Origin of the sequence: Hamadaea sp. NPDC050747, assembly GCF_040654195.1 — a bacterium.
Taxonomy (GTDB): Bacteria; Actinomycetota; Actinomycetes; order Mycobacteriales; family Micromonosporaceae; genus Hamadaea.
This window is the reverse complement of sequence record NZ_JBFAHM010000019.1, coordinates 1-54,995: the sequence shown is the minus strand read 5'-3', so window position 1 is coordinate 54,995 and position 54,995 is coordinate 1. Positions and strand designations below refer to the sequence as shown.

Annotated in this window: 59 protein-coding genes, 1 tRNA gene, 1 other RNA gene and 1 pseudogene (1 of these 62 running past the window's edge); 36 read left to right on the top strand and 26 right to left on the bottom strand. The window is 68.7% G+C overall.

The genetic code is table 11. The annotated features are described in order from the left end of the window. Positions 1-798: the start of a SpoIIE family protein phosphatase gene (locus AB0H43_RS35675; protein ID WP_360007063.1), read on the bottom strand. Its footprint begins 1,599 nt before the window's first position; 798 of the gene's 2,397 nt are visible here — the first part of the coding sequence; its start codon is at positions 796-798; its stop codon lies off the left edge, out of view. A 136-nt stretch (positions 799-934) separates the two neighbouring features. On the opposite strand from AB0H43_RS35675, the gene AB0H43_RS35670 reads away from it, so the two are divergent. From AB0H43_RS35670 to AB0H43_RS35660, 3 genes are read left to right on the top strand one after another with little or no spacing between them, the layout of a single operon-like run. Further along, the gene (locus AB0H43_RS35670) at positions 935-2,056 is read left to right on the top strand and encodes a sugar ABC transporter substrate-binding protein (protein WP_360007061.1); all 1,122 of its coding nucleotides are present in this window, start codon (positions 935-937) and stop codon (positions 2,054-2,056) included. A 17-nt stretch (positions 2,057-2,073) separates the two neighbouring features. Continuing rightward, positions 2,074-2,883: an ATP-binding cassette domain-containing protein gene (locus tag AB0H43_RS35665; protein ID WP_360007059.1), complete on the top strand. Its 810-nt coding sequence runs from the start codon at positions 2,074-2,076 to the stop codon at positions 2,881-2,883. Next, the gene (locus tag AB0H43_RS35660; RefSeq protein ID WP_360007057.1) at positions 2,880-4,106 is read left to right on the top strand and encodes a sugar ABC transporter permease; all 1,227 of its coding nucleotides are present in this window, start codon (positions 2,880-2,882) and stop codon (positions 4,104-4,106) included. Before AB0H43_RS35665 ends, AB0H43_RS35660 begins: the two co-directional genes overlap by 4 nt. A 231-nt stretch (positions 4,107-4,337) precedes the next feature. On the opposite strand, the gene AB0H43_RS35655 is transcribed toward AB0H43_RS35660, so the two are convergent. Both AB0H43_RS35655 and AB0H43_RS35650 read right to left on the bottom strand, forming a co-directional pair. Continuing rightward, positions 4,338-4,856, bottom strand: coding sequence for a methylated-DNA--[protein]-cysteine S-methyltransferase (locus AB0H43_RS35655; RefSeq protein WP_360007055.1), 519 nt, complete (start codon positions 4,854-4,856; stop codon positions 4,338-4,340). A gap of 37 nt (positions 4,857-4,893) precedes the next feature. Further along, positions 4,894-5,082 (bottom strand): hypothetical protein, encoded by a 189-nt coding sequence (locus AB0H43_RS35650; RefSeq protein WP_360007053.1) that lies wholly within the window; start codon positions 5,080-5,082, stop codon positions 4,894-4,896. A 66-nt stretch (positions 5,083-5,148) separates the two neighbouring features. On the opposite strand from AB0H43_RS35650, the gene AB0H43_RS35645 reads away from it, so the two are divergent. Genes AB0H43_RS35645 through AB0H43_RS35635 form a run of 3 tightly spaced genes read left to right on the top strand, consistent with a single transcriptional unit; the run spans position 5,149 to position 7,802 of the window. After that, the gene (locus AB0H43_RS35645) at positions 5,149-5,547 is read left to right on the top strand and encodes a hypothetical protein (RefSeq protein ID WP_360007051.1); all 399 of its coding nucleotides are present in this window, start codon (positions 5,149-5,151) and stop codon (positions 5,545-5,547) included. Positions 5,548-5,593: 46 nt separating this feature from the next. Next, on the top strand, positions 5,594-6,880 hold the full coding sequence (locus AB0H43_RS35640; protein WP_360007049.1) for a low temperature requirement protein A: 1,287 nt from the start codon (positions 5,594-5,596) through the stop codon (positions 6,878-6,880). Continuing rightward, the gene (locus tag AB0H43_RS35635) at positions 6,792-7,802 is read left to right on the top strand and encodes a hypothetical protein (RefSeq protein WP_360007046.1); all 1,011 of its coding nucleotides are present in this window, start codon (positions 6,792-6,794) and stop codon (positions 7,800-7,802) included. The genes AB0H43_RS35640 and AB0H43_RS35635 overlap by 89 nt, the downstream gene beginning before the upstream one ends. Here AB0H43_RS35635 and AB0H43_RS35630 read toward each other — a convergent pair. The 3 genes from AB0H43_RS35630 to AB0H43_RS35620 are packed head-to-tail and all read right to left on the bottom strand — an operon-like array spanning position 7,799 to position 9,227. Further along, on the bottom strand, positions 7,799-8,434 hold the full coding sequence (locus AB0H43_RS35630; RefSeq protein WP_360007043.1) for an HAD family phosphatase: 636 nt from the start codon (positions 8,432-8,434) through the stop codon (positions 7,799-7,801). The two genes, AB0H43_RS35635 and AB0H43_RS35630, sit on opposite strands and share 4 nt — an antisense overlap. 25 nt (positions 8,435-8,459) lie before the next feature. Further along, positions 8,460-8,912, bottom strand: coding sequence for a ribosomal protein L7/L12 (locus AB0H43_RS35625; RefSeq protein WP_360007040.1), 453 nt, complete (start codon positions 8,910-8,912; stop codon positions 8,460-8,462). 39 nt (positions 8,913-8,951) lie between these two features. After that, positions 8,952-9,227, bottom strand: coding sequence for a hypothetical protein (locus AB0H43_RS35620; protein ID WP_360007038.1), 276 nt, complete (start codon positions 9,225-9,227; stop codon positions 8,952-8,954). Positions 9,228-9,490: 263 nt separating this feature from the next. Between AB0H43_RS35620 and AB0H43_RS35615 the strand changes: the two genes are divergently transcribed. From AB0H43_RS35615 to AB0H43_RS35600, 4 genes are read left to right on the top strand one after another with little or no spacing between them, the layout of a single operon-like run. Further along, entirely contained in the window at positions 9,491-11,692 is a 2,202-nt protein-coding gene (locus AB0H43_RS35615) for a nitrate- and nitrite sensing domain-containing protein (RefSeq protein ID WP_360007035.1), read from the top strand. After that, on the top strand, positions 11,670-12,077 hold the full coding sequence (locus tag AB0H43_RS35610; RefSeq protein ID WP_360007033.1) for a roadblock/LC7 domain-containing protein: 408 nt from the start codon (positions 11,670-11,672) through the stop codon (positions 12,075-12,077). Before AB0H43_RS35615 ends, AB0H43_RS35610 begins: the two co-directional genes overlap by 23 nt. Beyond that, complete coding sequence (locus AB0H43_RS35605) at positions 12,074-12,463, top strand: DUF742 domain-containing protein (RefSeq protein ID WP_360007032.1); 390 nt, start codon at positions 12,074-12,076, stop codon at positions 12,461-12,463. The genes AB0H43_RS35610 and AB0H43_RS35605 overlap by 4 nt, the downstream gene beginning before the upstream one ends. Beyond that, positions 12,444-13,022, top strand: a complete 579-nt coding sequence (locus AB0H43_RS35600; RefSeq protein WP_360007030.1) for an ATP/GTP-binding protein — start codon at positions 12,444-12,446, stop codon at positions 13,020-13,022. The genes AB0H43_RS35605 and AB0H43_RS35600 overlap by 20 nt, the downstream gene beginning before the upstream one ends. Before the next feature lie 216 nt (positions 13,023-13,238). Here the strand turns inward: AB0H43_RS35600 and AB0H43_RS35595 are convergent, their stop codons facing one another. Both AB0H43_RS35595 and AB0H43_RS35590 read right to left on the bottom strand, forming a co-directional pair. Next, on the bottom strand, positions 13,239-13,727 hold the full coding sequence (locus AB0H43_RS35595; protein WP_360007028.1) for a tyrosine protein phosphatase: 489 nt from the start codon (positions 13,725-13,727) through the stop codon (positions 13,239-13,241). A 17-nt stretch (positions 13,728-13,744) separates the two neighbouring features. Continuing rightward, positions 13,745-14,707 carry a DMT family transporter gene (locus AB0H43_RS35590; RefSeq protein ID WP_360007025.1) on the bottom strand — a complete coding sequence of 321 codons (963 nt, stop codon included), beginning with the start codon at positions 14,705-14,707 and terminating at the stop codon, positions 13,745-13,747. Between the two features lie 74 nt (positions 14,708-14,781). Here AB0H43_RS35590 and AB0H43_RS35585 point away from each other — a divergent pair, with 74 nt between their 5' ends. From AB0H43_RS35585 to AB0H43_RS35560, 6 genes are all read left to right on the top strand, one after another. Further along, a complete protein-coding gene (locus AB0H43_RS35585) occupies positions 14,782-15,693 on the top strand; it encodes a LysR family transcriptional regulator (protein ID WP_360007022.1) in 912 nt (303 codons plus the stop codon). A gap of 432 nt (positions 15,694-16,125) precedes the next feature. Then, a complete protein-coding gene (locus AB0H43_RS35580) occupies positions 16,126-18,708 on the top strand; it encodes a discoidin domain-containing protein (protein ID WP_360007019.1) in 2,583 nt (860 codons plus the stop codon). A gap of 60 nt (positions 18,709-18,768) precedes the next feature. Next, the gene (locus AB0H43_RS35575) at positions 18,769-19,758 is read left to right on the top strand and encodes an ADP-ribosylglycohydrolase family protein (RefSeq protein ID WP_360007016.1); all 990 of its coding nucleotides are present in this window, start codon (positions 18,769-18,771) and stop codon (positions 19,756-19,758) included. An 83-nt stretch (positions 19,759-19,841) separates the two neighbouring features. Then, positions 19,842-20,261: a YciI family protein gene (locus tag AB0H43_RS35570; protein WP_360007013.1), complete on the top strand. Its 420-nt coding sequence runs from the start codon at positions 19,842-19,844 to the stop codon at positions 20,259-20,261. Positions 20,262-20,288: 27 nt separating this feature from the next. Further along, on the top strand, positions 20,289-21,542 hold the full coding sequence (locus AB0H43_RS35565; protein WP_360007010.1) for an RNA polymerase sigma factor: 1,254 nt from the start codon (positions 20,289-20,291) through the stop codon (positions 21,540-21,542). A gap of 34 nt (positions 21,543-21,576) precedes the next feature. Next, positions 21,577-21,972 carry a DUF4259 domain-containing protein gene (locus tag AB0H43_RS35560; protein WP_360007007.1) on the top strand — a complete coding sequence of 132 codons (396 nt, stop codon included), beginning with the start codon at positions 21,577-21,579 and terminating at the stop codon, positions 21,970-21,972. 4 nt (positions 21,973-21,976) lie between these two features. On the opposite strand, the gene AB0H43_RS35555 is transcribed toward AB0H43_RS35560, so the two are convergent. The 3 genes from AB0H43_RS35555 to AB0H43_RS35545 all read right to left on the bottom strand — a co-directional run bounded on the left by AB0H43_RS35555 (position 21,977) and on the right by AB0H43_RS35545 (position 24,038). After that, a complete protein-coding gene (locus AB0H43_RS35555; RefSeq protein WP_360007005.1) occupies positions 21,977-22,228 on the bottom strand; it encodes a hypothetical protein in 252 nt (83 codons plus the stop codon). A 297-nt stretch (positions 22,229-22,525) separates the two neighbouring features. Next, positions 22,526-23,092 (bottom strand): hypothetical protein, encoded by a 567-nt coding sequence (locus AB0H43_RS35550; RefSeq protein WP_360007002.1) that lies wholly within the window; start codon positions 23,090-23,092, stop codon positions 22,526-22,528. 247 nt (positions 23,093-23,339) lie between these two features. Further along, the gene (locus AB0H43_RS35545) at positions 23,340-24,038 is read right to left on the bottom strand and encodes a site-specific integrase (RefSeq protein ID WP_360006999.1); all 699 of its coding nucleotides are present in this window, start codon (positions 24,036-24,038) and stop codon (positions 23,340-23,342) included. 8 nt (positions 24,039-24,046) lie between these two features. On the opposite strand from AB0H43_RS35545, the gene AB0H43_RS35540 reads away from it, so the two are divergent. Together AB0H43_RS35540 and AB0H43_RS35535 are read left to right on the top strand one after the other, a co-directional pair. Further along, positions 24,047-24,577 (top strand): hypothetical protein, encoded by a 531-nt coding sequence (locus AB0H43_RS35540; protein WP_360006998.1) that lies wholly within the window; start codon positions 24,047-24,049, stop codon positions 24,575-24,577. Positions 24,578-24,582: 5 nt separating this feature from the next. After that, positions 24,583-25,053, top strand: coding sequence for an NUDIX domain-containing protein (locus AB0H43_RS35535; protein ID WP_360006995.1), 471 nt, complete (start codon positions 24,583-24,585; stop codon positions 25,051-25,053). Here AB0H43_RS35535 and AB0H43_RS35530 read toward each other — a convergent pair. Next, positions 25,041-25,592 (bottom strand): HD domain-containing protein, encoded by a 552-nt coding sequence (locus AB0H43_RS35530; protein WP_360006993.1) that lies wholly within the window; start codon positions 25,590-25,592, stop codon positions 25,041-25,043. The genes AB0H43_RS35535 and AB0H43_RS35530 overlap by 13 nt on opposite strands. A 134-nt stretch (positions 25,593-25,726) precedes the next feature. Between AB0H43_RS35530 and AB0H43_RS35525 the strand changes: the two genes are divergently transcribed. After that, entirely contained in the window at positions 25,727-26,317 is a 591-nt protein-coding gene (locus tag AB0H43_RS35525) for a hypothetical protein (RefSeq protein ID WP_360006990.1), read from the top strand. 382 nt (positions 26,318-26,699) lie between these two features. Here AB0H43_RS35525 and AB0H43_RS35520 read toward each other — a convergent pair whose 3' ends face one another. The 4 genes from AB0H43_RS35520 to rnpB form a co-directional block, all read right to left on the bottom strand. Continuing rightward, positions 26,700-27,254: a protein-export chaperone SecB gene (locus AB0H43_RS35520; RefSeq protein WP_360006989.1), complete on the bottom strand. Its 555-nt coding sequence runs from the start codon at positions 27,252-27,254 to the stop codon at positions 26,700-26,702. Next, positions 27,254-27,736, bottom strand: a complete 483-nt coding sequence (locus AB0H43_RS35515; RefSeq protein ID WP_360006986.1) for a helix-turn-helix transcriptional regulator — start codon at positions 27,734-27,736, stop codon at positions 27,254-27,256. The genes AB0H43_RS35520 and AB0H43_RS35515 overlap by 1 nt, the downstream gene beginning before the upstream one ends. A gap of 157 nt (positions 27,737-27,893) precedes the next feature. Beyond that, positions 27,894-28,205, bottom strand: coding sequence for a type II toxin-antitoxin system RelE/ParE family toxin (locus tag AB0H43_RS35510; protein ID WP_360006983.1), 312 nt, complete (start codon positions 28,203-28,205; stop codon positions 27,894-27,896). Positions 28,206-28,698: 493 nt separating this feature from the next. Then, positions 28,699-29,095: RNase P RNA component class A (gene rnpB / locus AB0H43_RS35505), an RNA gene on the bottom strand. Between the two features lie 130 nt (positions 29,096-29,225). Between rnpB and AB0H43_RS35500 the strand changes: the two genes are divergently transcribed. From AB0H43_RS35500 to npdG, 5 genes are all read left to right on the top strand, one after another. Next, entirely contained in the window at positions 29,226-29,987 is a 762-nt protein-coding gene (locus AB0H43_RS35500) for a sulfite exporter TauE/SafE family protein (RefSeq protein WP_360006981.1), read from the top strand. 37 nt (positions 29,988-30,024) lie between these two features. Next, entirely contained in the window at positions 30,025-31,065 is a 1,041-nt protein-coding gene (locus tag AB0H43_RS35495) for a hypothetical protein (RefSeq protein ID WP_360006978.1), read from the top strand. A gap of 271 nt (positions 31,066-31,336) precedes the next feature. Next, on the top strand, positions 31,337-31,981 hold the full coding sequence (locus AB0H43_RS35490) for a hypothetical protein (RefSeq protein ID WP_360006975.1): 645 nt from the start codon (positions 31,337-31,339) through the stop codon (positions 31,979-31,981). An 86-nt stretch (positions 31,982-32,067) separates the two neighbouring features. Then, positions 32,068-33,453, top strand: a complete 1,386-nt coding sequence (locus AB0H43_RS35485; RefSeq protein WP_360006973.1) for an RNB domain-containing ribonuclease — start codon at positions 32,068-32,070, stop codon at positions 33,451-33,453. A 126-nt stretch (positions 33,454-33,579) separates the two neighbouring features. Continuing rightward, positions 33,580-34,272, top strand: coding sequence for an NADPH-dependent F420 reductase (gene npdG, locus AB0H43_RS35480; RefSeq protein WP_360006970.1), 693 nt, complete (start codon positions 33,580-33,582; stop codon positions 34,270-34,272). A 53-nt stretch (positions 34,273-34,325) separates the two neighbouring features. On the opposite strand, the gene panB is transcribed toward npdG, so the two are convergent. Beyond that, the gene (panB, locus tag AB0H43_RS35475) at positions 34,326-35,162 is read right to left on the bottom strand and encodes a 3-methyl-2-oxobutanoate hydroxymethyltransferase (RefSeq protein ID WP_360006967.1); all 837 of its coding nucleotides are present in this window, start codon (positions 35,160-35,162) and stop codon (positions 34,326-34,328) included. 294 nt (positions 35,163-35,456) lie between these two features. On the opposite strand from panB, the gene ettA reads away from it, so the two are divergent. The 4 genes and pseudogenes from ettA to AB0H43_RS35455 all read left to right on the top strand — a co-directional run. Further along, on the top strand, positions 35,457-37,133 hold the full coding sequence (ettA, locus tag AB0H43_RS35470; RefSeq protein WP_360006964.1) for an energy-dependent translational throttle protein EttA: 1,677 nt from the start codon (positions 35,457-35,459) through the stop codon (positions 37,131-37,133). 5 nt (positions 37,134-37,138) lie between these two features. Further along, the gene (locus AB0H43_RS35465) at positions 37,139-37,549 is read left to right on the top strand and encodes a thioesterase family protein (RefSeq protein WP_360006961.1); all 411 of its coding nucleotides are present in this window, start codon (positions 37,139-37,141) and stop codon (positions 37,547-37,549) included. Further along, positions 37,531-38,166: a hypothetical protein gene (locus AB0H43_RS35460; RefSeq protein ID WP_360006959.1), complete on the top strand. Its 636-nt coding sequence runs from the start codon at positions 37,531-37,533 to the stop codon at positions 38,164-38,166. Before AB0H43_RS35465 ends, AB0H43_RS35460 begins: the two co-directional genes overlap by 19 nt. A 369-nt stretch (positions 38,167-38,535) precedes the next feature. Then, a pseudogene (locus AB0H43_RS35455) lies at positions 38,536-38,952 on the top strand (YbjN domain-containing protein); the annotation flags it as partial. A gap of 40 nt (positions 38,953-38,992) precedes the next feature. Here the strand turns inward: AB0H43_RS35455 and AB0H43_RS35450 are convergent. The 4 genes from AB0H43_RS35450 to AB0H43_RS35435 form a co-directional block, all read right to left on the bottom strand. Next, positions 38,993-40,231 carry a delta-60 repeat domain-containing protein gene (locus AB0H43_RS35450; RefSeq protein ID WP_360006957.1) on the bottom strand — a complete coding sequence of 413 codons (1,239 nt, stop codon included), beginning with the start codon at positions 40,229-40,231 and terminating at the stop codon, positions 38,993-38,995. A 187-nt stretch (positions 40,232-40,418) separates the two neighbouring features. Continuing rightward, positions 40,419-40,799, bottom strand: coding sequence for a globin (locus AB0H43_RS35445; RefSeq protein ID WP_360007152.1), 381 nt, complete (start codon positions 40,797-40,799; stop codon positions 40,419-40,421). A gap of 34 nt (positions 40,800-40,833) precedes the next feature. Continuing rightward, positions 40,834-42,207 carry an MFS transporter gene (locus AB0H43_RS35440; protein ID WP_360006955.1) on the bottom strand — a complete coding sequence of 458 codons (1,374 nt, stop codon included), beginning with the start codon at positions 42,205-42,207 and terminating at the stop codon, positions 40,834-40,836. 109 nt (positions 42,208-42,316) lie between these two features. Then, positions 42,317-43,360: a mechanosensitive ion channel domain-containing protein gene (locus AB0H43_RS35435; protein WP_360006952.1), complete on the bottom strand. Its 1,044-nt coding sequence runs from the start codon at positions 43,358-43,360 to the stop codon at positions 42,317-42,319. Between the two features lie 198 nt (positions 43,361-43,558). On the opposite strand from AB0H43_RS35435, the gene AB0H43_RS35430 reads away from it, so the two are divergent. Then, positions 43,559-44,080, top strand: a complete 522-nt coding sequence (locus AB0H43_RS35430) for an HNH endonuclease (protein WP_360006949.1) — start codon at positions 43,559-43,561, stop codon at positions 44,078-44,080. 53 nt (positions 44,081-44,133) lie between these two features. On the opposite strand, the gene AB0H43_RS35425 is transcribed toward AB0H43_RS35430, so the two are convergent. Continuing rightward, positions 44,134-44,763 (bottom strand): class F sortase, encoded by a 630-nt coding sequence (locus AB0H43_RS35425; RefSeq protein ID WP_360006946.1) that lies wholly within the window; start codon positions 44,761-44,763, stop codon positions 44,134-44,136. Continuing rightward, on the bottom strand, positions 44,760-45,272 hold the full coding sequence (locus tag AB0H43_RS35420; RefSeq protein ID WP_360006944.1) for a hypothetical protein: 513 nt from the start codon (positions 45,270-45,272) through the stop codon (positions 44,760-44,762). Before AB0H43_RS35420 ends, AB0H43_RS35425 begins: the two co-directional genes overlap by 4 nt. 159 nt (positions 45,273-45,431) lie before the next feature. Between AB0H43_RS35420 and AB0H43_RS35415 the strand changes: the two genes are divergently transcribed. Further along, positions 45,432-45,710 carry a hypothetical protein gene (locus AB0H43_RS35415; protein WP_360006941.1) on the top strand — a complete coding sequence of 93 codons (279 nt, stop codon included), beginning with the start codon at positions 45,432-45,434 and terminating at the stop codon, positions 45,708-45,710. Further along, positions 45,697-46,089 (top strand): DUF5130 family protein, encoded by a 393-nt coding sequence (locus AB0H43_RS35410; RefSeq protein ID WP_360006939.1) that lies wholly within the window; start codon positions 45,697-45,699, stop codon positions 46,087-46,089. The genes AB0H43_RS35415 and AB0H43_RS35410 overlap by 14 nt, the downstream gene beginning before the upstream one ends. A 119-nt stretch (positions 46,090-46,208) precedes the next feature. Here the strand turns inward: AB0H43_RS35410 and pepN are convergent, their stop codons facing one another. Then, positions 46,209-48,761, bottom strand: coding sequence for an aminopeptidase N (pepN, locus tag AB0H43_RS35405; protein ID WP_360007149.1), 2,553 nt, complete (start codon positions 48,759-48,761; stop codon positions 46,209-46,211). 119 nt (positions 48,762-48,880) lie between these two features. On the opposite strand from pepN, the gene AB0H43_RS35400 reads away from it, so the two are divergent. The 3 genes from AB0H43_RS35400 (at position 48,881) to AB0H43_RS35390 (ending at position 50,524) form a co-directional block, all read left to right on the top strand. Further along, a complete protein-coding gene (locus AB0H43_RS35400) occupies positions 48,881-49,138 on the top strand; it encodes a hypothetical protein (RefSeq protein ID WP_360006936.1) in 258 nt (85 codons plus the stop codon). Positions 49,139-49,163: 25 nt separating this feature from the next. Continuing rightward, positions 49,164-50,369, top strand: coding sequence for a DUF1015 family protein (locus AB0H43_RS35395; RefSeq protein WP_360006933.1), 1,206 nt, complete (start codon positions 49,164-49,166; stop codon positions 50,367-50,369). An 81-nt stretch (positions 50,370-50,450) separates the two neighbouring features. Continuing rightward, a tRNA-Gly gene (locus AB0H43_RS35390) sits at positions 50,451-50,524 on the top strand. A 44-nt stretch (positions 50,525-50,568) separates the two neighbouring features. Here AB0H43_RS35390 and AB0H43_RS35385 read toward each other — a convergent pair. Continuing rightward, positions 50,569-51,702 carry an epoxide hydrolase gene (locus AB0H43_RS35385; RefSeq protein WP_360006930.1) on the bottom strand — a complete coding sequence of 378 codons (1,134 nt, stop codon included), beginning with the start codon at positions 51,700-51,702 and terminating at the stop codon, positions 50,569-50,571. 134 nt (positions 51,703-51,836) lie between these two features. Next, entirely contained in the window at positions 51,837-52,895 is a 1,059-nt protein-coding gene (locus AB0H43_RS35380; RefSeq protein WP_360006927.1) for a glycoside hydrolase family 19 protein, read from the bottom strand. 210 nt (positions 52,896-53,105) lie between these two features. Here AB0H43_RS35380 and AB0H43_RS35375 point away from each other — a divergent pair, with 210 nt between their 5' ends. Both AB0H43_RS35375 and chvE read left to right on the top strand, forming a co-directional pair. Beyond that, positions 53,106-53,501 (top strand): hypothetical protein, encoded by a 396-nt coding sequence (locus tag AB0H43_RS35375; RefSeq protein ID WP_360006924.1) that lies wholly within the window; start codon positions 53,106-53,108, stop codon positions 53,499-53,501. Between the two features lie 274 nt (positions 53,502-53,775). Then, complete coding sequence (gene chvE / locus AB0H43_RS35370; RefSeq protein ID WP_360006921.1) at positions 53,776-54,900, top strand: multiple monosaccharide ABC transporter substrate-binding protein; 1,125 nt, start codon at positions 53,776-53,778, stop codon at positions 54,898-54,900. The last annotated feature ends 95 nt before the right edge of the window (positions 54,901-54,995 follow it).

Below are 54,995 nucleotides of genomic sequence, written 5' to 3'. Positions count from 1 at the left end.
GAGCGCGGAGAACTCGCGCGGCTGCGCCCACGAGATCAGCAGTACGCCGGTCACCCGCGACTCGATGGCGATCGGGTAGCCCACCATCGCCGGACCCGGCCCGACCAGGGCGAGATCGGTCTCGGCCTGCCCGTCGAAGAGCACCGGATGCGCGTGCCGGACGACTTCGCTCATCGGTGTCGCGATCAGCGCCGGGATCCGGCGAGCCTCGCTGATCTGTTGAGACGTCCACCCTTCGGCGCCGATCAGGCGCAGCGACCCGTTCGGTTCGGCTGCGAACACCGCGACACCGCTCGGTGGGGGATCGCCCGCGTTGGCGAGGACCGCCGAGGTCAGGCCGGTGACGTCGTCGGCCGCGGTGAACGCGGCGACCGCCCGGCGCAGCCGCCGTTTCGCGGCGTCGGGCCAGGGCGGCGGCGTCGTCGGGGCCAGTCCGGCCATCACGGTGAGCGGGCGTGGTTCCGGCGTGATGGACAGCGCCTCGGTGCGGCGTGGGGTCGGCGGGGCGGCCGACGGAGTCACCGGCTCGGCCGGGATGGGGGCGGTGGCGGGGCGATCCGGTGGGGCGATCCCGTTGACGACGTCGGCGGCGACGTCGACCAGCGGCGTGTTGGTGTCCTGCGAGCGTCGGGAGAGCTGGGCGTACGCCGTCTCCGGGTCGCAGCCCTGGCGTTCGGCGAGGATGCCCTTCGCCTGCTCGATCAGGGCGCGCGTACGCATGGCCCGGCGCAGCCCGGCGACCTCCTGTTCGAGTCGCTGGACGCGGACCGGCCAGTTCTCGGCCGTGCTCTCCACCACCGGGCGATCATATGGCGGACCGCCGTCGGCCGCCCGTCGTCGGGCGTACGCGTGCTCCCCGTCTCGCCGAGCTACCCGGGTGAGCAAATGGGGCGAAACCGCCTTTTATCAGGGTGAAAGTGGTTAGCTAACCACTATGATGCGAGGACAGTGGCGCCGCCTGGTGGCCGCGAGCGGATTGGCGCTCGTGCTGGCCGCGACGGCCTGTAGCAACTCGAATGACAACAACAATGGCGGCAGCTCCACCGGTGGCGGCGAGAGCACCGACAACGGCTTCAAGGTCGGCATTCTTCTGCCGGAGTCCAAGACGACCCGGTACGAGACGTTCGACAAGCCGTACATGGAGGCGAAGATCAAGGAACTCTGCCCCAAGTGCGAGATCCTTTATCAGAACGCCGACCAGGACAGCACCAAGCAGCAGTCGCAGGCCGAGGCCATGCTGACGCAGGGTGCGAAGGTGCTCATCCTCGACCCGGTCGACGCCTCGGCCGCGGCGACCATCGTGAACAGCGCCAAGGGCCAGAACGTGCCAGTGGTCTCCTACGACCGGCTGGCCAAGGGCCCGATCACGTACTACGTCTCGTTCGACAACAAGAAGGTCGGGCAGCTCCAGGGGCAGGCCCTGCTGGACGCGCTCAAGGCCGGCGGTGATCCGAAGCGGGCCGACATCGTGATGATCAACGGCTCGCCGACCGACCCGAACGCGGCCGACTTCAAGGCCGGCGCCCACTCGGTCCTCGACGGCCAGGTGAACATCGGCAAGGAGTTCGACACGCCGGACTGGTCGCCGGACAAGGCCCAGCAGGAAATGGAGCAGGCGATCACCGCCCTGGGCAAGGACAAGATCATCGGCGTGTACGCCGCCAACGACGGCACCGCCGGCGGCGCGATCGCGGCGATGAAGGGCGGCGGCTTCACCTCGCCGTTCCCGCCGGTCACCGGGCAGGACGCCGAACTGGCCGCGATCCAGCGGATCGTCGCCGGTGAGCAGTACATGACCATCTACAAGGCGATCAAGCCCGAGGCCGAGATCGCGGCGACGATGGCCATCGACGCCGCCACCGGGCAGACCTACTCGGGCGAGCCGACCACCACCGTCAACAACGGCACCGTCGACGTCACCTCGGTGCTGCTGACCCCGGTCGTGGTCAAGAAGGACACCATCATGGACACGGTGGTCAAGGACGGCTTCTACAAGGTCGACCAGATCTGCACCTCGCAGTTCGCCTCGGCCTGCCAGGCGGCTGGTATCAAGTGACCGCCACGGACTCTCCGGTGCTCGCACTGACGGGCATCTCGAAGCGATTCGGCGCGGTGCAAGCCCTGACCGACGTCAGCCTGGAGGTGTATCCGGGCGAGGTCGTCGCGCTCGTGGGTGACAACGGCGCCGGAAAGTCCACTCTCATCAAGGTGATCGCCGGTGTCGGCCCCGCCGACACCGGCGAGATCCGGTGGGAGAACCGGGCGGTCCACATCACGAAACCGGCCGACGCGACCGGGCTCGGCATCGCGACCGTCTACCAGGACCTCGCACTCTGCGACAACCTCGACGTCGTCGCGAACCTCTTCCTCGGCCGGGAACTGACGAGGACGTCCGCCCTGGACGAGATCGGCATGGAGAAGCGCTCCCGCGAGCTGCTGGGCAGCCTCTCAGTGCGGCTGCCGAGCGTACGCGTGCCGGTGGCCGGCCTGTCCGGTGGTCAGCGGCAGTCGGTGGCGATCGCCCGTTCCCTGCTCGGCGAGCCGAAGGTCGTGCTGCTGGACGAGCCGACCGCGGCCCTCGGCGTCGCCCAGACCGCCGAAGTGCTCGACCTCGTCGAACGACTCCGCGAACGGGGCCTGGGCGTGATCCTGATCAGCCACAACCTGGCCGACGTCAAGGCGGTCGCCGACCGGGTCGTGGTGCTGCGGCTGGGGCGCAACGCCGGGATGTTCGACCCCGACGAGACCAGCCAGGAGGAGATCGTGCAGGCGATCACGGGGGCCCTCGACAACGCGGTCACCCGCCGCCGGGCACGCAGCGAAGGCGCTCCGCCCTCGGCGTCCGGAGCGGACGACGACCGGGAGCTCGGGAGTGAGGCATGACCAACGCGACGATCCCGCCGCCCGCGGCCGGACCCCTGGCCGAGTCCGACACTCATTCCGTCTGGGAGCTCATCAAACGCCGCGTCCGCGGCGGTGAGCTGGGCGCGTGGCCGGTGGTCATCGGGCTGATCGTGATCTGGGTGGTCTTCCAGGCGCTCAACGACCGCTTCCTCACCGCGCAGAACCTGTCCAACCTGGCCCTGCAGATCACCGCAGTCGGCATGATCAGCGTCGGCATCGTGCTGGTGCTCCTGCTCGGCGAGATCGACCTGTCCGTCGGGTCGGTCGCCGGTGTCTGCGCCGCCGCCCTGGCCGTCCTGTCCGTACGCCGCGGCTGGTCCGACGTGGCCGCCATCATCGCGGCGCTGCTGCTCGGCGCGGTGATCGGGTTCCTGCAGGGCAGCATCTTCGCCAAGCTGGGCGTACCGGCGTTCGTCGTGACCCTGGCCGGCAACCTCGGCTGGCTCGGCCTCATGCTCTACCTGCTGGGCTCGGAAGGCACCATCAACGTGCCGACCGGCACCATCACCGACCTGATGAACACCAAACTCAGCCAGGCGGCGGGCTGGATCGTCGGGCTGGTCGTCGTCGCCCTGTACGCCGTCGCGGCGTTCACCGGCCGGGCTCGGCGAGCCTCCGCCGGCCTCCCCGCGGCCTCCCTCCGCAGCGACCTCATACGCGTCATCGGCCTGGCCGCGATCGTGGTCGTGACGGTCGCCGTGCTGAACTCCTGGCAGGGCGTACCGCTGGGGCTGCTGATCCTCGTCGGCCTGGTGGCGCTGCTGGACCTCGTCCTGCGCAAGACCCGGTACGGCCGCAGCATCTTCGCCGTCGGCGGCAACATCGAGGCGGCCCGCCGGGCAGGCATCAACGTGGCGGCGATCCAGATCTCCGTCTTCACCCTGTGCTCGACATTCGCGGCACTCGGCGGCATCCTGCTCGTCTCCCGCGGCTTCTCGGCGACCCAGACGACCGGCGCCAGCGACGTGCTGCTGCTGGCCATCGCCGGTGCGGTCATCGGCGGCGTCAGCCTCTTCGGCGGCCGGGGCAGCCCCTGGGGCGCCCTGTTGGGTGCGGTCGTACTCGGCTCGATCAGCTCCGGCATGCTGCTGATCGACGTCGACTCCTCCGTGCGATACATGATCACGGCAGCGGTGCTGCTCGCGGCGGTCATCCTCGACTCCGTGTCCCGACGGGGTCGCCGGTCGAGCGGTCGCGGCTGACCTCCTTCGTACGCGGGGCGCCGGGTTGCCGGCGCCCCGCTTCGGTTCGGCTGCGGCTTCGTGGGTGGGCGCTGCTGTTTTGCGCCGAAGAGGAGGGGCTCGCCGGGTTCGCGAGTCGATTTCGGCCGATTTCCATGATCAGGGTCATTTCCATGTCGCTATGGCAACGTAGAAGTGACCCTGATCATGGTCGGCCAAGCCGCAGCCAGTGCGAAAGCAAAACGCGCGGCGTCAGTCGAACAGCGAAGGCTGCAGAACCCCTTCCAGCACCAGAATCCGCCGCTTCAGCTCAATCCCCGGCCCGTATCCGCCCAACCCGTCGGACGCGAGAACCCGGTGGCAGGGGACGACGACGGGGATCGGGTTGCTGCCCATGATCTGGCCGACGAGGCGGGCGCTGCCGTCGGGCAGGCCGGAGCGTTCGGCGAGGTCGCCGTAGGTGATGGTCGAACCGAACGGGACGGTCTCGTAGAGCGTACGCAGGACGCGTTGCTGCGGTCCGGAGGTGAGCGACCAGTCGACGGGGAGGTCGAAGTCCTGACGGTCGCCGGCGGCCCACTCGGAGATCTGCCGAGCCGCTTCCGCGACGAGCAGGTCAGACGCCGCAGCGGGGCGTACGCCCCCGTGGCGGGCCAGCGACCGCTGAGCGGCCCCGCTCCCGTCGAACGAGACGCAGGCCAGCCCGTCGCCGGTCGCCGCCACGGTCAACGGGACCAGCGGCGTCGGCACGGAAAGCCACGCGAACTCCATCCCCCGAAGGTAGCGCGACCCTCTGACAGAGCAGAGCTCAGTCGTCGCCGGACCAGGCCCGGTCCTCAGCCTCCTTGCGGGCTTCGCGTTCGCGGATGACGTCGAGGGCGCGCGCTGCGGTCGCCTCGTCGGGGAACGGGCCGAGCAGGTACTGCTCCGCCTCCTGCCGGCCGTGCTCGGGCCGACGGTGTTTCAAGCAGTAGAACCACGGTTCGGAGTTCTCCATGCCCTTCATGCTCGCATGCGCCGCAAACACCCGCCGGAAACCCGGAATGTCGGGGAGGATCGGGGCATGACCGACTACACCGACGATGAACGGAAGACGCTGCGGGACGCCGGATTCGGCGCGATGATGCTCGTCTCCCAGGCCGATCCGGGCTTCTTCGCGATGTTCTCCGAGAGCATGGCGGGGGCGAAGGCGCTGGCGGCGGCCCCCGCCGAACTGCGGGACCTGTTCAAGAGCGGGGGCATGCCCTCGATGCCCAAGGGCGGCGCGGCCGAGGTCGAGTCGACCGTGCTCGGGCAGTTGTCGCAGGCCGTGCAGATCCTGCAGGCCAAGGCGCCGCAGGACGTGCAGGCGTACAAGGATGTCGTCGTGGCCGCGTGCGACCAGGTCGCGCAGGCGAAGGGCGGCGTGCAGGAGACCGAGACGGCCATGATCGCGAAGGTGAAGGCCGCTATCGGCGCGTAATCCGCGAGCCCTAGGCTCGCCGCATGGGCGAGCCTAGGGCGATTGCATGAGCAAGCGGGGTATTCACGACTGGGAGCCGTTGCGGCGGGCCACCTGGCTCGAACTCTTCTGCGACCTCGTGTTCGTGGTGGCGGTGGCCCGCCTGGGCCAGCTGTTGCACCACGACCACTCGCCCGGTGGCGTGGTCGCGTACACCGGGCTGTTCGTCGCCGTCTGGTGGCTGTGGATCAGCTTCTCCTACTTCGCCGACCTCTTCGACGACGACGGCCCGTGGCATCGCGCGGCCCAGCTGATCGCCGCGCTCGGCGCCGCCGTGCTCGCGGTCACGATCCAGCCCGGATTCGACTCCGCGCGGTTCGCCGCCATCTTCGCGCTGCTCCTGCTCTTCCTGACCGGCTTGTACGCGATCATGGGGCGGTCGGTTCCGCGAGCCGCCGAGCTATGCCGCTGGTATGTCGTCGGTTCCGCTTCGGGTGCGGTGCTCTGGGGCGCCTCGCTGCTCGTCAGTGGACCGGCGCGCTATGCCTTCTGGGTTGTGGCGCTCGTGGTCAACGCGACCGTCTCCGGGCCGCTGGCGTACGCCCGGATGAAGAACCCGCCCGTGCAGGTCTCCCACATGCCGGAGCGATTCGGGTTGTTCACCCTGGTCGTCCTGGGTGAGGCGGTCTGGAGCACGGTCGCCGGGATCACCGAGGGCGCCTGGAGCCCCGGTGCGGTGACCGTCGCCGTGAGCGGTTTCGTCATCGCCTGCGGCATCTGGTGGGTCTACTTCGGAGCGTTCGACGAGGCCGCGATCGACCGGGCCTTGGCCGGCGGCCGCAACGCTCAGGTCAAGTCCTTCCTCTACGGGTACGGCCATCTGCTCATATACGTGGCGATCGCGGCGACCGGGATCGGGGTGGAGGTCGCGGCCGAGACGGCGGCCGAGCACCACCACGGCACCCTGCCGTTGTTCGCCGTGGCGCAGGCGGTCATCATCGCCGGCTTCGTGCTCGTCTCCACCGGGATCGGGCTCGACCTCGGGGTCGGGCGGCGTACGCACGCCGTCATGATCGGGCTGAAGTCGCTGATCGGCGTGACGGCGCTGGGCCTAGGGCTGTTCACCGAGTCGCCGGTGCTGACCGTCACGGCGGTGGCGGCGGCCTGGCTCGTCCTGCTCGTCGCGGAGGCGATCATCGTCCACCGATTGGGTCGCTCTAAGATCATCGCCGGGGCAGACGTCCCGGAGACCTGGGGAGGCTCGGATGCGGCGATGGCTGCCGGTGGCGATGACGGCGTTGGCGCTGACGACGTCGGTTCTGACAGCGGGCTGCGGATCGGCGAAGGAGCCTGAGTTCACCGGCGGCCAGCCCGGCCTGGTCGGCAGCGGGGCCGGGGTCTCCGACGTCCAGCCGACCTCCGCGGCCGACGCCCAGTCGACGCCGGCGGCGAGCGCGTCCGCCGTTCCGCCGACTCCCGGCGCGGTGGTGAACGGGGCGACGACCGCTCCGATCCCCGCCGGTCAGCCGCAGCTCGTGCGGCTGGGCGTACCGGTGGCGAAGTGGCAGGCCGAGTTCGACCGGATCGTCGCGGCCAAGTACCGGCTGGTGCACTTCGACGGCTACGAGGTCGGCTCGCAGACCTTCGTCAACGCCTTGTTCCGCCCGAGTGACGGCGTCGCCTGGCAGTCGCGGAGCAACCTCACGGCGACCGCGTACCAGACCGCGTTCGACCAGTTCAAGGCTCAGGGCTACCGGCTGGCCGACGTCAGCAGCTACCTCGTGGCCGGTCAGCTGCGGTACGCCGCCATCTGGCGGAAGGCGTCCGGCCCGGCGTGGGTGGCATACCACGGCTATTCGCAGACCGCACATCAGGCCAAGATCGATGCGCTGACCAAGGAGGGCTACCACCCGGTGGCCGTCTCGGTCGTCGCGCCGAACGATACTCCTCAGTGGACGGCGTTGTACGTCAAGGAGAACGTCGGCTCGTGGCTGGCGAAGTCATGGTTGACCCTGGCGGAGTACCAGACCCAGTGGGATGCCGCGATGGCCAAGGGCATGCGGGTGAGCTACCTGAGCGCGACCCAGTACGCCGGTGGCGTCCGGATCTCGGTCATCTTCCAGGCCGGCAGCGGTGCCTACGAGGCGCGGTTCGGGCTCACCGCGGCGGACGCGGCGACGAAGACGGGGACGAACCAGTCGGCCGGGCGGCTCACGCGAGCGGTCGCCGGGTACGCCGCAGCCGGCTCGGCTCGCTTCGCGCTCGCCTGGTCCTAGGCGCGCTCGCCACCCGGGTACGCGGCCAGCAGCGCGTCGATCTCAGCCATCGCTTGAGCGGTGGACGTGAGGTGCACTCCGTGCATGCCGACCTCGACGGCCGCCGTCACGGCCCAGGCGGTGTCGTCGAGGAAGACCACCTCGTCGGGGCGTACGCCCAACCGCTCGCAGCTCAGAAGGTAGATCTGGGGGTCTGGTTTGGACAGCCCGCACTCGTGGGAGTAGACGATGTCGTCGGTCATCTCGGGATAGCGGTACACCGCCGCCTCCCGTTCTCGCGCGCCGACGAAACTGTTGCTGACGATGCCGGTGAGGTAGCGCCGGTGCAGCCCCTCGAAGTACGCCGTGAGCTCGACGTTCGGCGTACCGAGGTAGTCCGTCCAGAGGTCGGCCAGGAACTCCTCGGTCTCGGCCTCAGAGCTCCCGATCGCGGCGACGATCCCGGGCAGGACCTCGGCCTCGGTGATCAGCCCGATCGCGCCACGCTCCCAGATGGCGGCCAGCCGGCCGCTCATCTCGTCCGGGTCGAGTCGCCAGCGGGCGGCCCACTTCTGCATCACCTGAGCGGACCCCTCGGGGTCGGTCAGCTCGAGGACGCCGCCGATGTCGAATACCACAGCACGAATCGCCATGTCAGATGGTCCTTTCCGGCGTTGCCTACAGCGCGTCCACGAAGTCCTTGGCTTCCTTCAGGCCGAGTCCGGTCTTCTCGCGTACCAGTTTGATCGCCTGAATGATCTGCCCACGGGCCTTGAGGTCGGCCGCCTGCGCGGCCACCTCGTCCGCTGGGGGTCGGCCCGCGAGCGGCGGGCGGACGGCGAACGGTACGCGGCCGGCCGCCATGGCCTCGACCGCGTTCTTGGCTTCCTTGAGCCCGACGCCGGTGCGTTCGCGGTAGAGCTTGATGGCCTGGATCTTCTGGCCTCGGGCGAGCAACGCGGCGAGGTCCTCGTGGCTGTCGGCCGCGGATCGGGGCGGGGCCGGCGACCGGGCGGCCAGTTGGTCCGACACCAGGTCATCGGGCCGGCGGCCCTTCGACGCCCGGCCGAGCAGGAACGCGACGATCGCCACTCCCACCAGGAGGGCGATCGTCGGCAGGTCGAGATCCACGCCGCTGACCCTACTCGGCCGCGGCCACGGGCGGACTAGTCAGAACTTCGTAGTCAGGAGGGTCGGCATGCCGGCCGGTACGCCGATCGCCGGAGCGTCGGCCAGGGTCGGCTCGTCCTCGGGCTCGGCCGCGAGCAGGGCGCGCAGCGCCGCGGCCCGGTCGGCGATCGCGGCGTCGGCGAGGTGGCGTAGCTGGTCCGCCTCGTCGGCGGTCAGCCCGTAGAGGGTCGCGACCCGGTCCGGCTGCTGACGGGTGGCTCGGGCGAAGTCCTTGTCGATGCTCAAGCGGGCGATGGCGTCGGCGAACTGGGACATCGTGGCTCCTTCCGCGGCTTCGCTCCCGCGCGTGATCTCCGCGCGTGATCTCACGGTAGGTCCCGGCGTGCGGTCCTGACCTCGGGTTTTGTACGGAAGTCTGGGCGGCCGGCCGGCTAGGTACCGGCCTCCGTACAACCAGGTCGCCGAGATGTCGCACACCAAGTGCGATGCGGGAACCGCATATCGATGTCTAGTGACATCCCGTCGGGTCGCCATGAGTGGCGGCTCCCGTACCCCTGACGATGGTGGGAACACGACGGATGAGCTCTCGCACTTCGCGCCTGCGGGCGAAGATCGCCTTCCTGCTGGCGTCGCTCGCGGCCCTCTGGGCCTTCGCGGCGTTCGTGACGGTCCGCGACGGCCTGACCCTCCTCTGGATCCGTACGCTGGACTCCGAGGTCGGCCGCCCGACGAACGCGCTGGTCCAATCGGTCCAGGAGGAACGCCGCCGATCGGCGGTCTACCTGGCGCTGGCCGAAAGCGGTGACGCGACCGCGAAGGCGGCCGCGCGTACCGCTCTCGACACCGCCCGGCAGCACACCGACGAGTCGGTCGCCGTCTTCCGCGATTCCGTCGGCGGAACCGCGTCTCGGTGGGCGCAGTCGGACAGCACCGCCGCCCGCCTCGCCCAACTCGACAGTCAGTTGACCGCGCTGCCGGCCGAACGGTCTGATGTGGACGCCGGGCGGGTGGAGCGTACGGCGGTCACCGCCTTCTACACCGGCGTCGTGGCCAAGGGTTACGAGATCTTCGAGACGATCTCCGTCTTCTCCGACCGGGACATCAACAGCCGGCTGGAACATCTGCTGACCCTGTCGCGCGGCCGGGAACTGCTCTCGCAGGAGGACGCGCTCATCTCCGGCGTGATCGCGGCCGGCCGGTTCAGCCCGGCGGAGGCGGCCGAGTTCGCCCGGATCGTCGGCGCCCAGCGGTACACCCGCCAGGTCGGCGTGGCCGGACTGACCGGCGACACGGCGATCTACCAGCCAGTCCTCGACGGGCAGGCGTTGGGCCGATTCCAGGCGCTCGAAGACCAGATCATCCTGCAGGGCGCGGGCGTCGCCCCGGTCACCGCCACCACCTGGCGCGCCACACTCGATCCCGCGCTGACCTCGCTCGCCCAACTCGACATCGACCTCGCCGACGCGACCCTCGACCAGGCCACCGGGCCGGCCGTGATGATCGTCGTCCGGCTGATCCTCGCCGCCGGGCTCGGCCTGATCGCCGTCGTCGCCTCGATAATCCTGTCCATCACCACGGCGCGGGCGATCGTCCACCAACTCCGGCGGCTCCGCGACGCCGCCGACGATCTGGCGACGGTACGCCTGCCGCGGGTGGTGGAACGGCTGGCCGCCGGGGAGGAAGTCGACGTCGAAGCGGAAGCGCCCCCGTTGGCCTTCGGCGCCGACGAGATCGGCCAGGTGGGAGAGGCGTTCACCAAGGCGCAGGAGACCGCCGTCCGGGTCGCCGTCGACCAGGCCGAGCTGCGCCGGGGCGTACGCGACGTCTTCGTGAGCCTGGCCCGCCGCAACCAGGCGCTCATCCACAGCCAGCTGCGGTTGCTGGACGACATGGAATGCCGGGTCACCGACCCGACCGATCTCGAGGAGCTGTTCCGGGTCGACCACCTCGCCACCCGGATGCGCCGCAACGCCGAGAACCTGCTGGTGCTGTCCGGTGCGACGGCCGGACGCGGATGGCGGCGGCCGGTCCCGATCGCGGACATCCTCCGGGCGGCCTGTGCGGAGGTCGAGGGCTACCACCGAGTCGTCATCCAGCCCGGCGACGCCGCCGAGCTGGCCGGCCGGGCCGTCGGCGACGTCATCCACCTGCTCGCCGAGCTGGTCGAGAACGCCCTGTCGTTCTCCCCGCCGGACACCACCGTGCACGTCAAGGGGGCGCGTGTCGGCACCGGTCACGTCCTCGAAGTCGAGGACCGCGGCCTGGGCATGAGCGAGGCCGCCCTGGAGGAGGCCAATGACCTGCTCCGCGACCCGCCGGAGTTCAAGCTGACGAGCACCGCCCGGCTCGGCCTGTTCGTGGTCGGCCGGCTGGCTCAGCGCCACGAGATCGAGGTGCAGCTCCGGCGGTCGCCGTACGGCGGGGTCACCGCGATCGTGCTGATTCCGGAGAAGCTCATCTCCGGTCGCCCGCCCGCGTCCGAGCTGAGCCTCCTGGAGGCTGCCGTCGCGCTGCCGGCGGCGCCCGAGAGCCGTCCCCGGGTCGCCGCGGCCACTCCGGTCGCGCTCGCGGTCCGCGCCGAGCCGCCGGTCCGGGTCGTCACCGCGCGTACGCCGTCGGGGCTGCCGGTGCGGCCCCGGCCCAACCCGCCGTCACCGCCGCAGGTGCGCGACGTCCGGGATCTGATGAGCGCCTTCCAACGCGGTACGCAACGCGGCCGGGCGGAAGCCACCGAAACACCCGTGGAAGGGGAGAGCAATGACCCAGCGACCGACCGCTGAGCTCGGCTGGCTGGTCGACGACCTGGTCGGTCGGCTGCCGGGCGCCGAGATGGCAGTGGTGCTGTCCGCCGACGGATTGGTGATGGCGGCGGACTCGGCGACCGCCCGGGAGGACGCCGAACACCTCGCGGCCGTCTCGGCGAGCCTGTTCGGGCTGGCCCGCGGCGCGAGCCGCCGGTTCGGCAAAGGCGTCGTCCGCCAGGCCGTGATGGAGATGGCGTCGGGCTTCCTCTTCGTCAGCTCCGGCGGCACCGGGGCCTGCCTGGCGGTCATCACCGACGACTCCGCCGACATGGGGCTGACGGCGTACGAGATGGCCATGCTCGTGACGCGGGTCGGTGACTACCTGTCCGCCCCCGCCCGTACCCCGGCCGCGGTCGAGTGACCGGCCCGGATCCGGTCCAGCCGGAGGACCAGGCCTGGCTGGACGACGACGCCGGTCCGGTCGTCCGCCCGTACGCGCTGGCCGCGGGCACGACGGCGGAGGCGGCCGAGGAGTTCGACCTCATCGCCGTGGTGCTGGCCAGCCGGCCGCCCGCGGCCACCGACGCCGCGCTCGGTTCGGCTTCGGCCCGTATCCTGCAGCTCTGTCAGGAGCCACTGTCGGTTGTGGACCTCTCCGCCCGGATGAACCTGCCGGTCGGCGTGGTACGGGCGCTGCTCGGCCAACTGGCGGCCCGCGACCTGATCCGGCGGAGCCAACCCGGCCCGGCCGCCCTGCCCAGCGAAGAGATCTACAAGGCGGTCCTCCATGGATTACGAGCACTCTGACCTCGCGCTGCCGACGGCGTACAAGATCGTCGTCGCGGGTGGGTTCGGCGTCGGCAAGACCACGCTGGTCGGCGCGGTCAGCGAGATCCAGCCGTTCTTCACCGAAGAGGTGCTCACCGACGTCAGCCTCGGCGTGGACGACGTCTCCGGAGTCGAGGCCAAGACCACGACGACGGTGGCGCTGGACTTCGGGCGCATCCGGATCAGCCCGGAGCTGATGCTCTACCTGTTCGGCACACCCGGTCAGGACCGCTTCCTGTTCATCTGGGACGAACTCGTCGAAGGCGCGATCGGCGCGGTCGTCGTCGCCGACACCCGCCGCCTGGAGGACTCGTTCACCTCCATCGACTACTTCGAGCGCATGGGCGTGCCGTTCATCGTCGCGGTCAACTGCTTCGACGGCACCCGGGTGTACGCCGCCGACGAGGTCAAGGCGGCGCTCAACCTCGATCCCGGCGTACCGGTGCGGCATTGCGACGCGCGAAAACGCGACTCGGTGAAGGAAGTCCTCGTCACGCTGCTGGAGCACCTGCTGAACCTGCGCGCCGTCGCCGTCTGACGCCGCCGCCCCACGCCGACCCTTGAGCGCGGCTCCCTTCGGCGCCCGTCCTGGGGCGCCGGCCCGTTGGGCGCCCGTCCTGGGGCGCCGGCCCGGTGGGCGCCCGTCCTGGGGCGCCGGCCCGTTGGGCGCTGGATCAGGGTTCCAGGTCGAATCTTGCCGCAAGATTCGACCGACATCCGTGATCCAGCGCTGGAAAGCGGCGGGCGGGCGCCTTCAGAAGGTGCGCTCGGCCAGCCGGCGCAACAATGCCCGTTGCTCCTCGGTCTCCGGCGCCGGTACGCCACGAGCCTCCGACACCAGCTCCATGGCCTGTTCGGCGGTGGCGCCGAGGGCGATCAGCGCGGCCGCCGCAACGATGCCGGACCGGCCGATCCCGCCCCGGCAGTGGGCCACGATGAAGTCGCCGGACCGCAGGCGCACGGCCAGTTTCGCGGCGAGTTCGGCGAGATCGTCGAGGTCCGGCACGGAGAAGTCGGCAATCGGGAAGTCGATGTACGCCAGCCCGGCGTCGCGGGCGACCTCCGGTTCGGCGGCCAGCCCCAGCAGGTCGCGTTCGCCCTCGGTGAGCGCGCAGATCAGCGCGTCCACTCCCTTGCGCCGCAACCCGTGCAGCGCGCGTACAAGAGCATCGCCGCCGGTCGGACGGGACATCACCGCCAGCCGCCCCGAGACCGGCCAGTCCACGAGAAACGGTCCGGCCATGGGCGAATCTTATGGCCTCAGCCGGCGTGGCGAGTACGGGATCCGCCCCGCCGGAACGGGACCTGCAGGACCAGCACCGCAGCGAGAATCACGACGCCGCCGAGGAGCTGCCCCGGAGTCAGCCGCTCGCCGTAGACGGCGGCCGTGGTCGCGACGGTGACCGCGGGTTCGGCACACGACAGGATGGACGCCGTCGGCGCGCCGACGAGCCGGATGCCGGCCAGCAGCGTCGCGATCGGGACCACTGTGGAGAAGATCGCCAGCAGCACGACCCATCCCCATCCGGTCACCGCGGTCGGCCCGGTCATCGAGCCGGTCGCGTACCCGGTTGCGGTCATGGTCACGCAGGCCGAGGTGCAGACGATCGCGGAGAGCAGGAAGACGTCCAGGTCAGCGGGCACGCCGGCGGCCACGGTCAGATACAAGGCGTACGCCGCGGCGGAGCCCAGTGCCAGCGCGACTCCGATCCCGGCGGCCGAACCGATCGACCCACCCGAGCCCAGGATCAGCACCAGGCCGATGGCCGAACACAGCAGGGCGGCGTACCGGCGGCGATCCGGGCGTTCCCGGCGCAGCAGCACGGCCAGTCCGGTCACCAGCGCCGGGTACAGGTAGAGCAGCAGTCCGGTCAGCGACGCGTCGATCCAGGCGAGCGAGCTGAAGTAGAGCACCGCTTGGGCGGCGTACCCGATGCCCCCGAGGCCGATGCACGTGATCAGCGTGCGGCGAGTCGGAAAGGCCGGACGCCGGAAGGCCACGATGACCCACAAGACGGCGGCGGCGACGGCGAAGCGGCCCGCGAGCATCGCCGGGACGCTGATCCCGGCGGCGTAGGACTGCTTGGCGAAGACCGCGGACAGCCCGAACCCGGCCGCCGAGACCAGGCACAACACGGCGCCCAGACCGGGCGCCGGCCGACGGCGAGGAGTCGAGGGGCGCACATCGGCCGGCGCCGCAGCAGGGGCCACTTCCGTGGTCATGTCTGGAGACGGTAGGCCGGTCCGAGCTATCGAGGTAGCCTGTTTTTCCTCCAGGACCCGAAGGAAATGCCTTGATGACGCTGCACCAGTTGCGGTGCTTCCTCGCGGCGGTCGAGCACGGCTCGTTCACCGCCGCCGCCGGCGCGCTCGGGTACGCCCAGCCGTCGGTCTCGGAGCAGGTCAGGCTCCTGGAACAGCACCTCGACGCGCCGCTGTTCCGCCGAGTCGGGCGGGGACTGGTGCCGACCGAGGAGGCGCGGGCGCTCGTCCCGCACGCGGCAGCGGCGCTGGCCGCGGTCGAGGAGGCGGACCGGGCCGTCGCCGACGTACGCCAGGTGCTGACCGGCACCGTCCGATTCGGAATCTTCAAGACGTCCCGGTTCTATCTGGGGGCGGACCTGGTCGGCGACGTGCTGCGCCGGCATCCGGGCGTACGCCTGGAGCTGGTCGGGCAGAACTCGGCCGAACTGCGCGACCTGCTCCGCAAGGGCGCCTTGGAAGCGGGGCTGATCGCGCTGCCCGTCGAGGAGGAAGGGCTGGCCGTCAACCCCGTGATGCGCGACGAACTGGTCTACCTCAGCGCGCACCCGGATCGCCTGGTACGCCCGGTGACTCCGGCCGGTCTCGCGGCGGCGCCGCTCGTCCTGCCCGACGTCAGCTGGCGCGAGGCCGACTCCACCCGCCGGGCGTTGGCGCACAGCGTCCAGTCCGCCGGATATTCGCTGCGACCCCGGGTCGAGGTGGAGGACGTGGAGACCGCGCTGGAGGTCGCCGCGACCGGGCTGGCGGACACGGTGATCTGGCGCGGCGTCCTGCACCGGCTGGCGGATCGGCTGCCACCCGGGCTGGGCTGGACTCCGCTGCGGCCGCGGCTCTACGAGACCTTCGCCATCGTGCACCGGCCGGACGCGCAGCTCTCGGCGGCCAGCCGGGTCGTCATCGAGCTGGCCGCCGCCCGGATGCGGGCACTCGCCGCCGCCCTTTGACTCCGCCGCCCCGTTCTCACGACCGCGCTCCGCCGAAGCACCCACCGACGCGCTCCGCCGCTCCGCTCCGCCGACGGCGCTGGATCAGGGATCTCGGTCGAATCTTGGTCCAAGATTCGACCCGGATCCCTGATCCAGCGCCTGAGCGCGCACCAGCGCACCAGGCGCACCACGGGCACCAGAGGCACCAAGCGAACCGGGCGAACCGGCGCTCAGCGCACCGGGCGCATCCAGCGGGGGAGCGCTTTCTCGCGGACCGCCAACGTTGGCACATCGGGAATTCGTTGTTGCCGACAGCAAAATGGCTGGCCAGGCGTTGTCGCAAGGAAACGGCCGGGAAACAAGGTCTTGACATCGACGGTAGTCGGGATGAAATCTCTCTCCAGAGAGCGCTCTCCAACCCCCGTTCCGACTCCGTCCCCTGGAGATGTCATGAGACGTCTGCACGCCACAGCGGTGGCGGCCGCGGCAGCTCTGCTCGCGACCTGCTTCGCCGTCGTGCTCACCGGCTCGGCCAAGGCGGCCGACCCGCTGCTCTCCCAAGGCAAACCCGTCACCGCCTCGTCCACCGAGAACGCCGGCACCCCGGCCGCCAACGCCGTCGACGGCAACACCGGGACCCGTTGGTCGAGCGCGTTCAGCGATCCGCAGTGGATCCAGGTCGACCTGGGCGCCACCGCCACGGTCAGCCAGGTCGTCCTGCAATGGGAGGCGGCGTACGCGACCGCGTTCCAGTTGCAGGTCTCGGCCGACGCCACCACGTGGAGCACCGTTTACAGCACCACCACCGGCACCGGCGGCACTCAGACGCTCACGGTGAACGGCACCGGCCGCTATGTGCGGCTTTACGGCACGGCCCGGGCGACCGCGTACGGGTATTCGCTGTGGGAGTTCCAGGTCTACGGCTCCACCGGAACAGCGAGCTGCGGCACGGCCAACGCCGGGCTCAACCGGCCCGCGACCGCGTCGTCGGCCGAGAGCGCCGGAACGGCGGCCGCGTACGCCGTCGACGGCAACACCGGGACCCGTTGGTCGAGCGCGTTCAGCGATCCGCAGTGGCTCCAGGTGGACCTCGGCAGCGTCCAGACGGTCTGCCAGGTCGTCCTGCAGTGGGAGGCGGCGTACGCGACCGCGTTCCAGATCCAGGTGTCCGACACGGGATCGACCTGGACCAGCATCTACAGCACCACGACCGGGACCGGCGGCACGCAGACGCTGACCGTCAACGGATCCGGCCGCTACGTCCGCCTCTACGGCACCGCCCGGGCCACCGGCTACGGGTACTCACTCTGGGAGTTCGTCATCCGTACGCGCACCACCACGAGCCCGACCCCCACCAGCCCGACGCCGACGCCCACCGGCCCGCAGCTGCCCGGCGGCGGTCCGCTCGGCCCGAACGTCAAGGTCTTCGACCCGAGCATGTCGGGCGCGACCATCCAGAGCCAGGTCGACACCGTCTTCGCCCAGATGGAGTCCAACCAGTTCGGCTCCCAGCGGTACGCCCTGCTGTTCAAGCCGGGCACGTACAGCGGCTTCAACGCCCAGATCGGCTTCTACACCTCGATCGCCGGCCTCGGGCAGAACCCGGGCGACGTCCGCATCAACGGTGACGTCACCGTGGACGCGGGCTGGTTCAACGGCAACGCGACCCAGAACTTCTGGCGGTCGGCCGAGAACTTCTCGATCTACCCGTCGGCCGGCTTCACCCGGTGGGCCGTCTCGCAGGCCGCTCCGTTCCGGCGGATCGACGTGCACGGCGACCTGAACCTCGCGCCCAACGGCTACGGCTGGGCCAGCGGCGGCTACATCGCCGACTCCCGGGTCAGCGGTCAGGTCGGCCCGTACTCGCAGCAGCAGTGGTACACCCGGGACAGCCAGATCGGGAGCTGGGGCAACGGCGTCTGGAACATGGTGTTCTCCGGTGTGCAGGGCGCGCCCGCGCAGGCGTTCCCGAACCCGCCGTACACGACGCTGGCGACCACTCCGGTGAGCCGGGAGAAGCCGTACATCTACGTCGACGGGACCGGGGCGTACCGGGTGTTCGTGCCGTCGCTGCGGACCAACGCGTCCGGGACGACGTGGGCGAACGGGTCGACGCCGGGCAGCTCTATTCCGCTGACCCAGTTCTACGTCGCGCAGCCCACCGACTCGGCGGCCACCCTGAACCTGGCCCTCGCCCAGGGGCTCAACCTGCTCTTCACACCGGGCGTCTACCACCTGAACCAGACGCTCACCGTGACGCGCGCCGACACCGTCGTCCTCGGCCTCGGGTACGCCACCCTGATCCCCGACAACGGTGTCATCCCGATGACCGTCGCCGACGTCGACGGGGTGAAGATCGCCGGCCTGCTCTTCGACGCGGGCACGGTCAACTCGCCGGTCCTGCTCCAGATCGGACCGAACGGGGCGAGCGCGTCGCACGCCGCGAACCCGATCTCGATCAACGACGTCTTCTTCCGCATCGGCGGCGCGGGCGCGGGCAAGGCCACCACCAGCCTCATCGTCAACAGCAACAACACCCTGATCGACCACATCTGGGCCTGGCGCGCCGACCACGGCACGGGGGTCGGCTGGACGGTGAACACCGCCGACACCGGCCTCATCGTCAACGGCAACAACGTCACCGCCCTCGGCCTGTTCGTCGAGCACTACCAGAAGTACGAGGTGATCTGGAACGGCAACGGCGGCAAGACGATCTTCTTCCAGAACGAGATGCCGTACGACCCGCCGAACCAGGCCGCCTGGCGAGCCGGCGGCTATGCGGCGTACAAGGTGGCCGACACCGTCACCTCGCACGAAGGCTGGGGATTGGGCAGCTACTGCTACTTCAACGTCGACCCGACCATCGTCGCCGACCACGGCTTCGAGGTACCGGTCACCGCCAACGTGAAGTTCCACGACCTGCTCACCGTCTCCCTCGGCGGCAACGGCACGATCGCGCACGTCATCAACTCCACGGGCGGACCCGCCCAGGGCACGGCCACCGTCCCGGTGAACATCGTCAGCTTCCCCTGACGGTGCCGCTCCCACGCGCCGCGCGGACCCGCCCAGTCCGCGCGGCGTACCCTCCTGAAAATGCGAAAAGCGAGCGGCGCGATGTTCGGGCTGGCCCTCGGCGACGCGCTGGGCAAGCCCACGGAGTTCCTGCGGTACGCGGACATCACCGCCCGATTCGGCCCAGGGGGTCCGGCCGAGCCGGACGGCGAGCCGGCCCTGGTCACCGACGACACGCAGATGACCCTGGCGGTGGCCGAGGCGCTGCTGGAGGCCGACGTCTTTGACGCCGCGACCCTGGAACCGTTGTGGTGTAAGCGCTTCATGGCTTGGGCGGTGAGCCCGGAGAACAACCGCGCACCCGGCATGACCTGTCTGCGCGCGATCGGGCGGCTGGCCGAAGGGCAGCCGTGGATCGCCGCGACCGAGGCCGGTTCGAAGGGGTGTGGCGCGAACATGCGGGTGGCACCGGTCGGCCTGGTGCCCGGCGTGCCCGACGCGGACCGGGCGGGGATGGCGCAGTTGCAGGCGGCCCTGACGCATGGGCATCCGACGGCATTGGCGGCCAGTGACCTGACGGCTTTCGCCGTGCACTGGCTGCGGGGCGGGCTCGCTCCGCACGACCTGCCGGCCGCGCTGCGGCAGCGGTGCGCCGACCAGCGCCGCGTCTATCACTTCGCCTGGCTGGGCGACCTCTGGCAGCGCCCCGGTGAGGCGACGCCCGAGGAGTTCATCGCGCGCGGCTGGGACGAATGCGCCGCCGTTCTCGACCGCCTCGCCGTGGCCCTCGCCGTCGGGGATCGAGTCGCCGACCCGTGCCTGGCGACCGGGGAAGGCTGGATCGCCGAGGAGGCGCTCGCCACCGGCCTGCTCTGCTTCCTCCTGTACGCCGACGACCCGGTCGCGGCTCTCCGGCGGGGTGCGGTGACCTCCGGGGACTCCGATTCGATCGCCTCCCTCGCCGGTGCGTTCGCCGGAGCGGCGTACGGCGTGGCTGCCTGGCCGACTGATTGGGTCCGCCGCATCGAGTACGCCGCCGACCTGGAGCGAATCGGCCGAGCGTGGGACTGACCCCCGGTGTCGTTTCCGCGGTCGCTCGTTCGACGTATGGGTGACTTCACCGTTCAGCGAAGGGGAGATTCGAGATGCGAGTCATGGTGATCATCAAGTCCGACGAGAACGCCGAGGCGGGGGTGCTGCCCGGCGACGAGGTCGTCGGCGCGATGATCAAGTACAACGAGGAGCTGATCAAGGCGGGCGTGATGCTCGCCGGCGAGGGCCTGCACCCGAGCGTCAGAGGGGCGCGGGTCACCTTCAAGGCGGGCAAGGCCACCGTCGTCGACGGGCCGTTCGCCGAGGCGAAGGAGCTGATCGCGGGCTTCTGGCTGTGGCAGGTCAAGTCGATGGACGAGGCGGTCGAATGGGTCAAGCGGATGCCGGCCTCGCAGGGCACCTCCGACGACCAGGTCGCCGAGATCGAGATCCGCCAGGTCTTCGAGAACGAGGAGTTCGAGGGCCAGATCGACCCGGAGCTCCAAGCCAAGGACGCGCAGCAGCGCGCTAATTTGCAGTGATCGACGCCTGCCTGCTCTGATAGGGCGGTGTCGGCAGCGCATCGGGCAGTGGACGCGGTCTGGCGGATCGAATCCGCACGGATCATCGCCGGGCTCGCCCGGGTCGTCCGCGACGTCGGCCTGGCCGAGGAACTCGCTCAGGACGCGCTGGTCGCCGCGCTCGAACAATGGCCTGAGTCAGGCGTACCGGATAACCCGGGCGCCTGGCTCATGCTCATCGCCAAGCGGCGTGCGGTCGACTACCTGCGACGGCAGGAGACGCTGACGCGCAAGGTCGCCGAGTTGGGCCGCGACCTGACAGAGCACGGGGAGTCCTTCGAAGCCGAGGTCGACGCCGCGCTCGACGACGACATCGGCGACAACCTGCTCAGCCTCGTCTTCACCGCCTGCCATCCGGTCCTGTCCCCGGAAGCCCGGGTCGCCCTCACCCTGCGCCTCCTCGGTGGGCTCACCACCGACGAGATCGCGCGGGCGTACCTGGTGCCCGAGACGACCGTCGCTCAACGCATCACCCGGGCCAAGAAGACCCTGGCGCAGAAGCAGATCCCGTTCGAGACGCCCCGCGGCGCCGAGCTGAGCGACCGCCTGCCCTCCGTCCTCGAAGTCGTCTACGCCATCTTCAACGAGGGGTACGCGGCCACCACCGGGACGAGCTGGATCCGCCCGACGTTGTGCGAGGAAGCCCTGCGACTCGGCCGCATCCTCGCCGAACTCGTCCCGCGCGAGCCCGAGGTGCACGGCCTCGTCTCGCTCATGGAGATCCAGGCCTCCCGCCTGCGCGCCCGGGTCGGCCGGGACGGCAAACCCGTGCTGCTCCTCGACCAGAACCGGGCCCGCTGGGACCGCATCCTGATCCAGCGTGGCCTGACCGCCCTCGACCGGGCGTTCTCGATCGGCGAACCAGTCGGCCCCTACACGCTCCAAGCCGCCATCGCCGCCTGCCACGCGCGCGCGGCCACCGCCGAGGACACCGACTGGGCTCAGATGGTCCGGCTCTACGAACTCCTCGGCGAACTCGCCCCGTCCCCGGTGGTCGACCTCAACCGGGCGGTCGCCGTCAGCATGGCGTCCGGCCCCGAAGCCGCGCTGAAGCTGGTCGACGCGCTGGCCGACGAACCCACGCTGGCCGCGTACCACCTGCTGCCGAGCGTGCGCGGCGACCTGCTGGTCAAGCTGGGCCGCACGGCCGAGGCCCGCGCCGAGTTCGAGCGCGCCGCCTCACTCACCCGCAACGAGTCCGAGCGCGTCCTGCTGCTTGAGCGGGCACACTCCCTTCCTTGACCAGTACGCGAACCGCAGTGCCATACTCGCGCTCATGGGAACCTGGGACGCCGGACCGTACGACAACGACGACGCCTCCGACTGGCTGGAAGACCTCCTCGAAGCCGACCCGGCCGAGTGGTCGGACATCATCGCCGAGACCCTGACAGCCGTCGTCGACTGGGACGACTACCTCGAATACCCGGAAGCCGCCGAAGCCGTGGCCGCCGCCGCAGTCGTGGCATCCCAACTGCCCGGCATGGAGGCGTACGCCCCGGAGATGTTCGCCGACGACGAAGAACTCGACTTCCCGGAATCCCTCCGCGACCTAGCCGTACGCGCCCTGGACCGGATCGTGGGCGACGAGTCCGAGTGGCGTGAGATGTGGGACGGCAACGGCGACGAAGCCTTCGACGTCGTACGCGAACTCCGCGCCGCCCTCGCCGGCTAGCGGCTCACACCTCCGCCGCCGACCAGCCGGCCCGGGACGCCCCCGCGAGGCGCTCAGCCGTCACCAACGCCTCGACTAGATCGGCGCTCTCGCCCAGGACCACGCCGTCGGCCGTGCTCTCGGCGTACAAGCGGATCTCGAAGAGCTCGCCGACGGACTCGATCCCGACCCACGAACCCGGCGCGACGCGCTGCTGGATCGGGACCCCGCGGCGCAACGCGCCCACCGCCTCGCCCGGCGTCATCGCTTCGCCCATGTCGCCATCTAAGCGGATGCTCGCCGCGCTCGCCGACCCATGATCAGGGTCATTTCCACGGTGCTATAGCGACATGGAAATGACCCTGATCATGAGCGCCCTTGATCAGCGGAGCATTTGTGGGGTTATGGCACCGGAAACTTCCGCTGATCATGCCGATGTCAGGAGTGGGACGGACGAGTCGGCCCGTACGCCGGATTCGGGCCGCGTTATGTGCTCTGATCTGCGGTTCTTTGCGTGATCTTGGTCTCTGGGCCGTCATTGGGCCGTGTGCCCCCACAGGGGCTGGGCTTTCGCTTACGCCGAGGTAGCTTGAAAAACCAGCACCGCAAAAACGATGATGAGCAAGCCGACTGCTACGAGTTGCGAAATTAAGCCATAGCGGAGCATTTTTGCGTGCTTTGAGTTGATCCGACGCAAGGATTCGAGATGGCGAACTTCCAAGTCGTACACATAGCTTCTTGCGACTGGCTCCGGCTGGGTCCAGTACTTATCCATGAGCTGCCGGAAGGCACGCGCCGTCGCCACCTCGCGCCGTTTTGGCCACGATGCCAGAAGGCCAAATATCGAGGCAAAGCCAAACGTTACGGCGGAAGCGACACTGACCGCCGACCAGATTCCGAGATGGATTTCCTGGCGCTTGCCCATGATGGCGGCAATTGCCGCGAGAAGTGCGACGATAGCGCCCGATGAGGTGACGATGGCGAGTGCGCGCGTGTCGATTGCGTGGCAACGGTCGCGTTCTTCCTCTACTTCGCGCTCTAGAAGATCTAGGTATGCCTTGCCTGTCGCATCAACAGCGGGCGTGTTAGCTCTCCTTCGGCTCCGTCCGCTGGTTCCGAGAAGCCTTGTTATGATCAGCATCGGAGTCCTCCGATGGGGCAGATGAAGACATACTCTCTCTGTCTACGGCAGCCTTAGTCTTATCGGCCATCGAAGCGGCCTTTGCTGCTTTGGCTGCGTCGAAATAAATGGTCTCTAGTTCGAGGTCCGGGTAGTCGTCGTCTGGCTTCTTCGGACCATGGGGCCTGCGCGTGGTCATGGGTCTACCTCCCCACGGCTAGCAAGAGAGTTCGCCAGGATCATTTTCCCACGAGATCCAGGCCGATGATCACAGGTTGCTGATCTTCTGAAGAAGCTTGTCGACCGCAGCCCTGGAGCGGTGTTCGGTCGTCGGCATTAGGTGGGCGTATCGCCGGAGAGTGAAGGCCGGGTCGGAGTGGCCGAGAAACTCGGCGAGTGCCTTGATGCTCTCCCCGGCGTCGAGGAGGGTCGAGGCATAGAGGTGGCGTAGCGCGTGCATGCCCAGGCTGCGATCCGGCACGAGGCCAACCCGCCGGAGCGCCGGACGCCAAGCCTTGGCGTCGAAGGTCTGCCGTTTGATCGCGTTCCGTCGCGGCGTTGTCATGATCAGAAGAACGGTGGTCGGCTCCCCGCCGGGAACTTCCGACGGCAACGTCACTTTAAGCGGCGGCGTACGCGTCATGTGAGCCTGGAGATGCTTGCCGAGTTCGGCTGACACCGGGATGCGTCGGTCCTTGTCGTTCTTCGGTAGTCCGAAGACCAGCCGATTACGCACGATCTTCACTTGCCGCTGAACCTGGAGCCAGCCGGAGCCGCTGTCGCCGAAGTCCAGGTCGTCAACGCTGAGACCGAAGATCTCGCCCTGCCTCATCCCGCAGCCGACGCCCAGGTCCACCGCGAGCCGGTACCGCTCGGCGAGACTGTTGCGGATAGCGATGACCCGCTCGACCGGCCACGTACCTGTGGCCCGACGCCTTGACGCCTGAGCGCGCGGCGCTTGTGGCACAGTCAGAGATGATCCACATCTATCCGCGCCGGTCGGCAGTGCCGGTCGAGCTGTGGCGTCGGCTATTCGAGAGCGCCGAGCGCAGGATCGGCATCCTTGCGTACGCCGGACTTTTCCTGCCAGAGCTTGAGCCACGACTCGTGAAGATCCTCAAGGCGAAGGCAGAGGCGGGGGTGAGAGTCGAGATCCTGCTCGGCGACCCGAAGTCGGAGGCCGTAGCGCAGCGAGGAGCCGAGGAGGGCATCGGCGACGCCATGGCGAGCAAGGTCTACAACGTGCTCGCCTTCTACGACCCGCTCAAGAACGTCGACGGCGTCCATGCCCGGTTCCACGACACCCCGCTCTACAACTCGATCTATCTGTCTGACGACGAGATGCTCGTGAACACGCACGCTTACGGGTTCCCAGCCGCGCACTGCCCGACCTTCCACATGCGGCGGCTCTCGTCGGGCGGGGACCTGTTCGACACGTACGCCGACTCGTTCGATCGAGTGTGGTCGAGCGGCAAGCCGATCTGGGGCGGCCTCGTGGCAGGCTAGAAGGCGTGGCACGTATCGAGCACCTCAACGACCCGCAAGCTCCGAAACCCAACAGCATCGTCTCTGCCGTGACCGTCCACGTCGTGGACGACAAGGGCCGCATCCTCCTCATACAGCGGACCGACAACGGCCTCTGGGCGTTGCCCGGCGGGGCGCAGGAGTTTGGTGAATACATCGCTGAGACCGCTGTGAGGGAGACGCTCGAAGAGACCGGCGTGACCGTGCGGGTGACTGACATCGTCGGCATCTACACCAACCCGAACCACCTCGTGGAGTTCAGCGACGGCGAGGTACGCCAGCAGTTCTCGATCTGCTTCCGCGCCGAGTATGTCTCCGGCAAACCGACCGCGAGCGAGGAGTCATCTCGGGTGCGATGGGTGCCGCATGAAGAACTGGACTCTCTCAGCATCCACCCGTCGATGAGGCTTCGCATCGATCACGGCTACGAGAATCGGCCAAAGCCCTACATCGGCTGAGCGGCCTTCTCCACACGGTCGATGGCAGCCAGCAGCGTCGGCCGCGCCTTCACCCAAAACCGGGTCACCAGGTGATCGGGGCCGTAGCGCTCATCTATCTCGTCCAGCCGGGAGACCACGTCGATCGGCATCCCGTCCGGCGTCGTGGTCATGTCGGCGTACCACAGAGCGTCCGCGGTGATGGAGTGCTCTTGCTCGAACTCCGCGACAAGCACCGCGGCTAGACCACGTTCCTCCGCCTCAAAGAGTGCACACGAGTGATGAGCGACCAATGATGCGAGACGGCGGGACTGGCCGTGCTGGCGGAGCCACCGTGCGCCATCGAGCGAATGAAAGCCGGTATGCGCAATGTCCGGCGCGTACCCGATGTCATGCAGCCAGGCTGCCGCGATGAGCAAGTCGCGGTCCTCTGCCGGGGCTACCCGGGCGATCTGGCGGGCCTTTGCCGCTACGCCCTGTACATGTTGCCAACGTCTCGGCAGAGAGGCTGCCAACTCCTGCGCAGCCTGTCCCGACGCCCATTCGACCAGTTCAGGCACGTGGGGGAGCCTATACGCGGCCAGAGATTTGCCGCTACGGACGGCTACGGAGCCCAAGTCGTCCCTAGACGTCCCGCTAGGGTGCTACGAGCACATGCAGGTTCCGGTCGCGAACGATTGGCGATGATGACGTGATGACCGATGTCGCGTGGGGAACGGTTCCGGACTGGATCGCCGCTTTTGGCACCGCCGGTGCACTGATTGCAGTCGTGTATGGGTTGGCTCAGGAGAGAGCGGCGCGGGTCAAATCTGAGAAGCGATTGATCGCCGAGCGGCGCGCGGCTGAGGCGAATCAGGCACGGCTGGTAACAGCAAGCACGGCCGGTCCTTGGGATGGAGTCGCGCACGTGGATGTGCAGAACGATAGCGATGCGCCCATTCACAAGGTGGAGGTCGGGCTGTTGGTGCCGACCGGTCCGACCCAGTTCTCCTGGGTTCACTGTGTCCCGCTTGACCCCATCAAGGCTCATAGAGTCGCTGCGCGTTCTCCGGCACGGCTGCGGTTGCAGCTTTTGACAGATCTGGCACCCAACGTCGGAGCAGTGTCATACCTCAAATTCACGGACGCCGACGGTATGGAGTGGGCCCGGATCAACAACTTGACGCCATTGCGGCCGAGATATGCCCCTGCCGGTTCAGGCAAGGTCGTCCTCACCGACCCAGACGACGCCGACTGGACAATCGATACTTCGACCGGGGCTGAGGCTGCAACACGCGACCTGTGAGAATTTTCTTTACGTCTTCAAGGCGGCCCTGACGGGCCGCACGCGCCGTCGCCAACGGGGCCGGGCCAACGGCCCGCCGCTCGCCGGGAACGGGACCTACGGCCTTCGGCCTTCGGCCCGCCCGGCGGCGGTGATAGCCCCGCGACGGCGCGACACCACAAGCCGATGCCTCCGGCAGAGATCTCGGGCTCCAGGATGGCCGGCAATCCCGTCACCATCGACCCAGGCAGAGCCGACACGGAACCTGCCCTCCTGGTCAAGGTCGTTCTGCAAGTGTGGAGCTCCACCTTGACCAGGAGGGCAGAACCCGTGTCCACAGAGTGTGGGTCGACGGCGACGGGATGGCTGAGACGTACGTCAAGGCAATGTTGCTTCGAAGGCCTTAGCGCCTCTTGGCCGATGAACGCTTGGCCGGTTTCGTCGGAACCTCGTCGGCAGCCGAATCATCCTCGGACGGCAGGAGTTGGCGTGTGCGCAGTTGGCTAATGGTGAGCGGTGGAAAGCCCATCCTCGATGTGATGCTTTGAACGAACTCTCGTGCATAGGGATACACCAGTTGGACCCCGTAGAGTCGCCCAAATGCCTCAACCTCAGCCTCAGTCGGAGCAGCTTGGCCCTCTGGCATCGCTACGGAAAACAGCGCCGCGTAGGTGAACTGAAGTGAAGCCTTCTCGTGCTCGTCGTCCTCATGTTCTCCGGGATCATCGCTACTTACGATCTGAACGCGGAACTCAACGTTAAGCACGAAGGTATCGTCATCGGACTCGTAGTCGACCGTGGGCGTAATGTCCAGGTTCCAGGTCAACGGTTCGGTTTGCCCCGGGAAGGCGTAAAACTTGCTTTCCACACCGAACAGGCGTACATCCAGGACATCAGTGAACCCCGACATCCTTGCTGCATCCTTCTTGAGCGAGTCGAGGTGCGCGACGCCGTCCATTACCTGCTGACCTCTGCGGGCGTCGCGCTGACCGTCTGAGTTTCAACGATCCTTCGCCAAGTGCTGGACGATCCTACGGGTGCACGGGCAGGGCGAGCTGCCACATTGACGTGGGTTGCGGCCTGGGTGCGCTCGTACATCCAGGTATCAGTCCAGGCGGCGTCATGCGGAAAGTCGACTCGGACGCGAAGGCGAGCGGTGACAGCGCGCGCGTAGCGCTGGAGTGTCGAAAAGTAGGGATCAACGCTGCCGCATTCCAGATCGGACACGGCAGACTGCGTGGTTTGCATACGTTCTGCTACCTGACGCTGCGTGATCTTGAGATCTTTCCTGATCTTGATCAACTGGCCCAGAAGATACTGGCGAGCGGCGGCATCTTCGAAGCCACCCGCGAGGTTGGGCCGCCTTCGAGCCGCTTCCTTGAGGACCTCCGCAAGCTCGGTGTCGGGGTCGTCGGTGAAGGCTTCATACTCTTGGGTCATGTGTCACCTGTCCGTGTCCGCGTCATGGGCGAAGTGGCACGTGCTGATTCTCCTCTGGGCACGCGTGCAACCATCGTTGCTGTAAGTAACGAGATTATGCAGTATCGGTTTCGACCGATACTAGCGGGCAAAGGGTCGGCATGGTAGCCCGTTCGGCCTACTGCTTCCGAGCCGTTCGTCCACGCGCCTGCCAGGACTTCATCCGGTCCTGTGCGAGATCGCGAATGTGGTCAGGAAGCTTGCGTGAGTTCTTCTGGAAGCACACAACGACGATCGAGTACGTCGAACCGTCGTAGAAGAACAGCGCCCGATACTGGTTGCCCTCAGCGTTTGCCCGAAGTTCAAACAGCCCGTTGCCCACGAGCTTGATCTCGGATCTGCGCTGCTCGTCGTGTTCAAAACGGGTGAGTAGATCGCCGAGGGCTTCCTGGCCCGCATCTTGCAGCCCGAAGAACTCGTCACGAGCCACAGGGGCACCTTGGAGGGTCTTGTAGAAACGGACACGACGCACTCGCGGGTCCGAAAGCGCCATGCCGTGTCGAGTCCTCTCTGCCTTTGACTCAGTGGGAGCCCCAGGGAAGTTCCGTCACAGTGCTCGCCAGCGGCTACCACAGTTGGGGGTGAACCGAGCGCGAACGAAGATCAATCGCTGATTATAGAGATCCGGGGTGCCCGTTGATTCTCACTCTGTCTGGACGTCCAGGCCAGGAACGGTCATTCGATCGTGTGTCGGACATCTGGCCAGGACTTGTGTACTCCGTGGGAGGCGCGCTTTGGCCGCATGGTCGGCGTGTCGATCAAGAAGCGGGGATTGGTTGCTGGGGCCGTCTGTGGGCCGTCTGTGGGCCGTCTGGGCCGCCACTGGGCCGCGAAACGGCAACCAATGACGACTAACGAGAACCAAGGATACTGTCAATACGCCCAGCTCAGAATGCCGGACGACGGCTTGATCAGGAGAGCGACGGACGAGTCGGCCTGTACGCCGGATTTTGTGCCGCCCTCCGAAGAGGGCGCGGCGGCCATCCATCTCGGCGCACCGTCGCCGGTGCGCTCCAGCGGCCTACCCGCAGGCTCGGGCGGGCCGCCCTCGAACGCCTGCGCAGGACCCGAGGGTCCCTCTTGGCCTTGCTCCGGGTGGGGTTTACCGAGCCACCCCGGTCACCCGGGGTGCTGGTGGGCTCTTACCCCACCGTTTCACCCTTACCCGATCTCCGATGGAGTCGGGCGGTCTGTTTTCTGTGGCACTTTCCCGCGGGTCGCCCCGGGTTGCCGTTAACAACCACCCTGCCCTGTGGAGTCCGGACGTTCCTCGGCATCACCGCGGGCCCGCAGTGATGACGCGGCCGCCCGGCCGACTCGTCCGTCGTAGTGACAAGGATACTGATCAGGTTCGCCCGGAGTCGATCAGGGACCCGTGGACACGACACACCGATCGATCACGACGGTAAGTTCATGATCGCGCGGAAGGGCGGGGCCTGGGGAGGCGTAGGTGCAGGCACATCAGGTCGTGGTGTTGCTCGCGGCCGGGTTCGGCGCGGGTGCGGTGAACGCCGCCGCGGGCGGTGGTTCGCTCATCAGTTTCCCGGCGCTGATCGCGACCGGTTTGCCGCCGAAAATCGCGAACGTCACGAATTCTGTCGCGGTCTGTCCGGGCTATCTCGCCAGTGTCGCGGGGAGTTGGCGGGACGTCGGCGACGAGCGGCGTACGTTGCTGCGGCTGCTGCCCACGATCGCGCTCGGCACGGCCACCGGCTGCGCGCTGCTGCTGGTCACGTCGGCGGAGGCGTTCGAGCGGGTGGTCCCGCTCCTGGTGCTCGCGGCGGCCGCGGTCCTCGCGTTCCAGGATCGGCTCAAGGCAGTGGTGGGTCATCCCCATCAGATGAGTACGCGTAAACGGGCGGTCGCGCTGCATGGTCTGGTCGGGCTGGGCTGTGTGTACGGCGGGTACTTCGGAGCCGCGCTCGGTGTGATGCTGGTGGCCGTGCTGGGGCTGCTCGTGGACGGGTCGCTGCGCCAGATCACGGCGATGAAGAATGTCGTCTCCGCCGCTGAAGGGCTGGTGACGATCGCGTACTTCGCGGTCTTCGCGGATGTGCGGTGGTCCGCGGTCGCGCTGCTGGCCCCGGCGACGATCGCCGGCGGGTACGCGGGCGCCCGGATCGCCCGCCGCATTCCGCAGCGGATTCTGCGGACGGGCATCGTCGCGTACGCCGTCGGCATCGCGGCCGTGCTGTTCCTGCGCGCCTTCTGAAAGCGATCTACCATCGTCGAAGAAGAAGGGCGGTGCCATGTCTACTTCGGTCTCCGATCGCGACCATCTGATCGCCGCGTCGTTGAGCCTCCTCGCCATCGTCGGCCTGCATCTGGACGGGTGGGCGCATGCGAACCGGCCCGGTCTGGAGACGTTCTTCACGCCGTGGCACGCGGTGCTCTACTCCGGTTTCCTGCTCACCGCGGGCTGGCTGATCCTGCTCGGCGTACGCCTCGGCGGTCGCGCCGCCGGCCCGCTCGCCTGGTGGAGTGCGCTGCCCAAGGCGTACAAGTCGGGGATCGTGGGGGTGGCGATTTTCGCGGCCGGTGGGGCGGGCGACATGCTGTGGCACACGCTTTTCGGCGTGGAGACGGGCGTGGACGCGCTCTTGAGCCCGACGCACCTGGTTCTGCTCGTGGGCGGGATGCTGTTGTTCTCGTCGCCGGCGGTGGCCGCCGCGCGGGAGTTCAGCGGGCGGTGGCCGGGAGTCGCAGCCATCGCTTTGTCCACCGCGTCGGTCGCGGGCGCGGGCGCCTTCTTCCTGAGCTACCTGGAGGTCTTCCAGTGGCCGCGGGCGTCGCAGCTCTACGTGCCGAACGGGGCGAACGAGGGCAGCGCGGTGCTCGGCTTCGGCGGGTATCTCGCGAACACCGCCGCGATCCTGGTGGCCGTCCTCCTGCTGCGCCGGTTTCTGGACCGCCCGCCGCTGGGGGTGCTGACGGCGGTGACCGCGGTGGTGGCGATCGGCGGGGCGGCGTTCACCGAATTCGCCTATCCGGAGCCGATCGCGGGCGCGATCCTCGGCGCGGTGGTGGCCGACGCCGTGCTCGCCGTCGTGCCGTGGCCCTGGGATCGCTGGCTCGTGGTGGGTGCGCTCGCTCCGCTCGCGATCTGGGCCGGTCAGCTGATCGGCGTCGAGGTGAGCGTCGGCGTCGGCTGGACCGTGGAACTGTGGGCCGGAGTGGTCGCACTCTGTAGTCTCGCCGGGCTGTGTTTGGCGTTGCTCACCCGCCCGCGTGACGTTCCGGCGGCGCGTCGCGACGAGTCCGTCGCGGCCGAGGCCACCCTCGTCGGGTGAGGTGCCCGCGGTCCTCCCTTGTCGACGGCTGAGGGCTGATTCGGCGCTGCCACAGCGCTTTTCACCGGGTACGCCGAATGGCGCGAGTCGTCATTCGGCTGTCCGTCCATCATCGCCGGAGAAAAGAATTCTCCGATTTTTCGCTGAAATACACACACATGGCCGAATTGCGATGCATAGTGACGTTGAGCAACAGCGGCAAAAGTGCCGAGGTTGCACAAACGTCCGCAGCGGGCGAAGGGCCTGTCGGACACATCCGTAAGGAGGAGAGATGGCCGAAGCTAAGAAGGCCACCCGACCGGCGGCGAAGAAGACCACCGCCAAGAAGACGGCGGCCAAGGCGCCGGCCGGCCGCGCCGCAGCGGTCAAGAAGTCCACGGCTGCGAAGAAGACGACCGCGGCGAAGAAGACGGCGGCGGCGGCGAAGAAGACGACCGCGGCGGCGAAGAAGACCACCGCGGCGGCGAAGAAGACGGCGTCGGCGGCGAAGAAGACCACCGCCAAGAAGACGATGGCCGCGAAGAAGACCACGGCGAAGCGCGTCACGGCGGCCGTGAAGAAGTCGACGCGTCCCGCGGCGAAGAAGACCACCGCGAAGAAGGCGGCGGCGAAGAAGACGACCCGTCCCGCGGCCAAGAAGACCACGGCCGCGAAGAAGACGACCGCCGCGGCGAAGAAGACGGCGGCGGCCGCGAAGAAGACCACCGCCGCCAAGAAGACGACGGCGAAGAAGACCACCGCGGCCAAGAAGGCCACGGCGAAGAAGACGACGGCCGCGAAGAAGACCACGCGTCCGGCGGCGAAGAAGACGACCGCGGCGAAGAAGACGACGCGTCCGGCGGCCAAGAAGACCACGGCCAAGAAGACGGCGGCGAAGAAGACGACCGCGAAGCGGACTACCTCGCGCATGCGCTGACGTCCGTCGGGCCGCCGGATGCACGGCCGGCGGCCCGAAGCATGTCTCGTCCCGCGTCGGGTGCACGGCACTGGTAGGAATGTGCCGTGGTCACCCGACGCGTTTTCGCTTCCGCCATCGACTTCGGGCCGCTGCGGGCGGAGCTTCACCTGCCGGCCTCGTTCCCGGCACCGGCCCAGGCCGAGGCGCAGGCCGCCGCGGCCGCGCCCAAACTGCCCGCGCTCGACCGGACCGACGTCGAGTTCGTCACCATCGACCCGCCCGGCTCGCGGGACCTCGACCAGGCGGTCCACCTCCGCCGCCGCGGTTCCGGCTTCCAGGTGTCGTACGCGATCGCCGACGTCCTGAGCGCGGTGCCCATCGGGGGCGCCCTGGAAGCCGAGACCTGGAAACGTGGGCAGACCGTCTACCTGCCCGACGGGAACGTCCCGCTGCATCCGGTGGTCCTGAGCGAAGGTGCGGCCAGCCTCCTGCCCGACCAGGAACGGGCCGCCGTGGTGTGGACGATCGACCTCGACTCCAGCGGGGTCACCGAGGGCGTACGCGTAGAGCGTGCGCGGGTCCGCAGCCGCGCCAAGCTCGCGTACGCGAATGTGCAGCGCGAGGTGGACCAGGGGAACCTCCCCGAACCGATCGCGCTGCTGCCCGAGATCGGCCGGTTGCTCGTCGAGCGGGGTCTCCAGCGCGGCGCGATCAACCTGCCGATGCCCGAGCAGGACGTCGTCGTGACGAAGTCGGGCTTCCGCCTCGAATTGCGCCCGCCACTGCCGGTCGAGGAGTGGAACGCGCAGATCTCGCTGCTCACCGGGATGGCGGCGGCGCAGTTGATGCTGCGGGGCGGGGTCGGCCTGCTGCGGACGATGCCCTATCCGGCGCCGGAGGCGCTCGCCAAACTGCGGACGGCCGCGGCCGGCCTCGGGATCGACTGGCCCGACGGGGTGAGCGTCGGCCGGATTCTCGCCGGACTCGACCCGAAGAACCCCCGGGCGGCCGCCTTCATCGACCAGACGGCAGAAACCCTGCGCGGCGCGGGCTACACCGCGTTCGACGGCGTACGCCCGGAGCAGACCGACCACGGCGGCGTCGCCGGGGCGTACGCCCACGTGACGGCCCCGCTGCGCCGCCTGGCCGACCGGTACGCCACCGAGGCCGCCCTCGCCGTCTTCGAAGGCCGCCCGGTGCCCGACGACATCCGGGCGGCGCTGCCGAAGCTGCCCGAGGTGATGACGGAGACCGGCCGGATCGCCTCCGCCGCCGATCGGGGTGCGATCGACCTGGCCGAAGCGCTGCTGCTCAAGGATCGGATCGGCGAGGTCTTCGACGCCGCCGTGGTCGACGACGACCAGATCGCGCTCGACGAGCCGCCGGTCCGCGCCCGCTGCACCGGTGACTTGAAGCCGGGGGAGCGGGTGCGGGCTCGGCTCACCGACGCCGACCCGGTCAAGCGGCTGATCCGCTTCGCCGCCGCCTGACTCGCGTGATCATTGCGTCAGCCATGCTGTTTCAACGGACAATTCGCCGCCCGAAACAGCATGGGTGACGCAATGATCAGCGATCGCGCTGGAGTGGGGCAGATACTCGCCGGTAGGGTCGGACGCATGGCTCTCGACGCGATCTCCCTGCCCGACGTCTCCGGTCTGACGGTCGGCATCCTCGGCGGCACCGGTGACCAGGGGCGGGGGTTGGCGTACCGGCTCGCGCGGGCGGGCCAGCGGATCGTGATCGGCTCCCGGTCGGCCGAGCGGGCGAGTGCGGCCGCGGCCGAGATCGCCGCGCTGGCCGGCGAGCCGGCCGACGTCACGGGCGCCGACAACGCCGCCGTCGCCGCCGAGTCGGACATCGTGATCGTGGCCGTGCCGTGGGACGGCCACGGCGACCTGCTGGCGTCGCTGCGTGAGCCGCTGACCGGCAAGCTCGTCGTGGACTGCGTGAACCCGCTCGGCTTCGACAAGCACGGGCCGTACGCGCTGCGCGTACCGGAGGGGAGTGCGGCCGAGCAGGCGGCGGCGCTGTTGCCCGACTCCACCGTGTGCGCCGCCTTCCACCACGTGAGCGCCGCGTTGCTGGCCGATCCCGAGGTCGCCGAGATGCAGCTCGACGTGCTCGTGCTCGGGGAGGAGCGGGAGAAGGTGGCCGTCGTGCAGGCGCTCGCGAATCGCATTCCGGGCATGCGCGGCGTGTACGCCGGACGCCTGCGCAATGCGCATCAGGTGGAGGCGTTCACCGCCAATCTGATCGCCATCAACAAGCGCTACAAGTCGCACGCCGGAATTCGCGTCACCGACGTATGAGAAAGCGGCCGTCCCCGCAGGACGGCCGCTTTCCTCGCGCGATCGGAAGAGAATTAGAAAGTGTGTTCGGACGCGGGGAACACTCCGCCCCGGACCTCTTCGGCGTACTGCTTGACCGCGTCGGTCAGCACGGTGTTGAGGTCGGCGTACCGCTTGACGAAGCGCGGCGCCGGTCCGGTGCGCAGCCCGGCCATGTCCTGCCAGACCAGCACCTGGCCGTCGCAGTCAGGCCCGGCTCCGATCCCGATCGTGGGGATGTCCAGTTCGTGGGTGACCTGCTTGGCGACCTCGCCCGGGACCATCTCCAGGACGACGGAGAAGGCGCCCGCCTCGGCGACGGCGCGGGCGTCGGCCAGGATCTGCTCGGCCGCGTCCCCGCGCCCCTGTACGCGATAACCGCCGAGCACGTGTTCGCTCTGCGGGGTGAACCCGATGTGGGCCATGACCGGTACGCCGGCCTGCGTGAGCGCCTCGATCGCGGCGGCACTGCGCCGCCCGCCTTCGAGCTTGACGGCGTGGCAGCCGCCCTCCTTGAGGAACCGTACGCCGGTGCGCAGCGCCTGGGCCGGGCCCTCCTCGTAGGAGCCGAACGGCAGGTCGCCGACGACGAGGGCGCGCTTGGTCGCCCGCGTCACCGCGCGTACCAGGGGGAGCAGTTCGTCGACGGTCACGGGCAGCGTGGTCTCGTAGCCGAAGACGTTGTTCGCGGCCGAGTCGCCGACCAGCAGCACGGGGATGCCGGCGGTGTCGAAGAGCGCGGCGGTGTACTGGTCGTAGGAGGTGAGCATGGCCCACTTCTCCCCGCGTTCCTTCGCCAGCAGCAGGTCGCGGGTGCGTACGCGTTTGGTGGCCGGCCCGCCGTAGAGCGACGGGATTTCTGCTTGGGACATCGGCGTCTCCATGGGTGTGTCTCGAGGCCGCGAGGTGCGGTCCCCGGATGAGGTGATCGTCCCACTTTGCGCAGCACCGCGGTTAACCTTCGTGCAACATCTCACAGCCGCCCCGCCGCTCTGGTACGCGCTGGATCAGGGTTCTCGGTCGAATCATGGGCCTTGATTCGACCGAGAACCCTGATCCAGCGCCCAAAGGCGCGCTGAGCGAACAGCCCCGCGGGCGGGAGGTGCGCGGCGCGTGGAAAGATTGACGCCGACATCCGATCCGATACCCAGGGGGTTGGCCCGACCGTGGCTCAGTTCATCTACGTGCTGGAGAAGGCGCGCAAGGCGCACGGCGACAAGGTCGTTCTCGACAACGTCACGCTGAACTTCCTGCCCGGGGCCAAGATCGGTGTCGTCGGCCCGAACGGCGCGGGTAAGTCGAGTCTCCTCAAGATCATGGCCGGCCTGGACACGCCCAGCAACGGCGAGGCCCGCCTCATGCCCGGCTACACCGTCGGCATGGTGGCCCAGGAGCCCCGGCTGGACGAGTCCAAGACCGTCCTGGAGAACATCGAGCTGGCGGTGGCCGACACCAAGGCCAAGATCGCCCGGTTCAACGAGATCGCCGAGCTGATGGCGACCGACTACTCCGACGAGCTGATGGACGAGATGGGCCGGCTCCAGGAGGAGCTGGACCACGCCGACGCCTGGGACCTGGACTCGAAGCTCGAGCAGGCGATGGACGCGCTGCGCTGCCCGCCGGCCGACGCCGTCGTCGGCCCGCTGTCGGGTGGTGAGAAGCGCCGGGTCGCACTCTGCAAGCTGCTGCTGGAGGCGCCCGACCTGCTGCTGCTCGACGAGCCCACCAACCACCTCGACGCCGAGAGCGTGAACTGGCTGGAGCAGCACCTCGCGAAGTACCCGGGCACGGTCATCGCGATCACCCACGACCGGTACTTCCTGGACAACGTCGCGCAGTGGATCCTCGAGCTCGACCGCGGCCGCACCTACCCCTACGAGGGCAACTACTCCACCTACCTGGAGAAGAAGGCCGCCCGCCTCGCCGTCGAGGGCCGCAAGGACGCCAAGATGAAGAAGCGGCTCGAGAGCGAACTGGAGTGGGTCCGCTCCAACGCGAAGGCCCGCCAGACGAAGTCCCGCGCCCGGCTTGACCGCTACGAGGAGATGGCGGCCGAGGCGGAGAAGACCCGCAAGCTGGACTTCGAGGAGATCCAGATCCCGCCGGGCCCGCGCCTGGGCAACACCGTCATCGAGGTCAAGGACCTGGTCAAGGGGTTCGGCGACCGCGTGCTCATCGACGGTCTGTCGTTCTCGCTCCCGCGTAACGGCATCGTCGGCATCATCGGCCCGAACGGCGTCGGCAAGACCACGCTCTTCAAGACGATCGTCGGGGTCGAGCAGCCGGACAGCGGGACGGTGCGGGTCGGCGAGACGGTGTCGCTGTCCTACGTGGACCAGAACCGGGCCGGCCTCCAGAGCAGCAAGACGGTCTGGGAGGTCGTCTCCGACGGGCTCGACCACCTGATGGTCGGCAAGGTCGAGATGCCCTCGCGGGCCTACGTCGCCGCATTCGGCTTCAAGGGCCCGGACCAGCAGAAGCCGGTCAACGTCCTGTCCGGCGGCGAGCGGAACCGGCTCAACCTGGCGCTGACCCTCAAGATCGGCGGCAACGTGCTGCTGCTCGACGAGCCGACCAACGACCTCGACGTCGAGACCCTCTCCAGCCTGGAGAACGCGCTGCTGGACTTCCCCGGCTGCGCCGTCGTCATCTCCCACGACCGGATGTTCCTCGACCGGGTCGCCACGCACATCCTCGCCTGGGAGGGCGACGACGAGGACGAGGCGCAGTGGTTCTGGTTCGAGGGCAACTTCGAGGCGTACGAGAAGAACAAGGTCGACCGGCTCGGCGCGGAGGCGGCTCGCCCGCACCGGGTGACCCACCGCAAGCTCACCCGGGACTGACCTCCTTGAGTAAGCGGTTCGTCTACCACGTCAGCCTCCGCTGGTCCGACCTGGACGCCTACGGGCACGTCAACAACGCGCGCTTCCTCACCCTCTACGAGGAGGCGCGGGTGGCGATGATGTTCGTGGGCGCCCGGTCGGCCGGGCTGTCGACCTTCGAGGAAGGCATCGTCGTCTCCCGGCACGAGGTCGACTACCTGCGGCCGGTGGACTACGGCGATCCCGTCCGGATCGAGATGTGGATCGACGAGCTGCGGCCGTCCCGGTTCACCGTCTGCTATGAGCTGTTCGACGGCGACGTGCTGGCCAGCCGGGCGCGCTCGATCCTGGTCCCGTTCGACCTGGACAAGGGCCGCCCGCGCCGGCTTTCCGATTCCGAGCAGGAGTTCCTGCGGCCGTGGATCTCCGCTTCCTAGCCCGGCTCGCCCGGTTCGACGCCCAGGCCCTGGTCCGCATCCGGCCGGCCGGGCCGAACCAGATCGCCCTTTGGGGCACCCTGCCGTGGGGTGTGCTGGTCACGCGTACCACTCAGGGCTTCATCTCGGCGGACCGCACGTTCGCGGTGGCCGAGCTGCTCGCGGGCGCCGAGCACCCGCGCGTGCGCGACAGCGAGTGGCGGTGGGCACTGCCGTCGGCGGCCGCCGAGTCCGTCGAGGTCCTGCCTGCCCAAGTGGTACGCGACATCGCCCGAGCGGCGGCGGAGACCCTGCGCCAGGCGTCCACCGACGGCGTCGGCGGTCAAGCCGTCGGGTCTCGGCGGTTGCGGGACGCGTTGCTCGACCACGTCGCGGTGACGGTCACCGTCGACGCCGCCGACTGGTCCGGCCGGCCGATCGAGGTGCCGCAACGGTTGGTGCAGGCGGTCACGCGGATGGGAATGCTCGACGACGAGGACGTCGATCCGGCGACCCGTGACGTGACCGTGACGGCCGACGGGGTCGATGTGCTGGTGTCCGGTCCGTGGATCGGGTTGTCCGCCGCGGGGGGCATCGCTTGGTATCGGCCGTCCGCGCCGACGTTGCGCCCCTTGTGAACGCTGTCGCGCCGACGCTCCGTTCCTCGCCAGCCCTTGCGTGACTACGTTGCACCATCGGCCATTCGGCCCATCATCGCTGAACCGAACGGATCGTGGATGCGGTTGGGGGGCTGCCAGAACTCGTACTTCCAGGTAACGTTCAGCCTCGGGATCACACGCAAGGTAACCGTTCGGATCCATAGAGGAGCGCGAGCAATGCCGTGGTGGTCAGTTGCGTCATGGTTTACACCAAGTCGTTCGTTGCGCCATCACACGGGGGATCACGAGACGTCGTTGCGGTCAGCCGCATGCGCCGATCTCGGCCGGACCGCATTCGCCGTCCCGGATGACCTGTCCACGCTCGATCTCGGGCCGGCACCGGGCGCCGTCGCTCCGGTGACGCTTTCCCGGATCGCGACGGCGTTAAACCTCCTCGATGTGCGATATCTCTCCGACGGTTTCGGCAACCTCCTGGCGATGTGGGAGCGGCATGCGCTTCTCTACACAATGGAGGGTCCGGACGACGAGATCCTGGTGATCCGGGCCCGGCCGCACGCCACCGTCCCGCTCGACTTCGCCGATCGGGCGTACCGGGCGGTCAACGAGTGGAACCACGTCAACCGGTTCGCCAAGGCGTACGTGGGGGATCCGACCGACGGCGGGCAACTGCCGATCTACGCCGAGACCCAGGTGCCGTTGAACGCCGGGGCGCACGACGCCCTACTCGTCGAACTGGTCGAGTGTGGAGCTTCGGTGGCCACCGAGTTCGTCGACTGGCTGCACTCGGAGGCCGCCCTCATCTAGCGCGTCGGAAAGACCCGGCTGCCGCCCCGGCCACCCACCCCTAAACCGGAGGAAAGAGTCCTATCCGGCCGTGGTACTCGTGGCCCAGCTGGTCGGTGTCCGAGCCGACGAGCAACCCCTGGGGGCATACGACGAACGCGCGGAGTCCCTCGCCCCGGCTGCGGGTCGGATTCCACGACATCGCCTTACCCGAACCGGGATCGATCGCGGCGATGCCCGGCCGGCTCACCGCGCCGAACCCGGCGTCCTCGTGGCCGTAAGGGTTGTCCAGCCAGCGCTGATGCCCGCCGACGTAGACCGCGGTGCCGGTCACGGCGACGGCGTACAGCGAGTCGCCGCCGGTGTGGTTGACCCAGGTGGGCTTGTGGCTGCCCGAGGAATAGGTCTCGAACCGGGCGGCGGTGTCGCACAAGAGATCGGGCGCCGACATCCGGCCGGTGGTCACGATGACGAAGTACTCGCCGTCGGGAGAGAAGTCGACGTCACGCATGTAGGTGTCGAACTGCCGACGGCACCGCGGGTTGTACGCGTCGGTGCTCCAGTCGGCCAACCGCACCGCCGGCCGGGAGATGTCCAGCAACGCCACCTGTACGCGTTTCTGCCCGAGCGCCTGGGTCAACGCGCCGATGACGGCCAGCCGGTCACCGGCCGGACTGACGGCCAGACCCTCGACCTTCGCGCGGCCGATCTCGGGCGCCTGCAGCTTCGCGTCGAAAGACCGGTCCAGCGCGCCCGTACGCGCGTCGATCCGGGCCAGTGCCTTCCGGGAGACGTCGTCGGCATAGCCGAACCAGCCGCCCACGTACGCCCACGGGCCGCGGACGACGATGGCCCGCACATCCCCGTCGACCCAGGCGTCGAAGCCGGCCGACGGCCGTCCGGTGGCCAGGTCCAGCCGGGCGAGGCCGGGATTGGTGACGCCGTCCACCTGATCGAAGTCGCCGCCGACGAGGACGCTCCCGTCCGGCCCGGGAGCCAGCGCCCACACCGGCCCGTCGAGATCGGCCCGCAACGGCAGTACGCGCCCCGACGTGAGGCTGAACGCCATGAGGTTCCAGCGTTCGTAGTCGGTCTTGCCGTCGGCGCTGCTGACCTCGCTGAAGTCACCGCCGACCACGGCGACGTCGCCGACGACCGTCATCGCGTGCACCGCGCCGTCGCGGATGTGCGGCGTCCAGTCGACCGGATCGGTCGCCACGACCGGCTGGAAGTCCGCGCCCTCGGCGGGCGAGAAGCTCGAACCGGTCAGTAATACAAGAATTGCGGCAGAACTGAGCAACAGCCGACGACCCATGACATACGTAACGAGCCAGGGTGATGGTGCGAAGCGTGCGCCGGTGGCTCAAGCATTCACCACGCTGTGCTAGCCGCTTCATGGTGAACGCTTGAGCCGAAGAGCGTGGCTCAAGCATTCACCATGCTGTGTTAGCCGCTTCATGGTGAACGCTTGAGCCGAAGAGCGTGGCTCAAGCGTTCACCATGAAGAATGCCGCCCGCTCCAGGTAGTCCCAGAGGGTCTGCTCCAACTCCGGCTCCAGGCCGAGCGAGTCGACCGCGACGCGCATGTGCTTGAGCCAGGCGTCCCGGGCCTCCGCGTCCACCGTGTAGGGCGCGTGCCGCATGCGAAGCCGCGGGTGCCCGCGCTCCTCGGAGTACGTCGTCGGCCCGCCCCAGTACTGCATGAGGAACTTCGTGAGCCGGTCGCGAGCCGGTCCGAGATCTTCCTCCGGGTACATGGGGCGCAGCAGCGGGTCGTCGGCGACCCCGGCGTAGAAGGCGTCCACCAGCTTCCGGAAGGTCGGCTCGCCGCCGAACTGTTCGTACAGGCTGACCGTCACGCCCTCAATCTTGCCAGGCGACGCGCCGGACGGCACATCAAGATCAGGCGGCGGCGACGGGCTGCGCGGTGGTCGGCTTCGGGGCCGCCTCGGCGAGCGCCCGGTCGAACAGCTCCCGGCTGGGCCAGGTCACCGCGACGGTGATGATGAGGATGAGACCGAGAACACTCCACAGCCCGATCGCGGTCGGCACCTGCAGGCGCCAGTTGGAGAGCATGCCGGCCGCGATGATGCCGCCGCCCTGGCACAGCTGGAGGCCCATCTGCATGACGCCGAAGGCGCGCGCCCGATAGCCCTCCGGGAGCACCCGGACGAACAGCGCGTTCGCCGTCGGCAGCATGCCCGCGGCGAAGAACCCGCAGAGCGCCGACATCACGCACACACCCAGAAGACCGGGCTGCAGCAACGACGGGATGAGCACCGCCGGAATGGCCAAGGAGAAGGGCAGCAGCAGCCGACGCCGCCGGACCGGGGTGAGCGCCCGAGTCAGGATCAGCGCGCCGAGGGCGGCGCCGACCGGTGACGACATCATGATCAGGCCCTGCCAGAGGCCCCGATTGGCCGGGGTGACCCCGTCCAGTTGATTGGCCCATGCCGCGCCCAGGCCCTCGGGGACGGTGGTGAACAGCATGGCGCTGAAGACCAGCAGGGCGATCGACCGCATCGTGGTGGAGCCGAACACCATCCGGAAGCCTTCCCCGGTCTCCCGGATCAGGTGGTGCTCCCCGGAGACGACGATCGGCGGGCGGGTCCGTACCCAGAGGGTCAGCAGGATCGCCGAGGCGCCGAAGGTGGCCGCGTCGAAGACCAGCGCGCCCCGAGGGCTGACCGCCGCCAGCAGGCCGCCGACGAGGTATCCGCCCACCTGGGCCATCTGCCCGGCGGTGAGGTTCAGCGCGGTGCCGACGGGCAACTGGTCGCCAGGCAGGATCTGCGGCAGCAGCGCCGACCGGGCCGCCTGCGCCGGCGGGCTGGCCAGCGAGGCCAGGAACAGCAGCACCAGCATGCCCCAGAGCGGCATCCCCGGGACGGCGACCAGCGCCACCAGGCCCATCCGGGCCACGTCGCACACGATCATCACGTTGCGGTACGCGTACCGCTCGGCGAGGGTGGCCAGCACCGGTCCGGCGATCAGCCACGGGGCGTAACTCAGCGCGAAGGCGACCGCCGAGAGCCCCGGCGACCCCGTCTGGCTGAAGACGAGCGCAGTGATCGCCGCTTTGGCGAAGTAGTCCCCGACGAGGGAGAGCATGTTCGCCGTGAAGACCGTCCGATATTCGCCGCCGGCCAGCACCTCGCGATAAGTCGCTGAGCGTTCATCCTGTGCGGGTGCTTTCCGCGCGCCATCCTCGGGGGTGGTCCGGGACACCGTGGAGCCTCCAGTTTTCGCGAACGGCGGTGCATATGGGTCGGTCACCGCGTCGCAATATGGGCGACGAACGACGTTCCTGTGGTGCTACGTGTCCCGATTCTGCCCGAATAGCTGAGGCTTGGCTAGTCCCCACGGATGACGCCTAGGTAGCCACCTATACCGGAGCCGGACCGCGTACGCCGTTCTCCGCGTCGCTCGGAGTGCTCTGCCGCAGACCGCGCGACGCGGCGATGGTGGCGGCGATGCCGGAGCTCTCCAGCGCCTCGGTCATCCGGCGGCGAAGCTCGCGCAGGACCCGGGCATGCGTGTCGTTCGTCGTCTTCGCGATCACACGGACGGTCGCGCCGTCGACGGTGACCGACTCGATCCCCGCCACCTCCGGCGGCTCCAGGAAGTCGTCGGCGTACGCCGGGTCGTCGGCGAACCGTTCCAGCGCCGTACGCAGGACGCTCACCGCCTCGTCCACGCCGGCGAAGCCGATCGGCAGGTCGACGATGGCCACGGCGTGGCCCTGGCTCTTGTTGCCCACGCGGATGATCTCGCCGTTGCGGACATACCAGACGACGCCCTGGCCGTCCCGGATCGTGATGGTACGCAGCCCGACCGCCTCGACGACGCCGACGACGTCGCCCACGTCGACCGTGTCGCCGACGCCGTACTGGTCCTCCAGCAGCATGAACAATCCGGCGATGAGGTCCTTGACCAGCGACTGCGCGCCGAAGCCGAGCGCGGCGCCGACGATGCCGAGGCCCGCGACCAACGGGGTGAGGTTGATGCCCAGCTCGGCCAGGACCATCAGCCCGGCGATGGAGAAGACGGTGACCGTCACGAAGCTGCGGAGCACCGAGCCGATCGCGGCTGCCCGCTGCCGCCGCCGTTCGGGGAACAACGTGGTCGGCTCGGCCAGCGCGCTCGGCAGCTTCTCCCGCAGTGGGCGCAGGATCGTGGGGATCTTGCCCTCGCCTGCCCGCTCGGTCATCCGCGTGATCGTCCGGTGCAGGACCGCCCGGAGGATCAGGGCCAGCACCACGATCAGCACGATGCGAGCCGGTTTGATCACCCACAGGCTCGCCTCGGCCACCTTCGCGTTCTTGAACCAGTCGTAGAACTGCATGCAGGCGCTGTCGCCGTCGCAGTCGACCGTGGGCGTCGGGGAGGGGGTGGCATCGGCGAGGAATTGAAGGAGTAGCGCGGTCACGAGACGTTAGTACAGCACGGCCTGCTGGGAAGGCCAGTCCGCCGGTAATTTCCGGCATTTCCGACGCGTTGGGCTACATGACGGTGAATTCTTCGCTGGAAGTCGAAAAAGGTCGTGCGTTTACCACATCCGTCGGTCACGATTGTCACAGGCCCCCCGTTCGGGGGAAACGAGGACGGCGCGAGAAGGGTGACGGCGATGCCTGACATACGACACACGAGAAGCTCAGCAGCATTGGTCCTGAACGCGACTTATGAGCCCTTGTGTGTCGTCACTGTTCGACGCGCCGCGATCCTGATCCTGTCCGGTAAAGCCGTCTGCGTGGCCGACGGCGACGGTGTGCTGCACAGCACTCGCCGCGACCTGCCGATCCCTTTGGTGATAAGGCTCCAGCGCTACGTGCGCGTGCCGTACCGGACGCATGTCGGCCTCTCCCGCCGGGCGATCTTCGCCCGGGACGGCGGCCGCTGCGTCTACTGCCTCGGCCCGGCCGAGACGATCGACCACGTGATGCCCAAGTCCAAGGGCGGCGGCCACCACTGGGAGAACGTCGTCGCGGCCTGCGCCAAGTGCAACCACTCCAAAGGCGACAAGACGCTGGCCGAGCTGGGCTGGCGACTGCCCGCTCAGCCTGCCGCCCCGAGGGGCGCCGCGTGGCGGGTGCTCGGGCACCGCGCTCCCGACCCTCGGTGGGAGGAGTGGCTGGCCCCGGCGCTCTGACAGGCCAACCCGACCGACGAACCAGGGGTACGCCGTTGTGCGTATCCCTGGTTTCATGCTTTGTGGACCTCGACGAGCGAGGCGAAGACGATCACATTGCTCGCGTAGCCGAGATCCCCGCCGACCCACGACCCGCCGCAGGTGATGAGCCGCAGGCCGGGCCGGGAGTAGTCGGTGTAGACCCGCTTGGCCGGCAAGTCGGACTTGCGGAAGGTCTCGACCGAATTGACCTCGAAGACCGCGACGTTCCGATCTCGCCGGGTGATCTCGATGCGCGCGCCGGCCTTCAGATCGTCGAGGTTGTGGAAGACGGCCGGGCGGTCATGGGTGTCGACGTGGCCGACCAGAATGGCCGGGCCGTACTGACCGGGGCTCGGCCCCTCGGTGAACCACCCGGCCTCGTTCGTGAGCGAGAGCGAGGGAACGGCGATGGCGCCGTCCCGGTCCCGGCCGACGCCGTGCACGCTCGCCCGGACGCCGATCGACGGGATGACGATGCGCGTCGGCCGGCTCGGCCCGAGCACGGGAAACTCGCCCGGTGGCGCCTTCGTGCCCGAGCCGAACAACTTCGGCAACGAGAACGCGCCGGTGGCCTGGCCCAGCCCGACGCCCGCGCAGAAGATCCCCGCGAGCACGAGCAGACCGGCCAGCCATCCCGTCCACCGGCCGGTCCGGCGGCTCACAGCTGGACTTCGCGCCGCCGGCGGGCCGTCCAGAAGGCCAGCGCCCCGCCGGCCGCGACCGCGGCGAGGCCACCCGCGAGCAGAGCCGTTCCGCCGCCACCGTGGTGAGCAAGATAACCACCACCGGTGTTCGGGCCCTTGGTCGGCGTGGACGAGGCGCTGATCACCCAGACGGTCGTGGTCGCAGTGCTGCCGCTAGCGCAGGTCAGCTTGACCGAGTACCCGGCCGGCTTCTTGTCCGACGGGATGGTCGCGGATCCGATGAGGAACCCCTTCTCGGGGGTCATGGTGACCGTGCCGAACGCGGTGGACGTGGCCTTCGCCTGGTTCGGGTTCGCGCCGCAGCTGCCACGCAGCGCCACCTGGTATCCGGCCAGGATGGTCGACGGGTTCACCTCGATGAAGACGGTGTCGGCGTGGGCCGGCGTGGCCGGTCCCAACAGGAGCGTCGCGGCTCCGGCGAGCAGCGTGGCGCCCCCCACGGCAAGGCGGGACAGAACAGCCCTCATGGCGATTCCTCTCGTATGTCCTGCTCGTCATCCTTACAGAGATTGCTGCCCGCTTTACGAGATTGGCGGTATTTCTCGGCGTACCCCGCCACGCTGGGTGATCGCCGGTAGGTTTAGCTTTAGGAGGTCATTTAACTCGCTCTCTGGGGGGCGTTGATCTTGGATATTGCGCAGACCGTTCTCACCTTCGTCGTGGCGCCACTCGCCGTGATCCTGGTGGTCGCGGCTCTCGTGTACGCGGGCGGCGGCAAGGGCCGCGCCAAGCGCTACCGGCCGGGCCGGTCCTTCGACTCGGCGCCGGTCTGGTTCACCTCCTCGGCCCACTCGTCCGGCTCCGCCGAAGGCACGCAGGCGGCGCTGCCTGCGGCCCGTGCCGAGCTGACCCCGGCCGCGGCATCGGCACCTGGCGTGACGGGAGGCGCAAGTGACCGCTGGTGAGCACACCCAGACCCCGCCCAACGAAGGTCCGTTCACGACCCGGCAACTGCTCCGCCTCGACGAGGCGCTGCGGCAGGCCGACGAGACGACCGGCCTATCGTTCAGCGTCTACTGCGGACGGCTCGACGAGCCCGTCCGGGAAGCGGCCGAGAAGCTGCACAGCCAGCTCGCCGAGCCGAGCCGCTCGGTGCTGCTGGCGGCCTCGCCGGAGCAGCGTCAGCTCGAGATCGTGACCGGTGAGGTGGCCCGCAAGCGGCTGCACGACCGGGACTGCAAGCTCGCCGCGTTCTCCATGGCCGCCGCGTTCAACGGCGGCGACCTCGCGGGCGGCTTCATCAGCGGACTCGCGATGCTCGTGAACCTCGCCGGCCGCTCCTGACCTGTCTACGCGAAAGAGGGCCCCTCGGGGCCCTCTTTCGTTTGCGCTGGATCAGGGATGTCGGTCGAATCTTGGGCGAAGATTCGACCGAGATCCCTGATCTGCTGAGAACGAAACGGTCAGCCGGCGGCGGTGTCGCACGCCCGAGCGGCCAGCGCCCGCTCGACGGAGTCCTTGCCCTCGGCCACGAGCCGCCGCAGCGGCGCCGGGTGCCCCTCCTGCGCCAGCCACGCCTCGGTGGCCGCCACCGTCTCCGGGCTGACCTGCATCGCCGGGTATCCGAGGACGAGGAACTCCTGAGCCGGCTCGCTGTCGCGCTTGGCCCAGATCTCCGCCGCCACGTCCAGGTACTTCTGGGCGTACGGCTTGGTCAGGTCGACCTGAGTGGAGTGCTGGAAGCCGAGCAGCAGCGCCCGGGACCGCCAGTTCGCCGGCTCGGCGTCCCCGGTCAGCTCGGCCCAGACCTCGGCCTTCACCGCCGGATCCGGCTGGAGTGCGTACGCCGTCGCCGACTCCTTGTCACCGCTGGCCGTCTGGTCGGCGGCGTGCTCGTTCTGGATGTCGTCGCCGGTGAGTACGCCGAGCGCGGAGAGCGCCTGGACGAGCTGCCAGCGCAGCTCACCGGTGATGGACACCCCTTCCGGTACGCCGTCGCCGGCCAGCCAGCCCTTCAGGACCTCGATCTCGGCCGGCTGCCGGGCCGCGCCGATGAACGTACGCGCCCAGATGAGCTGCGTACCGCTGCCCGCCGGGGCGGAGGCGATGACTTCGCGAGCCGTCGCGGCCAGCTGCGCCCAGCCTTCGGGGGCCCACGCCGGGTCGGCGTAGAACGTCAGCGCCGTCCGCAGCTGGTTGAGTGTCGCGGTGATGAGCGAGGAGTCGGTCTCGACCGGTAGACCGGAGACGACCTGGGTGAGGTAGTCCCGGGCGGGCAGCTCGGCGTCGCGGACCATGTCCCAGGTGGCCGTCCAGCACAACGCCCGGGTCAGCGAGGACTCGAGGCCGCCGATGTGGTTGACGACGGTCTCCAGGGACCGCTCGTCCAACCGCAGCTTCAGGTAGGAGTAGTCGCCTTCGTTGAGCACGAGGACGTCGGCCGCGCGTACGCCGGCCAACGGGGAAATCGTCGTCGATGCCCCGGTGACGTCCACCTCGAGCACGTCCCGGCGGACGAGCTTCCCGCCGTCGGCCAGGTCGTAGAGGCCGACCCCGATCCGGTGCGTACGCAGAACGGGGTGGCTGTCCGGCGCGGACTGCCGCACGACGACCGACTCGTAGGTGCCGTCGGCGGCCACGGTGACGACCGGGGTCAGGGTGTTGACCTGGGCCGTCTTGAGCCACTGGTCGGCGAAGTCGGTGAGTTCCCGGCCCGACGCCGTCTCCAGCTCGGTGAGCAGATCGGTGAACGTGGCGTTCGACCAGGCGTGCTTGGCGAAGTACGCCCGCAGGCCGGTCACGAACGCGTCGATCCCGACGTACGCCACGAGCTGCTTGATGACCGAGGCGCCCTTGGCGTACGTGATGCCGTCGAAGTTGACCTCGACCGCGGCGACGTCGGGCATCTCGCAGTAGACCGGGTGGGTCGACGACATCTGGTCCTGGCGGTAGCCCCAGTTCTTGCGGATCGACAGGAACGTCGTCCAGGCGTCCACGAACCGGGTGTTCTCGGAGTTGGCCCAGTGCGAGGCCCACTCGGCGAACGACTCGTTCAGCCACAGGTCGTCCCACCAGCGCATGGTGACCAGGTCGCCGAACCACATGTGCGCCATCTCGTGCAGGATCGTGTTGGCGCGCTGCTCCTTCTCGTAGTCAGTGACGGCCGACCGGAAGATGAACCACGTCTCGGCGTTGGTGATGCAGCCGAAGTTCTCCATCGCACCGGCGTTGAACTCCGGGACGATCAGCTGGTCGTACTTCGGCAGCGGGTACCGGACGCCGAACTGCTGGTGGAAGAAGTCGAAGCCCTGCTTGGTGATCAGGAAGATGTCGTCCGGGTCGAGGTACTGCGCCATGCTCTGGCGGCAGAAGATGCCGAGGTCGATGCCGTCGTGCTCATCGCGTACCTCGTGGTAGGGGCCGGCGCAGAGCGCGGTCACGTAGGTGCTCATCTTGGCCGACTCGGCGAAGTGCACGACCTGCGCGCCGACGTCGGTCTTCTCGACCCGCTCGACGACCGAGTTGGAGACGACCTTCCAATGTGCCGGAGCGGTCACGTGCCAGGTGTAGGTCGCCTTGAGGTCGGGCTGGTCGAAGCACGCGTACGCCTTCTGGGCGTCCTGCGTCTCGAACTGGCTGTACAGGTAGACCTCCTTGTCGACCGGGTCCACCGCGCGGTGGAGACCCTGGCCGGAGGTCGAGTAGTCGAAGTCGGCGTCGACGACGAGCCGGTTCTGGGCGGCGAGACCCGGCAGGATCAGGCCGGTGCTGTCGGACCAGCCGGAGACGTCGACCGGCGCGCCGTTGAGCGTCGCGCTGCGGACCGAGCGGGCGGCGACCTCGATGAAGGTCTGCGCGCCGGGCTCGGCACAGTCGAAGACGACCTCGGTGACCGTACGGAAGGTGCCGTCCCCGGGATTGCCGGAGCCGTCGGTGAGGTCGATCGTGATGTCGTACGTGCCCACCGTCAGCAGACGGGCTCGCTCGACCGCCTCCGCCTGGGTGAGGTTGCGCACTCCTGCCACGGGGGCAACTCCTTGTCGAATCAGTGGTACGCGGGTAAGCACCCACGGTTACTTGGACCCTAACACCGGCATCCGGTGGCCAACGGGGCCCTGAAGTCGTTGAGCAGTACATGGCTGAAAACAACGCCGCGCCCTGGACTCTGCGAGTCCACCCGGCCGAGGTGGCCGCCTGCCGCGGCACGATCCAGTTCGACGTCCGCCCCGGCCGGTGGGCCGATCCCGAGCTGGCTGACCTCGTCGCTCCGCCGATCGTCGTCCGCGCCCACACTCCGAACGGCCGCCACCGCGCGACCGAGGTCCTGACCCAGCGCATCCCGCATTACGTGCCCACGTGGCGAGACCTCGCCGGGGCGCTCGCCCCGGCTTGAGCCCGGAGCGGTATTTTCGAGCACCATGACGGTTGTGCACCCGATCTCCCGCGCCTGGCTCGCCACCCCCTCCGGCCGCACCGGAGCGCAGAACTACGACGAGTTCGCCGACGACGCCGAGATCACCGCGATCATCGAGGCCGACCCGGCCAGCGCGCTGGCGATCGAGATGCCCCACCTCGCCCCGGAGTCGCTGGGCAGCAGCTTCAGTGACGCGCTGCCGGCCGCGCGGAGCCGTCTCACCGCCCTCCAGGAGTCCGGCGCGCTCAGCCCGGCCGACGAGGTGGTGGTCGTCTACCGGATCACCGCCCCCGACGGCGCCGTCGGCTACGGCCTGTGGGCGATGGTCGACACCGACCAGATCTCCACCAGCGCCGAGGAACCCGGCCTGGTCATCCGCAACGAAGACGTCTTCCTCGCCAAGGTCAAGGAGCGGGTCGCCCTGTTCCAGGCCATCGGCCACCTGCTCAGCCCGGTCCTGCTCCTCCAGACCGGCCGCGGCGACGACCTGCACGCCGCGCTCGCCGCGGCCGTCGCGGACCTCGGTCCGTCCGTCGCGAGCGACGTGGACCCCGCTGGGCGTATCCACGAGATCTGGCCGGTGAGCGCGACCGACCCCCTGGCCGCGACCCTCGCGGACCTCGCGGGCGGCGGCGAGCTGGTCGTGGCGGACGGCAACCACCGGTCCCTCGCGGCCCAGGTCGGCGAACTGCCGCGGTTCCTCGCGGTCGTGACCACCCCGGCCTCCGTGGCCATCCAGCCCTACAACCGCCTGCTCGCCGACCTCCCGCTCCCACCGAACGAGCTGGTCGCGACCCTCGAGAAGACCGGCGCCACGGTCACCGCGCTCACCGGCCCGGTCACCGTCCCGGCCACTCGCGGCACCATCCACTTGTACGCCCAAAGCGGCCACTGGAGCATCGTCCTGCCCCCGTCGGCCGGGGTGCCCGACGTGGAGAACCTCGACCACGCGCTGGTCGAGCGGCTGGTCTTCAGCGAGGCGCTGGCCCTCGACCCCGGCGACAAGCGGATCACCTACGTCGGCGGCGACTATCCGGCCGACTGGCTCGCCGGCGAAGTCGACGCGGGCCGGGCCGCCCTCGCGATCCTGATCGCCCCCGTGACCGTCGACGACTTCGTCGCCGTGAACCTCGGCCGGGAGAAGCTGCCGCGCAAGTCCACCTGGTTCACCCCCAAGGCGCGAGCCGGCCTCGTCACCGCCGCCCTCTAGCGCCCGGCGGCGGGATATCCCTGGGACGCCCGGTTCTGCGTCATGTAGTATTCGCTGGGCGCTTCCCTCGGGGTGCGCCATGCGGGCGTAGCTCAATGGTAGAGCCTCAGTCTTCCAAACTGATTACGGGAGTTCGATTCTCCTCGCCCGCTCCACATGTGAGGCCCAGGTCAGTGACCTGGGCCTCATCGCGTCTCTGTCAGCGCGCGGCGACGAACTCGCGAATGTCACCGACGTAGAGGTCGGTCGCCTCGTGGGCGGCGTAGTGGCCGCCGGCGTTGCGCGGACCGCCCTTCGGGAGCCCGGCGTCGTACTTGCGCCAGTGGACGACGTTCGCGTGGTCGCGCTCGACGAGCGGGCGGATCGACTGGAAGTCGCCGGCGAAGATGGCCACGCCCAGCGGTGCGGTCGTCGGACCGTCCGGCTTCTCGTCGGCGTGGGCGTCTTCGTAGTAGAAGCGGATCGCCGAGCCGGAGGTGCCGGTCAGCCAGTAGATCGCGGTGTTGGCGATGACGAAGTCCGCGTCGAGCGACTCGCCCATGAGCTGGGCGTTCCAGGCGAGCAGCCCCACCGGGGAGTCGGCCAGCGCGAACGCGAGGGTCTGCGGCTGCTGCGAGTGCAGGGTGTTGAACGAGAACATGTTCTCGTAGAACCACTGCAGGTGCTGGAGGGCGGCGTAGTCCTCCGGGCCGAACGTCGCGAACTCGGCCGCGTCGCCGGACGGGAACGAGAACGCCTGCGTGACGTGGACGCCGATCACCTTGTCAGGCGCGATGCGGCCCATCTCGGGCGCGATCATCGAACCGGCGTCGTTGCCCGCCGCGACGTAGCGGGCGTATCCGAGGCGGTCCATCAGCTCGACCCAGGCTCGCGTGGTCCGGAAGCGGTTCCAGCCCGCCGATCGCGTCGGGCCGGAGAAGCCGAAGCCGGGCAGCGATGGGATCACCAGGTGGAAGGCGGGGACCGAGTCGTCGGCCGGGTTCGTCAGCGGCTCGATGACGTCCAGGAACTCGACGATGGATCCCGGCCAGCCGTGCGTGAGGATCATCGGCGTCGCGTCCTCGCGCGGGGAGCGTACGTGCAGGAAGTGGATGTCCTCCCCGTCGATCTCGGTCACGAACTGCGGGTACGCGTTCAGCCGAGCCTCCAGTGCCCGCCAGTCGAACGCCGTCCGCCAGTGCTCGACGAGGGTGCGTACGCGGTTGTCGGTCATGCCGTAGGAGCCGTCGGCGTCCGGCAGCTCGTTCGGCCAGATGATCCGGTCGAGGCGGGCGGCGAGGTCGTCCAGCTGCGCCTGCGGGACGTCGATGCGGAAGGGGCGGATCGCGGTCATGTCTGCCTCCACGTGGAGCGGAATTTTTCGTTCCGTTCAAGCATAGCAGAACGGAACGATCCGTTCCAGCAAGAGGTCGCAGGTTTCTGACCGAAGCGAGGTGGGCCGCCGAAGAACTCCGGCGGCCCGAACTCCTAGCAGTAGAGGTTGGCGCCCGCGGTCGTTCCGAGGATCTGGACGAACTGCTGGTACGCGGTGACGCGGCTCTGCACCTGGCCGGGGTTGCCGCCGTTGCATTCGAGTGAGCCGTTGATGCTGCGGATGGTCTCGCCGAAGCCCGCTCCCGTGACCATGGCGTTGTGCGGCGTCATGGTCCCCGGCCCGGTCTGGGTGTTCCAGTACCAGAGCGCCGTACGCCAGGCGACCGCGGCGTCGGTCTCGACGAGCCACGGGTTGGTGAGCAGCGGGAGGCCGAGCGCGTCCCCGGCGGCCTTGTAGTTGAAGTTCCAACTCAGCTGGATCGGGCCGCGGCCGTAGTAGTTCGCCGCGCCGGCCGGGCAGCCGTACGGCTGGCTCAGGTCGCAATATGTGCCCCGGTTGATCTCCGTGATGTAGACGAGTCCACCGGTCTCATGGCTGACGTTGGCGAGGAACGCCGCGGCTTCCTGACGGCGTACGGTGTCGGTGCCCGTCGTGGCGAACGCCGGGTAGGAGCTGAGCGCCGCGACGAGCCCCTGGTAGGTGTAGAAGCCGTTGCGGCTCGGGAACATCTGAGTGAACTGGGCCTCGGTGACGACGAAGCCGCCCGGGTTCGTCGGCGGGGGAGTAGTGCCACCGCCGCTGCACGCGTACGGGTCCCAGTACCAGGTGCTGATCGTCGGGTCGTAGCCCGGATTGCCGTGTTCGGCGATGTAGTAGTTGCCGTTGGTGTAGCGGACGATGGCGCCGGTGTCGTACCACGTGCCCGCCGTCCAATTCGGATACGTGCAGGTGCCCGGCGACGGCGTCGATCCGCCGCATGTTCCCTGATCGGCCCAGACGTCGGCGGCGCCGGGGGTTTCGTTCTGCGTCCACCACTTCGCCCGCCAGTTGTGGCCGTTGTAGGAGGCGGTCATCCCGCCGGTGTAGACCGCTGACGACTGCCACGGCGTAACGCAGTCCGCTGCCGTGGCCGGGCCGGCGGGCAGCATCGCCACCACCGCGCCGGCGATTGTGATCATGAGTGTCGCCGCCAAGACGCGTACGCGCGACATCGAGGCTCCTTCCCGCAGGGATATATCAATGCGCATACGTTACATGCTTTTAGCAAAGTGTCCTAACAGTTCTTGGCGCGAAGTACGGCTGAAGCGGCGTCTGCGGGCCTATGTCACCAATTAGTGGCCGATGTGAGGAATGACAGGACGCGCATCCCGTCGTTGACCGATGGTTCCCCTGGATGAAGCTCATCCCAGATCGGAGGAACCATGTCCAGAAGAGTTCGTCGGCTCGCGACGGTCGCGATGGGGGCGGCCGTGCTCCTTCTCGCCGCAGGCCCGGCGTACGCCCATGAATGCGTGAACGCCAGCAAGAAGAACCAGGCAGCCGGAGTGCAGGTCGTCGTCAGCGCGGACACCGGGGAGGTCGTGTGGGTGTCGAACGGGCTCCAGCATCGCATCGACCAGGGTCTGGTCAACCCCGACACCGGCGAGGGCTTCTCCGGTCTGCTCGGCTTCGACCTCAACGGCGACGCCGTGGCCGACGTGAGCACCTTCATCGTCGGGCCGGAGATGGAGATTCCGGAGCAGGCGCAGTTCAACGGACCGGCCTGTCGCGGAATCACGAATATCGAGATCTTCTTCAGTCAGTGCGTGTCCTTCTGAGGCCGGTCGAGGCGGCCATTTCGTGAGCTGTCCCGGCGAAGAGCCCGGGTCCGGCACGGCGCCGGACCCGGGCTCATTTCGTTCCGGGCGGCCTGTCTGTCGTCGGCGAGCCTTGGAGGACCGGCCTCGTAACCCAACCGTTACCGAATTCCCGTTGACCGTGAACCAGGTCACGGCAAAAGATGTGAGCGTTAACAACCCCCTTCTACCTCTGGAAACCTCTCCCACCGCCCACAAATGTGAGCGTTAACATCCCCCGTTCCTGAGGAGTGCCATGAAGATCGCGAAGCTGGCTGTCGCAGCGGCCGGCCTGCTCGTCGCAGCGGGCCTGGCGGCCTGCGGCGACACCACGAAGACGGTCGACCAGCAGTCGAGCGGCGGCGCCGCCGGTGCGCTGGTCGGCGTCACGATGCCCACCAAGTCCTCGGAGCGGTGGATCCACGACGGCGAGAACCTCAAGAGCCAGCTCGAGGCGCTCGGCTACAAGGTGGACCTCCAGTACGCCGAGAACGACATCCCGACGCAGGTCAACCAGATCGAGAACCAGATCACCAAGGGTGCGAAACTGCTGATCGTCGCGTCGATCGACGGCACCGCGCTGACCACGCAGTTGCAGGAGGCGGCCGACAAGAAGATCCCGGTGATCGCGTACGACCGGCTCATCCGCAAGTCGCCGAACGTGGACTACTACGCCACCTTCGACAACTACAAGGTCGGCGTACAGCAGGCGACCTCGCTGCTCGTCGGACTGGGCCTGAAGAAGCAGGACGGCACCGACGGCACCGCCAAGGGCCCGTTCAACATCGAGCTGTTCGCCGGGTCGCCGGACGACAACAACGCCACGTTCTTCTTCAACGGCGCGATGGACACCCTCAAGCCGTACATCGACAAGGGCACGCTGGTCGTGAAGAGCGGCGAGACCGACTTCAAGACGGTCGCGATCCTGCGCTGGGACCCGGCGACGGCCCAGCGGCGCATGGAGGACCTGCTCACCAAGACCTACTCGAAGGGCGCGAAGGTCCAGGGCGTGCTGTCGCCCTACGACGGTCTCTCCATCGGCATCCTGTCGGCGCTGAAGAGCAACGGCTACGGCACCGCCGGGCAGGCGTACCCGATCGTCACCGGTCAGGACGCCGAGGTGGCCTCGGTGAAGTCGATCATCGCCGGTGAGCAGTACGCGACGATCTACAAGGACACCCGCGAACTGGCGAAGGTCACGGTCAAGATGGCCGACGCGGTCCTCAAGGGCGGCAAGCCCGAGGTCAACAACACCAAGGACTACGACAACGGCGTGAAGGTCGTCCCGTCCTACCTGCTCGAGCCGGTGGTGGTCTACAAGGACAACTACCAGAAGGCGCTCATCGACACCGGCTACTACACGGCCGACCAGCTCAAGTAGCACCGGTGTTCTTGTCGCGCCACGTCGCCAGGCCGTACGCGGACCGCTGATCGTTGACCTCGTCCAGATCGGCCGAGAAGACCAGCGGCGCTCCG

Bases quoted from the DNA above. Each gene is read 5' to 3' on its own strand.
- AB0H43_RS35490 (WP_360006975.1), top strand. From the start codon at position 31,337: ATGGCCGAAGCTAAGAAGGCCACCCGACCGGCGGCGAAGAAGACCACC.
- chvE (WP_360006921.1), top strand. From the start codon at position 53,776: ATGAAGATCGCGAAGCTGGCTGTCGCAGCGGCCGGCCTGCTCGTCGCA.
- AB0H43_RS35585 (WP_360007022.1), top strand. From the start codon at position 14,782: ATGACGCTGCACCAGTTGCGGTGCTTCCTCGCGGCGGTCGAGCACGGC.
- AB0H43_RS35580 (WP_360007019.1), top strand. From the start codon at position 16,126: ATGAGACGTCTGCACGCCACAGCGGTGGCGGCCGCGGCAGCTCTGCTC.
- panB (WP_360006967.1), bottom strand. From the start codon at position 35,162: ATGTCCCAAGCAGAAATCCCGTCGCTCTACGGCGGGCCGGCCACCAAA.
- AB0H43_RS35380 (WP_360006927.1), bottom strand. From the start codon at position 52,895: ATGTCGCGCGTACGCGTCTTGGCGGCGACACTCATGATCACAATCGCC.
- AB0H43_RS35610 (WP_360007033.1), top strand. From the start codon at position 11,670: ATGACCCAGCGACCGACCGCTGAGCTCGGCTGGCTGGTCGACGACCTG.
- AB0H43_RS35495 (WP_360006978.1), top strand. From the start codon at position 30,025: ATGTCTACTTCGGTCTCCGATCGCGACCATCTGATCGCCGCGTCGTTG.
- AB0H43_RS35400 (WP_360006936.1), top strand. From the start codon at position 48,881: ATGGCTGAAAACAACGCCGCGCCCTGGACTCTGCGAGTCCACCCGGCC.
- npdG (WP_360006970.1), top strand. From the start codon at position 33,580: ATGGCTCTCGACGCGATCTCCCTGCCCGACGTCTCCGGTCTGACGGTC.
- AB0H43_RS35385 (WP_360006930.1), bottom strand. From the start codon at position 51,702: ATGACCGCGATCCGCCCCTTCCGCATCGACGTCCCGCAGGCGCAGCTG.
- AB0H43_RS35430 (WP_360006949.1), top strand. From the start codon at position 43,559: ATGCCTGACATACGACACACGAGAAGCTCAGCAGCATTGGTCCTGAAC.
- AB0H43_RS35515 (WP_360006986.1), bottom strand. From the start codon at position 27,736: ATGACCCAAGAGTATGAAGCCTTCACCGACGACCCCGACACCGAGCTT.
- AB0H43_RS35395 (WP_360006933.1), top strand. From the start codon at position 49,164: ATGACGGTTGTGCACCCGATCTCCCGCGCCTGGCTCGCCACCCCCTCC.
- AB0H43_RS35555 (WP_360007005.1), bottom strand. From the start codon at position 22,228: ATGGGCGAAGCGATGACGCCGGGCGAGGCGGTGGGCGCGTTGCGCCGC.
- AB0H43_RS35615 (WP_360007035.1), top strand. From the start codon at position 9,491: ATGAGCTCTCGCACTTCGCGCCTGCGGGCGAAGATCGCCTTCCTGCTG.
- AB0H43_RS35645 (WP_360007051.1), top strand. From the start codon at position 5,149: ATGACCGACTACACCGACGATGAACGGAAGACGCTGCGGGACGCCGGA.
- AB0H43_RS35655 (WP_360007055.1), bottom strand. From the start codon at position 4,856: ATGGAGTTCGCGTGGCTTTCCGTGCCGACGCCGCTGGTCCCGTTGACC.
- AB0H43_RS35600 (WP_360007030.1), top strand. From the start codon at position 12,444: ATGGATTACGAGCACTCTGACCTCGCGCTGCCGACGGCGTACAAGATC.
- AB0H43_RS35630 (WP_360007043.1), bottom strand. From the start codon at position 8,434: ATGGCGATTCGTGCTGTGGTATTCGACATCGGCGGCGTCCTCGAGCTG.
- AB0H43_RS35520 (WP_360006989.1), bottom strand. From the start codon at position 27,254: ATGGACGGCGTCGCGCACCTCGACTCGCTCAAGAAGGATGCAGCAAGG.
- AB0H43_RS35525 (WP_360006990.1), top strand. From the start codon at position 25,727: ATGACCGATGTCGCGTGGGGAACGGTTCCGGACTGGATCGCCGCTTTT.
- AB0H43_RS35375 (WP_360006924.1), top strand. From the start codon at position 53,106: ATGTCCAGAAGAGTTCGTCGGCTCGCGACGGTCGCGATGGGGGCGGCC.
- AB0H43_RS35660 (WP_360007057.1), top strand. From the start codon at position 2,880: ATGACCAACGCGACGATCCCGCCGCCCGCGGCCGGACCCCTGGCCGAG.
- AB0H43_RS35570 (WP_360007013.1), top strand. From the start codon at position 19,842: ATGGTGATCATCAAGTCCGACGAGAACGCCGAGGCGGGGGTGCTGCCC.
- AB0H43_RS35575 (WP_360007016.1), top strand. From the start codon at position 18,769: ATGCGAAAAGCGAGCGGCGCGATGTTCGGGCTGGCCCTCGGCGACGCG.
- AB0H43_RS35540 (WP_360006998.1), top strand. From the start codon at position 24,047: ATGATCCACATCTATCCGCGCCGGTCGGCAGTGCCGGTCGAGCTGTGG.
- AB0H43_RS35640 (WP_360007049.1), top strand. From the start codon at position 5,594: ATGAGCAAGCGGGGTATTCACGACTGGGAGCCGTTGCGGCGGGCCACC.
- AB0H43_RS35595 (WP_360007028.1), bottom strand. From the start codon at position 13,727: ATGGCCGGACCGTTTCTCGTGGACTGGCCGGTCTCGGGGCGGCTGGCG.
- AB0H43_RS35620 (WP_360007038.1), bottom strand. From the start codon at position 9,227: ATGTCCCAGTTCGCCGACGCCATCGCCCGCTTGAGCATCGACAAGGAC.
- AB0H43_RS35550 (WP_360007002.1), bottom strand. From the start codon at position 23,092: ATGCTGATCATAACAAGGCTTCTCGGAACCAGCGGACGGAGCCGAAGG.
- AB0H43_RS35420 (WP_360006944.1), bottom strand. From the start codon at position 45,272: ATGAGGGCTGTTCTGTCCCGCCTTGCCGTGGGGGGCGCCACGCTGCTC.
- AB0H43_RS35650 (WP_360007053.1), bottom strand. From the start codon at position 5,082: ATGGAGAACTCCGAACCGTGGTTCTACTGCTTGAAACACCGTCGGCCC.
- AB0H43_RS35560 (WP_360007007.1), top strand. From the start codon at position 21,577: ATGGGAACCTGGGACGCCGGACCGTACGACAACGACGACGCCTCCGAC.
- AB0H43_RS35635 (WP_360007046.1), top strand. From the start codon at position 6,792: ATGCGGCGATGGCTGCCGGTGGCGATGACGGCGTTGGCGCTGACGACG.
- AB0H43_RS35670 (WP_360007061.1), top strand. From the start codon at position 935: ATGATGCGAGGACAGTGGCGCCGCCTGGTGGCCGCGAGCGGATTGGCG.
- AB0H43_RS35590 (WP_360007025.1), bottom strand. From the start codon at position 14,707: ATGACCACGGAAGTGGCCCCTGCTGCGGCGCCGGCCGATGTGCGCCCC.